43 protein-coding genes (1 of these 43 running past the window's edge) are annotated in these 57,671 nt (G+C 44.8%); 26 read left to right on the top strand and 17 right to left on the bottom strand.

The features are described 5' to 3' along the window. A protein-coding gene (gene sapA / locus AB6E30_RS07030; RefSeq protein ID WP_017060308.1) for an ABC transporter substrate-binding protein SapA crosses the window boundary here: on the bottom strand, positions 1 to 1,323 show its 5' portion. Its footprint begins 300 nt before the window's first position; 1,323 of the gene's 1,623 nt are visible here — the first part of the coding sequence; it begins with the start codon at positions 1,321 to 1,323; the stop codon falls past the left edge of the window. Between the two features lie 102 nt (positions 1,324 to 1,425). Further along, positions 1,426 to 2,448 (bottom strand): phage shock protein operon transcriptional activator, encoded by a 1,023-nt coding sequence (gene pspF / locus AB6E30_RS07025; protein WP_017060309.1) that lies wholly within the window; start codon positions 2,446 to 2,448, stop codon positions 1,426 to 1,428. Between the two features lie 273 nt (positions 2,449 to 2,721). On the opposite strand from pspF, the gene pspA reads away from it, so the two are divergent. The 7 genes from pspA (at position 2,722) to AB6E30_RS06990 (ending at position 10,046) form a co-directional block, all read left to right on the top strand. Then, the gene (pspA, locus tag AB6E30_RS07020; protein WP_010440091.1) at positions 2,722 to 3,393 is read left to right on the top strand and encodes a phage shock protein PspA; all 672 of its coding nucleotides are present in this window, start codon (positions 2,722 to 2,724) and stop codon (positions 3,391 to 3,393) included. Positions 3,394 to 3,407: 14 nt separating this feature from the next. Beyond that, the gene (gene pspB / locus AB6E30_RS07015; RefSeq protein ID WP_004734605.1) at positions 3,408 to 3,641 is read left to right on the top strand and encodes an envelope stress response membrane protein PspB; all 234 of its coding nucleotides are present in this window, start codon (positions 3,408 to 3,410) and stop codon (positions 3,639 to 3,641) included. Then, complete coding sequence (pspC, locus tag AB6E30_RS07010; protein ID WP_017065334.1) at positions 3,634 to 4,020, top strand: envelope stress response membrane protein PspC; 387 nt, start codon at positions 3,634 to 3,636, stop codon at positions 4,018 to 4,020. Before pspB ends, pspC begins: the two co-directional genes overlap by 8 nt. 158 nt (positions 4,021 to 4,178) lie before the next feature. Next, positions 4,179 to 5,213: an efflux RND transporter periplasmic adaptor subunit gene (locus AB6E30_RS07005; protein WP_372103075.1), complete on the top strand. Its 1,035-nt coding sequence runs from the start codon at positions 4,179 to 4,181 to the stop codon at positions 5,211 to 5,213. Between the two features lies 1 nt (position 5,214). Then, complete coding sequence (locus AB6E30_RS07000) at positions 5,215 to 6,300, top strand: efflux RND transporter periplasmic adaptor subunit (protein ID WP_108208854.1); 1,086 nt, start codon at positions 5,215 to 5,217, stop codon at positions 6,298 to 6,300. Then, the gene (locus AB6E30_RS06995) at positions 6,293 to 9,403 is read left to right on the top strand and encodes an efflux RND transporter permease subunit (protein WP_372103074.1); all 3,111 of its coding nucleotides are present in this window, start codon (positions 6,293 to 6,295) and stop codon (positions 9,401 to 9,403) included. The genes AB6E30_RS07000 and AB6E30_RS06995 overlap by 8 nt, the downstream gene beginning before the upstream one ends. Positions 9,404 to 9,479: 76 nt before the next feature. After that, on the top strand, positions 9,480 to 10,046 hold the full coding sequence (locus AB6E30_RS06990; RefSeq protein ID WP_017065337.1) for a DNA-3-methyladenine glycosylase I: 567 nt from the start codon (positions 9,480 to 9,482) through the stop codon (positions 10,044 to 10,046). Between the two features lie 244 nt (positions 10,047 to 10,290). Here AB6E30_RS06990 and AB6E30_RS06985 read toward each other — a convergent pair whose 3' ends face one another. Then, complete coding sequence (locus AB6E30_RS06985; RefSeq protein WP_017065338.1) at positions 10,291 to 11,475, bottom strand: cystathionine beta-lyase; 1,185 nt, start codon at positions 11,473 to 11,475, stop codon at positions 10,291 to 10,293. A gap of 188 nt (positions 11,476 to 11,663) precedes the next feature. Next, complete coding sequence (gene cls, locus AB6E30_RS06980; RefSeq protein WP_372103071.1) at positions 11,664 to 13,118, bottom strand: cardiolipin synthase; 1,455 nt, start codon at positions 13,116 to 13,118, stop codon at positions 11,664 to 11,666. Positions 13,119 to 13,484: 366 nt separating this feature from the next. Here cls and AB6E30_RS06975 point away from each other — a divergent pair, with 366 nt between their 5' ends. The 4 genes from AB6E30_RS06975 (at position 13,485) to AB6E30_RS06960 (ending at position 18,539) form a co-directional block, all read left to right on the top strand. Continuing rightward, positions 13,485 to 14,918, top strand: a complete 1,434-nt coding sequence (locus AB6E30_RS06975) for a sodium-dependent transporter (RefSeq protein WP_050543975.1) — start codon at positions 13,485 to 13,487, stop codon at positions 14,916 to 14,918. Positions 14,919 to 15,084: 166 nt separating this feature from the next. Then, positions 15,085 to 16,701, top strand: coding sequence for a methyl-accepting chemotaxis protein (locus tag AB6E30_RS06970; RefSeq protein WP_102393825.1), 1,617 nt, complete (start codon positions 15,085 to 15,087; stop codon positions 16,699 to 16,701). Between the two features lie 177 nt (positions 16,702 to 16,878). Further along, a complete protein-coding gene (locus AB6E30_RS06965) occupies positions 16,879 to 17,577 on the top strand; it encodes a TIGR01621 family pseudouridine synthase (RefSeq protein ID WP_017060318.1) in 699 nt (232 codons plus the stop codon). Positions 17,578 to 17,585: 8 nt separating this feature from the next. Continuing rightward, positions 17,586 to 18,539, top strand: a complete 954-nt coding sequence (locus AB6E30_RS06960; protein ID WP_017071833.1) for a class I SAM-dependent methyltransferase — start codon at positions 17,586 to 17,588, stop codon at positions 18,537 to 18,539. Positions 18,540 to 18,632: 93 nt separating this feature from the next. Here AB6E30_RS06960 and AB6E30_RS06955 read toward each other — a convergent pair whose 3' ends face one another. The 5 genes from AB6E30_RS06955 to AB6E30_RS06935 all read right to left on the bottom strand — a co-directional run bounded on the left by AB6E30_RS06955 (position 18,633) and on the right by AB6E30_RS06935 (position 23,603). Continuing rightward, positions 18,633 to 19,250: a CDP-alcohol phosphatidyltransferase family protein gene (locus tag AB6E30_RS06955; protein ID WP_017060320.1), complete on the bottom strand. Its 618-nt coding sequence runs from the start codon at positions 19,248 to 19,250 to the stop codon at positions 18,633 to 18,635. Beyond that, positions 19,240 to 19,890 carry an ATP-binding cassette domain-containing protein gene (locus AB6E30_RS06950; RefSeq protein WP_102429176.1) on the bottom strand — a complete coding sequence of 217 codons (651 nt, stop codon included), beginning with the start codon at positions 19,888 to 19,890 and terminating at the stop codon, positions 19,240 to 19,242. The genes AB6E30_RS06955 and AB6E30_RS06950 overlap by 11 nt, the downstream gene beginning before the upstream one ends. Beyond that, on the bottom strand, positions 19,856 to 21,556 hold the full coding sequence (locus AB6E30_RS06945) for an ABC transporter permease (protein WP_102429177.1): 1,701 nt from the start codon (positions 21,554 to 21,556) through the stop codon (positions 19,856 to 19,858). Before AB6E30_RS06945 ends, AB6E30_RS06950 begins: the two co-directional genes overlap by 35 nt. Positions 21,557 to 21,561: 5 nt before the next feature. After that, positions 21,562 to 22,728 (bottom strand): ABC transporter substrate-binding protein, encoded by a 1,167-nt coding sequence (locus AB6E30_RS06940; protein WP_372103068.1) that lies wholly within the window; start codon positions 22,726 to 22,728, stop codon positions 21,562 to 21,564. Between the two features lie 428 nt (positions 22,729 to 23,156). Next, positions 23,157 to 23,603, bottom strand: coding sequence for an META domain-containing protein (locus AB6E30_RS06935; RefSeq protein ID WP_004734625.1), 447 nt, complete (start codon positions 23,601 to 23,603; stop codon positions 23,157 to 23,159). A 188-nt stretch (positions 23,604 to 23,791) separates the two neighbouring features. On the opposite strand from AB6E30_RS06935, the gene AB6E30_RS06930 reads away from it, so the two are divergent. After that, entirely contained in the window at positions 23,792 to 24,055 is a 264-nt protein-coding gene (locus AB6E30_RS06930) for a DUF1289 domain-containing protein (RefSeq protein ID WP_017060324.1), read from the top strand. Positions 24,056 to 24,164: 109 nt separating this feature from the next. Further along, positions 24,165 to 24,332, top strand: a complete 168-nt coding sequence (locus AB6E30_RS06925; RefSeq protein ID WP_372103066.1) for a hypothetical protein — start codon at positions 24,165 to 24,167, stop codon at positions 24,330 to 24,332. Positions 24,333 to 24,389: 57 nt separating this feature from the next. Here AB6E30_RS06925 and AB6E30_RS06920 read toward each other — a convergent pair whose 3' ends face one another. From AB6E30_RS06920 to AB6E30_RS06910, 3 genes are all read right to left on the bottom strand, one after another. Beyond that, positions 24,390 to 24,692 carry a thiamine-binding protein gene (locus tag AB6E30_RS06920; protein WP_017065764.1) on the bottom strand — a complete coding sequence of 101 codons (303 nt, stop codon included), beginning with the start codon at positions 24,690 to 24,692 and terminating at the stop codon, positions 24,390 to 24,392. A gap of 127 nt (positions 24,693 to 24,819) precedes the next feature. Then, positions 24,820 to 25,041 carry a hypothetical protein gene (locus tag AB6E30_RS06915; protein WP_017057116.1) on the bottom strand — a complete coding sequence of 74 codons (222 nt, stop codon included), beginning with the start codon at positions 25,039 to 25,041 and terminating at the stop codon, positions 24,820 to 24,822. 233 nt (positions 25,042 to 25,274) lie between these two features. Further along, positions 25,275 to 26,513 carry a DEAD/DEAH box helicase gene (locus AB6E30_RS06910; RefSeq protein ID WP_017071932.1) on the bottom strand — a complete coding sequence of 413 codons (1,239 nt, stop codon included), beginning with the start codon at positions 26,511 to 26,513 and terminating at the stop codon, positions 25,275 to 25,277. Between the two features lie 209 nt (positions 26,514 to 26,722). Between AB6E30_RS06910 and AB6E30_RS06905 the strand changes: the two genes are divergently transcribed. Together AB6E30_RS06905 and AB6E30_RS06900 are read left to right on the top strand one after the other, a co-directional pair. Further along, entirely contained in the window at positions 26,723 to 27,349 is a 627-nt protein-coding gene (locus AB6E30_RS06905; RefSeq protein ID WP_372103063.1) for a LysE family translocator, read from the top strand. 267 nt (positions 27,350 to 27,616) lie between these two features. Next, the gene (locus AB6E30_RS06900) at positions 27,617 to 27,973 is read left to right on the top strand and encodes a PilZ domain-containing protein (RefSeq protein WP_372103060.1); all 357 of its coding nucleotides are present in this window, start codon (positions 27,617 to 27,619) and stop codon (positions 27,971 to 27,973) included. A 139-nt stretch (positions 27,974 to 28,112) separates the two neighbouring features. On the opposite strand, the gene AB6E30_RS06895 is transcribed toward AB6E30_RS06900, so the two are convergent. After that, positions 28,113 to 29,237 carry a M14-type cytosolic carboxypeptidase gene (locus AB6E30_RS06895; RefSeq protein ID WP_372103058.1) on the bottom strand — a complete coding sequence of 375 codons (1,125 nt, stop codon included), beginning with the start codon at positions 29,235 to 29,237 and terminating at the stop codon, positions 28,113 to 28,115. A gap of 135 nt (positions 29,238 to 29,372) precedes the next feature. Continuing rightward, on the bottom strand, positions 29,373 to 29,648 hold the full coding sequence (locus AB6E30_RS06890; protein ID WP_017060331.1) for a nitrogenase-stabilizing/protective protein NifW: 276 nt from the start codon (positions 29,646 to 29,648) through the stop codon (positions 29,373 to 29,375). A gap of 307 nt (positions 29,649 to 29,955) precedes the next feature. Between AB6E30_RS06890 and AB6E30_RS06885 the strand changes: the two genes are divergently transcribed. The 3 genes from AB6E30_RS06885 to AB6E30_RS06875 all read left to right on the top strand — a co-directional run bounded on the left by AB6E30_RS06885 (position 29,956) and on the right by AB6E30_RS06875 (position 33,874). Further along, entirely contained in the window at positions 29,956 to 31,050 is a 1,095-nt protein-coding gene (locus AB6E30_RS06885) for a NapC/NirT family cytochrome c (protein ID WP_372103056.1), read from the top strand. A 22-nt stretch (positions 31,051 to 31,072) separates the two neighbouring features. Then, the gene (locus AB6E30_RS06880; protein WP_017060333.1) at positions 31,073 to 33,520 is read left to right on the top strand and encodes a molybdopterin guanine dinucleotide-containing S/N-oxide reductase; all 2,448 of its coding nucleotides are present in this window, start codon (positions 31,073 to 31,075) and stop codon (positions 33,518 to 33,520) included. A gap of 141 nt (positions 33,521 to 33,661) precedes the next feature. Then, the gene (locus AB6E30_RS06875; protein ID WP_017068050.1) at positions 33,662 to 33,874 is read left to right on the top strand and encodes a TIGR02450 family Trp-rich protein; all 213 of its coding nucleotides are present in this window, start codon (positions 33,662 to 33,664) and stop codon (positions 33,872 to 33,874) included. Positions 33,875 to 33,914: 40 nt separating this feature from the next. On the opposite strand, the gene AB6E30_RS06870 is transcribed toward AB6E30_RS06875, so the two are convergent. Continuing rightward, the gene (locus AB6E30_RS06870; protein ID WP_017068049.1) at positions 33,915 to 34,652 is read right to left on the bottom strand and encodes an HAD-IIB family hydrolase; all 738 of its coding nucleotides are present in this window, start codon (positions 34,650 to 34,652) and stop codon (positions 33,915 to 33,917) included. 639 nt (positions 34,653 to 35,291) lie between these two features. On the opposite strand from AB6E30_RS06870, the gene proV reads away from it, so the two are divergent. From proV to proX, 3 genes are read left to right on the top strand one after another with little or no spacing between them, the layout of a single operon-like run. After that, positions 35,292 to 36,479 (top strand): glycine betaine/L-proline ABC transporter ATP-binding protein ProV, encoded by a 1,188-nt coding sequence (gene proV, locus AB6E30_RS06865; protein WP_017067805.1) that lies wholly within the window; start codon positions 35,292 to 35,294, stop codon positions 36,477 to 36,479. A gap of 3 nt (positions 36,480 to 36,482) precedes the next feature. Next, complete coding sequence (proW, locus tag AB6E30_RS06860) at positions 36,483 to 37,595, top strand: glycine betaine/L-proline ABC transporter permease ProW (protein ID WP_372103054.1); 1,113 nt, start codon at positions 36,483 to 36,485, stop codon at positions 37,593 to 37,595. After that, positions 37,588 to 38,595 (top strand): glycine betaine/L-proline ABC transporter substrate-binding protein ProX, encoded by a 1,008-nt coding sequence (gene proX / locus AB6E30_RS06855; protein WP_017065955.1) that lies wholly within the window; start codon positions 37,588 to 37,590, stop codon positions 38,593 to 38,595. Before proW ends, proX begins: the two co-directional genes overlap by 8 nt. 204 nt (positions 38,596 to 38,799) lie before the next feature. Here proX and AB6E30_RS06850 read toward each other — a convergent pair whose 3' ends face one another. After that, a complete protein-coding gene (locus tag AB6E30_RS06850; protein ID WP_372103052.1) occupies positions 38,800 to 39,174 on the bottom strand; it encodes a nuclear transport factor 2 family protein in 375 nt (124 codons plus the stop codon). Between the two features lie 141 nt (positions 39,175 to 39,315). On the opposite strand from AB6E30_RS06850, the gene AB6E30_RS06845 reads away from it, so the two are divergent. Then, complete coding sequence (locus AB6E30_RS06845) at positions 39,316 to 40,182, top strand: LysR family transcriptional regulator (RefSeq protein WP_372103051.1); 867 nt, start codon at positions 39,316 to 39,318, stop codon at positions 40,180 to 40,182. Positions 40,183 to 40,210: 28 nt separating this feature from the next. On the opposite strand, the gene AB6E30_RS06840 is transcribed toward AB6E30_RS06845, so the two are convergent. Beyond that, positions 40,211 to 42,070, bottom strand: coding sequence for a helix-turn-helix domain-containing protein (locus AB6E30_RS06840; protein ID WP_372103050.1), 1,860 nt, complete (start codon positions 42,068 to 42,070; stop codon positions 40,211 to 40,213). 306 nt (positions 42,071 to 42,376) lie between these two features. Between AB6E30_RS06840 and AB6E30_RS06835 the strand changes: the two genes are divergently transcribed. The 4 genes from AB6E30_RS06835 to AB6E30_RS06820 all read left to right on the top strand — a co-directional run. Continuing rightward, a complete protein-coding gene (locus tag AB6E30_RS06835) occupies positions 42,377 to 52,771 on the top strand; it encodes a hypothetical protein (protein ID WP_372103092.1) in 10,395 nt (3,464 codons plus the stop codon). A 27-nt stretch (positions 52,772 to 52,798) separates the two neighbouring features. Further along, entirely contained in the window at positions 52,799 to 56,314 is a 3,516-nt protein-coding gene (locus AB6E30_RS06830) for a hypothetical protein (RefSeq protein WP_372103048.1), read from the top strand. 62 nt (positions 56,315 to 56,376) lie between these two features. Beyond that, positions 56,377 to 57,327 carry an OmpA family protein gene (locus AB6E30_RS06825; RefSeq protein WP_372103046.1) on the top strand — a complete coding sequence of 317 codons (951 nt, stop codon included), beginning with the start codon at positions 56,377 to 56,379 and terminating at the stop codon, positions 57,325 to 57,327. A gap of 154 nt (positions 57,328 to 57,481) precedes the next feature. After that, positions 57,482 to 57,671, top strand: a 190-nt coding sequence (locus AB6E30_RS06820) for a transposase domain-containing protein (protein WP_372103044.1), incomplete at its 3' end; no start/stop codon positions are given.

Here is a 57,671-nt window from a genome sequence, read left to right as displayed (position 1 = left end):
ACCGGTATTGCCTATCCAGCCTGTAAGCAACAAGTCTGTTGAGGAAATAGAGGACAACTGTGTGCGGTCAAATCGGTCGTCGGTATAGAGTTTCAATTCAATACCAATATCGGCTAAGTTTGCTTGGATAAGTTCTGCCGTTTTTCTTGGACTTGGATTGTATGCGCGTGGCTCTAGTGGTACCCACATTGAAAGCTCTAACCCAGGTTCAACGCCAGCTTCTTTGAGAAGCGCAACCGCATAGTTTCGGTCGTAGCGAACTTGAACGCTGTCTTTTTGGTGAGCCCAAGAAGTCGGAGGAAGCAAGGTGTAGGCTTTGGTTCCTGTACCGTAATACACAGAATCAAGAATGTTCTGACGATTGATGGCTAAGTTGAGCGCTTTACGAACTCGAGAGTCACGCAGTGCAGGGTGCTCAGTATTCAGCGCGATGAAAGAGACATTAACCGCCGGAGTAGCAGAAATCTTCAACTCTTCATGAGCCTGAATAATAGGGATTTGGCTAGAAATTGGTGAGTTGAGCACGTCACACTCACTACGCAGAAGCTTGGCAAGTGTGCCTGTTCCACGTTGCGAAGTATCGAACACAACTTGGTCCATTTGTACTTCACCCTTCCAGTAGTGCTTGTTCTTTTTCAAGCGCACTAGGTCGTTGATTTGGTATTCATCCAAGTAGAAAGGGCCAGTGCCGACTGGATTGGAATCGATTCGATTTTTCTCATCCGCTGCAATGAGCTGATTGGCATACTCTTTAGAGTGAATGACCGCATAGCTGGTGGCGATGTTATTGAGAAACGAATTGTCTGGGCGACTTAATTGGAATTTCACTGTTAGGTCGTCAACCGCGGTGATATCGACAATCAGGGTCTTGAAGTCGATTCCGGCAAACCACGGGTATAGGCCGCCACCCACATAATGAAATGGGTTTGAACTATCAATGACACGTTCAAAGCTAAACACCACATCTTGTGCATTCATGCTACGAGTAGGGGTGAACCAGTCTGTCGTTTGGAACGCAACATTTGGGCGCAGTTTGAACGTGTACTCTGTACCTGATTTATCAACAGACCAACTTGTCGCCAAGTTCTGTTTTGGTCGGTACGTCATCGGATCAAGAGTGAGCAGTGTATCGAAAATTTGAGGACTCAGCGATTCTGCGGTAATGCCACTATCAACCAGCTGTGGGTTGAAGGTACTAGGATTACCTTGGCCGCAATAAATGAAGCCTTTTTCACGGATTTGCTCGTGATTCACACTCTCACCACATCCAGCGAGAAAGCTCAGCGTACAGATGCTCAGTGATAGTCTTATTAGTGCTTTCATAAAAAGAAATACTTTTCGAAACGAGGCGTTAGAGGAGCCTCAAGATCCGGACAATTTAACATTTTATTTATTCGGCTCCAAATAATAATCAAGCGTGGACAGCTATTTATCGTTAGCTTGTCCGACAATCGCGTACTTCCTCACCATTCCACGTAATTGGTTGTAGGTTAACCCAAGTAATTCTGCGGCTTGTTTCTGGTTATATTTGCTCTGTTTGAGGGCTTGGTTGAGTAGCTTGATGTCTTGTTGTTCTTGCCATGCTTTGTAATCAAGCGGCAAAGAAAACAAGCTCTCTGATGAAGTATGGCTGTTAGACGGCTCATTGCCAGTTTCCGGAGAGGAATCTTGCTCTGTTTTCCATGCGGGTTTAAATGGGTTAAACACCAAATATTCAATAGGATATGGATCTTTTCCGTGCTGATAGATAGCTCGCTCAATGACGTTTTTGAGTTCTCGTACATTCCCTGGCCAAGAATAATCCAAAAGCGATTCAACGGCAGAGGGGGCAAAGCCAACAAACAACTCCAATTCCAATTCACGACACATCTTAATGGCGTAATATTCTGCCAGTAGCATGATGTCTTCTTTTCGCTCACGCAAAGGAGGGATAGTAATGACGTCAAACGCCAGTCTATCTAATAGGTCTGCTCGGAATTCGCCCTTTAATGCCATGTCTGGTAAGTCGGCATTGGTTGCACACACCAGTCTGACATTGGCACTTAGCGCCTTTTGCCCACCGACACGTTCATATTGCCCGTATTCAATAACGCGCAGTAGTTTCTCTTGAACCGCAAGGGGAGTGGTCGCCAGCTCATCCAGAAACAGCGTTCCGCCTTCTGCTCTTTCAAAACGACCTTGATGACGCCCTTTCGAACCCGTAAAGGATCCCGATTCATGACCAAACAGTTCTGAATCAATCAAACCTTCACTTAAGGTTGAGCAGTTCAATGAGATCAAAGGTTGATCCCAACGTCTTGAAAGGTAATGCAGTCTTTGTGCGATCAACTCTTTACCTGTGCCACGTTCGCCAATGATCAGAATGGGTCTTTCTATTGGTGCGAGTTGGGAAACTTTATCTAACACAGAGAGAAAGCTAGGTGATTCACCAATGAGGTTCTGCTGCATAGCGGGTCCTTGTATGAATTAATCGCTGGAGAGGTCATGTAAGAGCCATAGTGGTGAAAAATACCAATACTTGGCTAAATTCATCATAGCATGGTTCGAGTTAATCACCATTTTATTGTAAGTGACTGATAATAAATGGCTTAAAAGTTGGCACGCTACTTGGATTATTTATGGTAGGTTTAACAACAAACGTAAATTTTTGAGCAAGTGGATTGATAAAGTCGCACAACGATTTGAAACGCATTTGCCATCATTGTAATTAAGGAGTTCCTCATGGGTATTTTTTCTCGCTTTGCAGACATTGTAAATTCAAACATCAGTGCACTATTAGATAAGGCTGAAGATCCAGAAAAGATGATTCGTCTTATTATCCAAGAAATGGAAGACACCTTAGTTGAAGTTCGTACCAACTCAGCAAAAGCAATTGCTGACAAGAAAGAGCTAGCGCGTAAAGTAGAAGCTATCGAAACACAGATTCTAGATTGGCAAAATAAAGCGACACTTGCCCTGACCAAACAACGCGAAGATTTGGCGAGAGCGGCGCTAATCGAAAAGCAAAAACTGGAAGACATCATCAAGAGCCTTCACACCGAACAAACCTTGGTTCATGAAACCATCGAAAAATTGACGAGTGAAATTGGTAAACTTGAAACAAAGATCGCAGAAACTCGTGCAAAGCAACAAGCATTAATGATTCGTAACAATGCGGCAAGCAACCGTCGTGATGTTCAAAAACACCTGCACTCAAGCAAAACCAACGAAGCAATGGCGAAGTTTGAGCAATTCTCGCGTAAAGTGGATGAATTAGAAGCTGAAGCGGACGTTTACGCTAAGACTGGCAACGCAAAATCTTTAGACCAAGAGTTTGCCGAGCTACAAGCTCAAGATGAAATCGAAAAAGAGCTAGCGAAACTGAAGCAACAAGTTGAAAACCGCGATAAATAATCTAGGAGTTGTCTATGTCAACATTTCTAATTGCAGGTCCACTGATTGTCTTTTTAATCTTCGTGGCACCGCTATGGTTATTCTTACATTACCGCAGCAAGAAGAAATCCAGCAATGGTCTTTCTGAAACGGATCTTCAACGTCTGCATAAGCTTTCTGCGCAAGCCGAATCCATGCAAGACCGAGTGAAAACGCTAGAAAAAATACTGGATGCGGAGTCGCCTAACTGGAGACGAAACTATGAGTAGAGAACTGTATCGCGACACGATTAACGGCAAATTGTCTGGTGTGTGTGCAGGGTTAGCGAACTATTTTGGCCTTGAAGTGTGGTTGGTTCGCATCTTAGTTATCTCAGCAGCACTGCTTGGTGGTAGTTTTCTGGTGTTATTAGCGTATTTAGCTTTGACATTTATGCTTGAAAAACAACCACCTCAGTATGTCGACCAAATGAAGGCGAAACAAGAGCATACGCTGAAGCAAAAGCCTTGGGAAAAAGGGCAAACTGCAGAGTCGCTATTGAACACTTTAGAGGGTGATTTCCAGAAGTTAGAGACCAGTGTCCGCAACATGGAAGCTTATGTCACCTCAGACACGTTTAAAGTGAATCGTGAATTTAAGAACATGTAGTGGTAAAACCTAAAAAGGATTAGATAACGGTTTAGGAAAATTAATTCCAAGCCGTTATTTTTTTTAATAATTTTCTCTAAATAAATCTTACGCTGACTGGTAAGTTACATGTGATTAATCTATGTTATAAAAATATTTATAGATATGGATGATCACCAATGTATAGAGCCTCCCTTGTCCTATTGACTGCCTTAGCTGGGTTGTCTGGGTGTGGTAAGGAGCTTCCTCCCGTGCCTGAACCTGAGTCCAGACCCGCCAAACTCTTCACTGTCTCCGTCGGTAATAATGCCTTTGAGCGTAATTTCCCTGCTACCACAGAAGCTGGTGACAGAGCGGTACTCGCATTCCGTGTTCCTGGGTTATTGCAGAGCATCGATGTGACCGCTGGGCAGCACGTGTCTAAAGGCGACGAGCTTGCTAAGTTAAATCCCGATGAATATCAACTACTCGAGAAGCAAGCAAAAGCGAATTTTCAGCTAGCCGATGTTCAATATCAACGTGCGATCAAACTTCGTAAAGATCGTGTGGTATCAGAGCAAGATTTCGACCAAGCGAAAGCGAACCACAATTCAGCTCGCGCGGTGCTTAATCAAGCTAACGCGAATCTTCGCTACACCACTTTGGTTGCGCCGTATGACGGAACCATTTCCATCATTCCTGCTGAAAACCATGAATACATTGCGGCTAAACAAGGCGTGATGAATATTCAAACCAATCAAATTCTTAAAGTCGTCTTCTTATTACCCGACCAACTTATTACGCGCTTTTCATCAGGGTTCGAGATGGATGCAACCATGGTTTTTGATGCGTTTCCTGAAAACTCTTACGTTTTAACCTTCCAAGAAGTGGATACCGAAGCTGACCCGAAAACAGGTTCGTACAAAGTCACCATGGTAATGGAAAGACCAACCGATGTGGGTATTTTGCCCGGTATGTCTGGCTCGGTAAATCTCGTTTCATCGTTAGCGGCGGCCACCAAAATACCAACGTCAGCAATGATGACTGATGGCGATGATGTCTCTGTGTGGCGCGTGAATAGCGACGGTATTGTTGAAAATGTCGCAATCATCATCGATGAAAAGCGCCATATTGTTTCAGGGTTGAACGATGGTGATCGCATCGTAACTTCTGGTGTTAATGGTCTTGAACCGGGCGTTAAAGTTCGAGAGTGGATCAAGGAAAGGGGGCTATAACATGAAAACACTTAAAGTGGCCGCTGGACTGTCGTGCTTGGCTTTACTTACGGCTTGTGAAGATAAACAAGTTGTAGAAGTGAATAACACGCCCTTGGTTAAAGCTATCGAGATTTCAGTCATCGACTTTAGCGACAAACTCTATTTCCCTGCGGTTGCAAACGCTGCCGAGAAGGCTCATCTCAGCTTTCGAGTCGCTGGTGAAATCAATAAGCTTGATGTGAAAGAAGGTGAGCGTGTTTCACGAGGAGACATCATTGCAGAGCTTGACCCTACTGATTATCAACTGGATGTCGACAATGCTCAGGCGCGTTACACGGTAATTAACAGTCAATACAGACGTTCAAGTCCGCTAGTGAAGAAAGGTTTATTGGCGAAGTCACAGTTTGATGAAATTGCTGCTCAACGCCAGATCGCTTATGCCGAACTGGAGCTCGCAAAACTGCGCTTGTCGTTCACTAAGCTTCGTGCCCCTGTTGATGGGATCATTTCTCGTGTCAGTGTTGATCAATATGAAAATATTCAGGTAGGCCAGCAGGTCGTGAACATTCACAGTGTCGAAGATGTTGAGGTTGTTATCCAACTGCCTGACCAGATTTACGTGAATCAGCCTAGCGAACAGCTGTTATCGAATGTTGAGGCTGTGGTAAGAGTACCCAGTGGCAATGAATACACGGCGGCTATTAAGGAGTTCACCACTGAACCTGACCCAAGCACGGGCACGTTCACGGTGACGCTTGCTCTACCTATGCCGGAAGATGATTTAATTCTGGATGGTATGGCCGTTGAGGTGACGTCAAATGGGCGAGATATCGGCTTGGAGTTAAAAGCTGGGGTACTTATCCCAATCGAAGCTGTGTTTAATGCGGATGGCGATGATTTAACGCGCCAGAACTCTTATGTATGGGTGCTTAACGACGACAAGACAGTCTCGAAACAACAAGTCGTGTTAGGAAAAGCAAACCAGGAAACATTGCAGGTAGTGAAAGGATTGGAAATGGGGCAGCATGTCGTTGTTGCAGGCGTATCGCGATTGCGAGATGGGATGACAGTGGAAGTATTGTCTCAGGAGACGAACAATGAGTGAAGTAAATAACAAGCCCCAAAATGACGATCAACAGGGTGATGATCAGATCACAGGTGTTGCTTCTTACTTTATACGTAACAAAGTCATTAGCTGGATGCTATCTCTGATCTTTCTTATTGGTGGTGTTTCAGCATTCTTCGGTTTGGGGCGTTTAGAAGATCCTGCCTTTACCATCAAAGATGCAATGGTCGTGACTTCATACCCGGGGGCAACGCCTCAGCAGGTGGAAGAAGAAGTTACCTACCCACTAGAGAAAGCGATTCAACAGCTTACCTATGTCGACGAAGTGAACTCTATTTCAAGCCGTGGCCTGTCTCAGGTAACGGTAACGATGAAGAACAACTACGGCCCAGACGATCTTCCGCAAATATGGGATGAACTTCGCCGAAAAGTGAATGATCTCAAGGGTGAACTGCCACCCGGCGTCAATGATCCTCAAGTCATCGATGACTTCGGTGATGTTTACGGGATTTTGCTGGCGGTGACGGGGGACGGCTATAGCTACAAAGAGCTGCTGGATTACATTGATTACCTAAGGCGAGAGCTAGAGTTGGTTGATGGGGTCAGTAAAGTCTCCGTTTCCGGCCAACAACAAGAGCAAGTGTTCATTGAGATATCGATGAAACGGATAAGCTCTCTGGGTCTGTCTCCAAGCACGGTATTTAATCTTTTATCGACTCAAAATATTGTATCAAGTGCGGGTGCGGTAAGAATTGGCGACGAATACATTCGAATTCATCCAACGGGTGAGTTCCAGAATGTTGAGCAGCTTGGCGATTTAATTCTGACAGAAGGTGGTGCTCAAGGTCTCATCTATTTAAAAGATGTGGCGAATGTAACTCGTGGTTATGTTGAAGTGCCAAGTAACATCATTGGCTATAACGGCAAGCTCGCACTTAACCTTGGTGTCTCTTTTGCGCAAGGCGTGAACGTAGTAGCGGTTGGTGAAGCGTTTGATCGAAGATTGGCCGAGCTAAAGTATCAACAACCCGTCGGCATCGACATCTCCGAGGTTTATAACCAACCTAAAGAGGTAGACAAGTCGGTAAGCGGATTTGTGGTGAGTTTAGGGCAGGCGGTTGCGATCGTAATCGTGGTGTTACTGTTCTTCATGGGACTAAGATCGGGCCTATTGATTGGTTTGATACTGCTATTGACCGTATTCGGTACATTCATTTTCATGCAGTACTTCAAAATCGACCTTCAACGTATTTCACTGGGCGCGTTGGTTATCGCCTTGGGGATGCTGGTGGATAATGCCATTGTGGTGGTGGAAGGGATATTGATCGGCACGCAGAAGGGGCGAACCCGGATGCAGGCCGCCACCGATATCGTAACCCAAACCAAATGGCCGCTGCTTGGTGCGACGGTTATTGCGGTGACTGCGTTTGCTCCAATTGGTTTATCTGAAGACTCAACAGGCGAATACTGTGGCACCTTGTTCACGGTGCTACTGATCTCCTTGATGCTGAGTTGGTTTACTGCCATCTCGCTCACGCCGTTCTTTGCCGACATGTTCTTTAAAGGTCAGAAGGTCGATCCAGATAACGAAGGTAAGGACCCATACAACGGGATGGTTTTTGTTATCTACAAAAACTTCCTTGAGTTCTGTATGAAGCGTGCTTGGTTAACCATGTTTGTTCTGATTATTGGTTTAGGCGCGAGTGTGTACGGTTTTGGTTTCGTTAAGCAAGCCTTCTTCCCGTCTTCAACCACACCTATGTTCCAAGTGGATGTGTGGATGCCAGAAGGTACCGATATTCGAGCGACCAATACCAAGCTTAAAGTGCTTGAGAGTTGGCTAGCTGAGCAGGACGAAGTTGAACATATCACGACAACCGCGGGTAAAGGCCTGCAACGTTTCATGCTGACTTATGCGCCAGAGAAAAGTTATAGCGCTTACGGTGAGATAACGGTTCGTGTGAAAAGTTATGAAGTACTTGAAGGGCTAATGAAACGCTTCCGTGAACATGTAAATGGTCAGTTCCCAGAGATTGACTACAAGCTTAAACAGATCGAATTAGGTCCTAGTGGCGGTGCGAAAATTGAAGCGCGAATTGTGGGTTCTGATCCAACGGTTTTACGTTCAATCGCTGCACAAGTGATGGACATCATGCGTGCTGATGACGGAGCATTTAACGTTCGTCATGATTGGCGTGAAAGAACTAAGGTATTAGAGCCTCAGTTCAATGAAAGCCAAGCGCGTCGTTATGGTATTACCAAGTCTGACGTTGATGATTTCCTAGCGATGTCTTTCTCTGGTAAGTCGATTGGTGTGTATCGTGATGGTACTACGTTGATGCCTATTGTGGCTCGTTTACCTGAAGATGAGCGAGTTGATATTCGCAACATCGAAGGTATGAAGATTTGGAGCCCGGCATTAAGCGAATATATTCCGTTGCAGCAAGTGACGCTTGGCTACGAATTGGAATGGGAAGATCCACTTATCATCCGTAAGAACCGTAAGCGTATGCTGACGGTAATGGCCGACAACGACCTATTGGGTGAAGAAACGGCTTCGACGTTACAGAAACGCTTACAGCCACAAATTGAAGCGATTGAGATGCCACCGGGTTATTCGTTGGAGTGGGGTGGTGAATATGAGTCATCTGCTGATGCACAAGCGTCTCTGTTTACCACTATGCCGATGGGTTACCTGTTCATGTTCTTGATTACCGTGTTCTTGTTCAACTCGGTCAAAGAACCGCTAATTGTTTGGCTAACGGTTCCATTAGCGCTAATCGGGGTAACGACAGGCTTATTAGCCTTGAATACACCATTTGGCTTCATGGCATTGCTAGGCTTCTTGAGTTTATCCGGGATGCTACTTAAGAACGGTATCGTACTGCTTGACCAAATTGAGATTGAGATGAAGTCCGGTAAAGATCCATATGTAGCGGTTGTTGATGCGGCACTGAGTCGTGTTCGTCCGGTATGTATGGCTGCGATCACCACCATTCTTGGTATGATCCCTCTACTACCGGACATCTTCTTTAAACCAATGGCAGTAACCATCATGTTTGGTTTAGGCTTTGCGACTGTACTCACGCTAATCGTAGTGCCTGTGCTGTATCGTTTGTTCCATAAAATTGAAGTGGCTTAACGTCAACTAACCTTTGAAATAATGCCCCTAATTGGGGCATTATTTTTATGTATGATTACTAAAAGAGACCATCGAAATGGAAGCTAATACAGTGGATAGAACGTGTGCATGGGCGCTTAAACATGAGCTTGAAAGGGAGTACCACGATGCAGAGTGGGGCGTGCCTGTTTATGATGATCAAGTTCTGTTTGAGTTCATTACTTTAGAAGGTGCTCAAGCAGGTCTGAGTTGGATTACGATCCTTAAAAAGCGTGAAGGCTATCGTGCCGCGTTCGATAATTACGATCTAAACAAGCTAGCTGAGCTGAATGAAGACAACGTGCCGCACATCATTGAAAACTTCGATGTGGTTAAACACAGGGGTAAGATTGCTTCGGTATACAACAATGCACGAGCAACGCTTGAATTACAGAAAGAGTTCGGCTCTCTTTCTAATGCCTTATGGCAATTTGTTGATAATGAAGTGATCGTGAATCAATGGACTGAGATGTCTCAAGTTCCCGCTTCTACCGAGCAATCTAAAGCGATGAGTAAGTTTTTGAAGAAGAGAGGCTTTAAGTTTGTAGGAGAAACAATCTGTTACGCATTTATGCAAGCAACAGGTATGGTCAATGATCATTTAGTCGGTTGCCCACACAAATAAAGTGTTATTTATTTCAGCGGAACAATCACTTAGAAATTGAAAAATTCATAGCCATTTTTTCATCGCTCTGAGATCTTTAAGTGGATGTGCTTTAAGGTTCAATATTGGCTTTGAAAGCTTCTGGACTATGAGCGGTTTGTATTATGAGCTGAAGTATCTGAATATGAGTATTTTGAGTTATGCTTTAAACAGAAAAAGGCAGGAATATCCTGCCTTTTTTGCATATTAGACCTATCGTCTCAGATTAAATCAGAGCGCTATAACGTTCTAATCCCGCCTCTAGATCAGCAATCAGGTCATCAACATCTTCTAACCCAATATGAACACGTATCAAGGTACCTTCGAAATTAGGATTGGCAACAGTTCTCAAGCTGTCAAAACTGCTTGGTTCGTTAGCTAGAATCAAACTTTCAAATCCACCCCAAGAGTAACCCATACTAAAATGTGTCATTCCATCAAGTAACGCTGTCGTCGCTTTGATATTAGAGTTGTTTAGTACAAAAGAGAACAAGCCATTACCGCCAGTAAAATCTCGTTTGAAGAATTCATGGCCTGGGCAAGACTCAAGAGCAGGGTGACGAACGTGGTTAACTTCAGGACGAGTCTCTAACCATTTTGCGACCTTCAAGCTGCTTTCTGCGTGTTGGCGTAGACGCACATCAAGAGTACGAATGCCGCGAAGCCCTAAATAAGCATCATCAGGTGAGACACATTGCCCCATCAAGTAACTTTGCTCTCTTAGTTGATCCCAGCATTTCTCATTGGCGACTGCCGTACCTAGCATCACATCAGAGTGACCCACGATGTATTTGGTCGCTGCTTGAATCGAGATATCAACACCAAAATCAAACGGTGAGAAGTTCACGCCAGCCGCCCAAGTATTGTCTAGCATAACGATGATGTCATGTTCATGAGCGATACGCGCTAGTGTTGGAATATCCTGCACTTCCATGGTGACAGAGCCTGGAGACTCAGTAAACAGCACCTTAGTGTTTGGCTTGATAAGGTCTTGGATACCTTCACCAATCGTTGGCTCGTAGTAAGTTGTCTCTACCCCCATCTTTTTCATGATGGTGTCACAGAAATCACGAGTAGGTTCGTAGCAGGTGTCAACCATTAAAATATGATCACCTGTTTCTACAAAAGAGAGAATGGCATTAGAAATGGCGGCCGTACCACACGGGTACAGTGCACAACCCGCGCCGCCTTCTACTTCAACCATCGCATCTTGGAAGGCAAAATGAGTGTTGGTTCCACGACGTCCGTAAAAAAGGGTCTTGTTAGCGCGGTTAATCGTAGCTTTACGCTTCTCTTCTACTGAGTTAAATACGACAGTTGAAGCGCGTTGTACTGGTGGGTTAACAACACCATTGGTCCACTTCTTATCACGACCGGCAGTGATAAGTTTAGTGGTTTTGTTCTCGGACATGCTGTGAATTCCTTATCAATCGGTTATGTCCTATTTAAAACATGCGAGTAGCCATCAAAGCAAGAGGGAAGAGAGAGTTTTTAACGTTTTCTTTTGCTTTTTAACTTTTCCTCGATTTGTGATGAAAAGTTAAAAAGCGATCGCAAAGATACTATTCGTTGCCAATGGTGGTCGGCGAGCGAGGAGTATTAGAGCAACGGGTTGAATAAATAGAACAGCCTCTCAAAGAAGCGATTACTAAGGTTTCTTTGCTCCCACTGTTCTAACTCTACAGAGTGGGATGAAGCGATATAAGATTTCTGCAGCTCAGACAGTTTTTGCGTGAAATGCACATCATCCACAGCCAGAGTCACTTCAAAGTTGAGCCACAAACTGCGCATGTCGATATTGACGGTTCCGATCAAGCAAAAATCTTCATCGATCACTACCGATTTGGTATGAAGAAGGCCACCGTAAAATTCATAGATCTTCACGCCAGCTTCAAGCAACTCGGTATAAAACGCACGAGAAGCCCATTTAACCATTAGTGAATCGTTATTGTGTGGAATGATCAGTTCTACAGTTACGCCGCGTTGAGCTGTCATCTTAAGTGTTTCGAGTAAGTCAGCACTTGGCACAAAATAAGGTGTAGTAATACGTACAGAATGATTCGCTTGATTGATGGCGATGGTCAGTACTTGTAAGATCAAATATTCCGGCATGCCAGGGCCAGACGGCACTACTTGAACCGGATGATGTGTCATGATTTCTTCAACTGGGCATTCAGGTATATCAGGGAGAATGCGTTCACCAGTCTCAACTTCCCAATCCCAGCCATGAATAGCGGATAACACATTAACGGTTGGCCCAGTCACTCTGACCATTACATCAATCCACTGACCAACGCCGGAACTTTGTTTGAAGTGAGCAGGATCGACCATGTTCATTGAACCCGTATAGGCGATAGTCTCGTCAATCACAATGATTTTGCGGTGTTGTCTTAAATCTAGGCGACGTAAAAAAATACGCCATGGGCTCACTTCTAGTGCTTGTACGACTTGAACGCCTGCGTCCTTCATCATTGACTGCCAGTGGCTTTTGAAAAAGCGAGGGCTACCGGCTGAATCGAGCAAAACTTTAACATCTACGCCACGTTTTGCAGCGCGAATCAGCGCAGAGGCAACCGAATCGGTCAGGCCACCTGGATGCCAAATATAGAAAACCATCTTGATACTGGTTTGTGCATTTTCTATATCTTCGATAATTGCGTGTAGGATCTCGTTTGGTGAAGATTGCAGCGATAGAGTGTTTCCACTGAGTGCAGGGATGCCCATTCGATTGTTACAAAGCTCGTCAATCTTATGGATAGGGGAGCCGACTTTCCCTGGTTGGTGAAGTTGGCAATCATTCAATTGACGGAACCAGTCGCCGAAAGGGGTAAACATACGATGAGCGCGTTCAGCCCTTTTTCTGCCTAGGTTTAGCTCACCAAAAAGGAAGTAACAAGCTACACCAACAATCGGGATAATGTAGATAACCATTAGCCAAGCAAGAGAAACGCTGACAGAGCGTCGTTTTAGTACAACACGAAACGTCACACCGGCTACGAGAACCCAGTACAAAACAACAGAGGCCAAAGTTAAAAAATGATAAAGCTTATCCACATTGAATACTCGAAAAAAGAGACACTTAGATAGTAATGCTATTTAACGGATATGGGAATTTAAGGATTCAACTATTTACAAAATAGAGCAAAAGATGTAAATAGGTTAAAGTTGTTAAGTTTTGGTCAACTTAAGAAGAAAACGATTGTTTTGTATGAAAAGTCGGCATTTAACCATAAAAATTTACATCTTTAACGAAATTTGTACGGTATGCTCTTCCAATTTTATTCTTAAACTGGTTTACTTGCTAGACAACGAGCGTCAATCAAATCTTTTAGGTGTGTAAATTTATTTATACACCTTCCTTTTAAAGACGCCACCCAAAGCAAAACACAACATCACATAACACAAAAGTTTGGAGTACACGTGGCTACTAGTAATACAACCACAACACCCCGCGATACCTGGGGTTCGAAGTTAGGATTCGTAATGGCTGCAGCAGGTTCTGCTGTTGGCTTAGGTAACATTTGGAAATTCCCATACACAGCAGGCGAAAGTGGCGGTGGTGCATTCGTTGCCATTTACCTGTTTTTTGTAATTTTTATTGGTTTCAGTGTCATGCTGACTGAATTTGCGATTGGCCGTCATACGCAAAAATCAGCAGTAGGTGCATTTAAAACAACTGACCGTCGTTGGACGTTCGCTGGCGTTATCGGCGTATTCAGTGGTCTACTTATCATGGGTTTCTACCCAGTAGTAGGCGGTTGGTCAATCGCATACATCGGTAAAATTGCAGGTGGTCTTCTAGACGCACCAGAAGCAATTGGTGATAGCTTTGGTGGCTTTATCTCAAACCCAGTTCAACCACTAATGTGGATGGGCTTATACCTACTACTTAACGTTGTTATCGTTATGAAAGGTATCTCTGGTGGTATTGAGAAAGCAGGTAAGATCCTGATGCCGCTTCTTTTCATTATCCTTATTGTAGTATCAATCAAAGGCATTATGCTTCCGGGCGCGATGGCTGGTCTTGAGTTCCTATTCAGTCCTGACTTCTCTAAAGTAGACAGCAATGTAATCCTAGCCGCTCTAGGTCAAGCATTCTTCTCTCTAAGTCTTGGTATGGGTTGTATGATGACATACGGTTCTTACCTTAAGAAGAAAGAGAACCTAGTTCAGACAACAGCAATGGTAACCGCAATGGATACTGGTGTTGCTATTCTAGCTGGTGTTGCAATGTTCCCTGCAATGTTCGCGTTCGGTATGGAACCTGCAGCGGGCCCTGGTTTAGTATTCGTTGTTGTTCCTCAGCTATTCGCTGAAATGGGCGGCGTAATCGGTCTTCTATTTGCTCTTATGTTCTTCGTTGGTTTGAGTGTTGCGGCACTAACATCTTCAGTATCTCTACTTGAAGTTGTGGTTTCTTACCTAATCGATGAGAAAGGCATGAAGCGTGTAACAGCGGTACTGTCTGCAAGTGTTGTAATGGCGATTCTATGTATCTTCGCTTCTCTATCACTTGGCGGCTTCGGTCCAACACTGTTTGATACTGGCGCGTTCGACATTTTCGACCTACTAACGGATAAGATTTTCCTAGCGGTTGGCGGTATGTTGGTATGTATCTTCGCTGGTTGGAGACTAAACCGTGCAGACCTAGAGAAAGAAATCACTAACGACGGTGAAGTCTCTTTCCCACTATTTGGTCTATGGTACACACTAGTTAAGTACATCATCCCTGTAGCTATCGCAATCGTTGCGTTCATGGGTATCTCTTCTGGCTTCGATAGCGGTAAAGGTGCAATCATGCTACTAGGTATTGGTATCATTGCTGGTTTTGCGCTGATTTCTAAGAAGTTCTAATCGCAAGATAAAGTAATTTGATAAACGGGAGCTCATTAGCTCCCGTTTTTTTATGTCTGGAACTTAATTATCTAAGAAAAATAATTATTAAAGGTATCCGTCTGATAGCCGATATAAATGGAACGAATAGCTGTTAGAGCTATATTTTGATTTAGGTAGGTGTTGTGTGAAATTGTCAGTGAGAAAGAAACTGTATGCCGGTTTTGGCTCTATATTGGCGGTGCTTGTCACGTTAGTCAGTATTGTATGGATAGAAGTTATTGGCGCTCATAGAAGTGCTGATGAGATCAGAATGGACGATGTACCGGGCACTGTTACCTATCTTGTTCTGATAGATGAAGCTGGAGATGTCTATCGAGATGCTCTGGGTGCAATCACTCTGGTCGATAATGCACTCAATGATTATCGAACCAACAAGAACGAATTTGCTCAAGCTATCGAGCAGGCTAAGCGTTTGGAGAGTAGAGGTTCGGAAGACCACCGCCGTATTCAGCGAATTGAAGACCTGATGGGGCGTTTCACTCAAGAGTTTGAATCAAAGCTTGTGCCGAAGATCAATGATGAAGCTGCGCTACTAGCCAATATTCAACAGCTACGATCTTTGTATGAGAGCAATCTTATCCCTATTGAGAACTTACTGGATCAAGCGTCAGCAAGTGAGCGCGCAGATACAGAACAGTCACTACTGACACTAACCGACACGTTTACTACCATCGAGCGCACTATCATGGTGTTGTCTGCGATTGCTATCGTCTTCGGTTGTGTGATTGCATATATGTTGTCGAGTTCTATTACTAATCGCCTGACTCGTGTTGAACAAGTAGCACGCCGCGTGGCAAATGGTGATTTAACCGCAGGTGACATTACCGATGAGTCTGGTGATGAACTGGCTGATCTTGCTAGTTCGATTAACCAGATGCAGAAGTCGTTAGTGGACTTATTAGGTTCTATCTCTTCTGTGACCTATGAAGTTCAATCTGTTACGGGCGAACTATCTTCTATTAGTCAAGACATCGTAACGGGCGCTTCTGCTCAAGCTGATAAGGCCAACTTAATTGCAACGGCTGCTGAAGAGTTAAGCTTGACCATTTCAGAAGTGGCGCAGCAGGGCACGTCTACTTATGAAGAAGCACGTCGCTCAGAAACCTCTGCAGAAGATGGCCGCAACGTGATTGTTGAGATGGTGGCGAGTATTCAACAAGTGTCGACTCAAATGAGCGATATGTCGTTGCAAATGAATACTCTAGGTTCTCACGGTGAGCAGATTGGTAGCGTTATCAAGGTAATCGAAGACATTGCTGAGCAAACTAACCTGTTAGCTCTTAACGCTGCAATTGAAGCGGCACGTGCAGGCGAGTTTGGTCGTGGTTTTGCTGTGGTAGCCGATGAAGTGCGAGCGCTAGCAGAAAGAACAACCAAAGCGACACGAGAAGTCTCGGGCATCATTCAATCGATTCAATCGGGCACTCAAGAAGCGGTGACTTACACTCAAGATAACTGTCGTTTAGTTGAGATTGGTGTTGAGCAAAGCTCAGGTGCTGTTTCGGCTCTAGAAGCGATTGTGAGCGGTGCGGGCAATGTACAAAGCATGGTTAACTCTATTGCGACTGCGGCAGAAGAACAGACGGCTGTGACCAAAGAAATTGCAGCGGACATTACCGCGATTAGCGATATCTCTGAGCAATCTCTGCAGCTAGCAACTCGTAGCTCCGAAAATACATCAGGCTTGAACGCTAAGGTTGCTGAGCTAGAAGCATTAGTTGGTAAGTTTAAACTGGGGTAAAGCGGTAGCTTGGTTCTATTTACCTATTGGTAATCGAGTAAAGACCACGCACTGATCGCTAGTTGCTGAAAAGAAGCCCAACGATTCAATATTTATTGAGTGAGTTGGGCTTTTTCGTAGCTGGAATCTGGGTTCAGACGCGGTATACTCCACGTTCTACAATGGAGCTAGCCTTTAATGTTCGATATTCTTCTGAACCACTCTGATTTTTTACTTATCAATAAGCACCCTGGAGTCAGCGTCCACAAAGACGATGGCGATACCATGTTGCTTCAAGAAGTTGCTAAGGCAATTAATGAGCCTAAGCTGTATCTCGTTCATCGACTAGATAAAATGACTTCGGGCATTCTGCTGCTGGCAAAAAATGCGTCGGCGGCGAGCGAGCTTTCACAGCTATTTGCAAAGCGTGAAGTAGAGAAATACTACCTTGCGATCGGTTCTAAGAAGCCAAAGAAAAAGCAAGGTTTGATCTCAGGAGACATGGAGCGTTCACGACGCTCAAGTTGGAAACTTCTGACATCCAAAGAGAACCCTGCGATTACTCAGTTTTTATCAGCAACGGCTGAACCCGGTGAGCGTCTGCTGTTATGCAAACCCTATACAGGGCGAACTCACCAGATCCGTGTCGCGATGAAGTCGATCGGCTCAGCCATTGTTGGTGACCCTATTTATAATCCATCGAGTGAGGCTGACAGAGGTTATCTACATGCCTTCGCGATTCGATTTGCCTATCAATCACAAGCCTACGAATATGTCTGCGACCCAAGGAGCTTAAACTCTTTGGGTGAGAAGTGGCATCAGGAAACCGTGTCGAACGGTTTGGACAGTTGGCTTGAACCTTGGTCATTAACTTGGCCAAAGCTAAACACTAAGTGAGTGAAATAATGGAAGCATCAGCTTTACCTCTGTTTTTTAGTCATATTGAACAGCAACTTAATGAAGTACCAAACGAACTACGCCGTATTTTCCACGGGCGCGGTAAGTTTTGGCCTGGTCTAGAGCAACTGACATGTGACTGGGTTGATGGACAGCTACTGGTTAACGTGTTTAAAGAAGTAGACGACGAATTCTTGTCATCTCTAAAAGCTGGATTGGTTCAACTCACCAACAAAGATATCTGGCAATCAAAGCAGGGCACAAGCATTGTTCTGCAACACCGTTATGCCGATGGCGCGCCTTCAGAGGTTCTATGGGGAGAGTTGAATGATTCTCCGGTTGTGGTTGAACATGGTCTTAAGTACCAATTAGACATTGGCCGTAATCAGAACTTCGGTTTGTTCCTAGACATGCGTAATGGTCGCCAGTGGGTACAAGATAATGCCAAGGATAAGAACGTTCTTAACCTGTTTGCATACACTTGTGGTTTCTCTGTCGCGGCTATCGCTGGTGGCGCTCGTCAATGCATGAACGTGGACATGTCACGTGGCTCGCTAAACAAAGGTCGCGATAACCACCGTCTGAATGAACACGATATGCGCTCGGTTAACTTCCTTGGCTACGATATCTTTAAGTCGTGGGGGAAAATCAAGAAGGGCGGTCCTTACGAGCTCGTTATCATCGATCCACCTTCGTTCCAAAAAGGCAGCTTTGCTCTAACCAAAGATTACAAAAAAATCTTACGTCGTTTGCCTGAACTTCTAACTGAAGGCGGTGAAGTGATTGCGTGTGTGAACTCACCAGCAGTATCACCAAACTTCCTGATTGAGACGATGGCAGAAGAAGCACCAAGCGTTGAGTTCATTGAGCGTCTGGACAACCCGCCTGAGTTTGTCGATGTCGACCTTGATTCAAGCCTGAAGGTATTGAGGTTTAAAATCACGGCTTCAGCTGAAGCTTGATGTCATGATTTAGCGGGCATTATCCATACTAATATAGAAAACGCCGCTCACAATGAGCGGCGTTTTTATAGGTGCAAGAAACTAACTCATTTATTAACTAGCTTGGTTTTTTAGTGTCTGAAAACCAAAATAAATACGCATGAACGTGGTTAGCCAACAAGCTGCACCAAAGGTGTAAGCGATAACCGCAAAGTGTTGAGGCCAAATACAAAACGCGATGAAACAAGCGATGGTTTCAGTGCCTTCGGTTAGCCCTGACATGTAGTACAGAGACTTATGCTTATAGACTGGGTTTTCAATGCCTCGCTTGCCTGCCATAACCGCAAACGCTAAAAAGCTGCTGCCTGTGCCGATAAAAGAGAAGATCAAAAATGCACCGGCAATGGCGTTGTGTTCTGGGTTGGCAATGACAAATCCAAAAGGGATCAGCGAGTAGAATAGGAAATCTAGGCTGATATCGAGGAAACCGCCCGCATCACTAATGCCTTGGATTCGAGCCAAGGCTCCATCAAGCCCATCACATACTCTATTAAACACAATGAAGCCTAACGCCCACTCATATTGTTGAAATGCCAACGCTGGAAACGCTAAACACCCAATCAGAAATCCGAATAACGTGGTTTGATTGGCCGTGATACCCAATTGGTTTAGTAACTTAGCAGACTGATTTAATGGCCACTTAATGACCTTAATGGAGTACTTATCCAGCATGGTTACTTCTCCATGGCCAAGACAGTACTTCTGCCCCTTGAGGTACATCGGCTTCGTCGTGCGTGACCATTAATGTAGGGATATTCGCTTTGGTCAGCTGTTCGAAGACCCAATCGCGAAATTGTGCTCTTAACTCTTGGTCTAGCTTGCTGAACGGTTCGTCAAGCAGGGCGAGTTTAGGCTTGGCTAACAACATACGAGTCAAGCTTATTCTTGCGCGTTGACCGCCGGATATTTGATCCGGGAAAGATTCAGCTAAGTGAGTTAGCTCTATGTCTTTTAGTGCAGCCATTGCTTGTTTTTGGCGAGCGGAACCTTTAACAGAGTTCGGTAACGAAAAGGCCAAGTTTTCCCATACTTTGAGGTGCGGAAACAACAAGTCATCTTGAAACAAAATACCGACTTCACGCTGATGTGGTGGAAGCTCGTCGAGCTGAATATTGTTCAACACAACGGTGCCAGAGTACGAAAAATCTTCACTTAAGTGACCAGCAATCGCATCCAGTAAGGTCGACTTTCCGCAGCCACTCGGCCCCATCAAAGCCAGTATTTGGCCAGATTCTAATGTGACGTTTAGCGCTGAGAACAGCGAATCTCCATCGGTTTTACGGATGGCGAGGTCGTTGAGGTACAGACTCATTACTTAGGAAACCTTTAAAAGTAAGACGGCGATATCTCAGTTGAAGTCGGCTGACTAATATCGCTAAAGAGAAAAAGAACAGAGGCAATAGGGCCTGCCAAATGGCATAGATTGCTGTCACCCTGCGGTCGAAACCACTGGTAAGTGCAACGGCTTCTGTGGTGATCGTGCTAATACGGCCCGCGCCGAGCATTAATGTTGGAAGGTATTGGGCCAAACTCACGCTGATCCCGACCGCCCAAGCAAAGGCAATCGCAGGAAGCAAGATTGGTAGTTTGATCGAATACCAACTCTGAAATGGCGATTTACCTAGGCTCAGCGAGGCTTTAATCAACCCATCATTGAAGCTTTGCCACGGGCCATCCAAAGACAGGTACACAAACGGGAAAGCAAAGAAAACATGCGCCCAAATCACCCAGAACTCATAGGCACTACTGCCGATGTAGAGGGTCGTGACTTGCATACCAAACAACACTGAAAGCTGTGGTATTAGCATTGGAATAGCGATAATGAAGCCCGGAACTTGCCACTTGTATTTGATTCTGTATTCGTGAGCAACCAGCGCAAGCAACAAAGCGATTGAAGCAGCAATCAGACCAATCCATAAGCTTTGACCAACGGTGCTCATGATGCCTTCCCACTCGAACTCCCAGAAGCGCGTGCTGTAGCGGCTCGGCAGTAAATCAGGGAAGCGCCAACGCTGAGCAACGCTCCAAATTACCATTAAAGGAATGATCAGCAGTGAAAGGCTAGCAAGGACAGTGAATACCGTTTTCCCCGGAAGGTTTGCCCCTGTTCTTCCGGAATACTGCCAAGTTCGAAAGTACTTAAGAACCGCCCATTCAACTAAACGCGCCAAGGCGATGATCAACGAAGCTAAACCAAACAAAACGATGGCACCAGCAGCAGCTCGCGGAAGTAGGTTAAGATCCGGATCGTTGAACCATTGCCATACCAAAACGGCAAAGGTCGGCGGGTTGGTTGGGCCTATGATCAAAGCAATATCGACAACCGAGACACTGTAAGCGAGTACCGCCAGCATTGGGAAACGAAGCTTAGTAAACCATTGTGGGAAAATACATTTCCACCAGATCTGAGCGCGGCTGTAACCGAGCGATGCACTGACCTTGGTGATACGCTCTACATCAATTTGCTGAAGTATCGAAATGCTCATCAGCAATAAGAAGGGGACTTCTTTGAGTGCGAGCATAATAATTAAGCCGAACGCGTATGGGTCTTTCACCAATAACGCCAATTCAGAGCTGGTAGCCGATTCGCCGAGCAAGTGATGTACCGCTCTTGCGCCAAGCCCCGTTGGACTAAACAGAAAAGCAAAGCCGATAGCGAAAGCTACATGTGGAATGGCAAGCATTGGCGATAGCGTAAACTCAATCTTTCTCCAAAACTTGTTTCCCCAAGAGGCTTGAAGAATACAAAAGGTCAGGAAGCAGGCTATATAGCTGCTTGCAATTGCTGAACCTAGGCTTAAGCCAATAGAGTGCCAAGCCCCTTCCCATTGAAAGACTTGGCTAAAACCGTTGAGTGTCGGCTCCTCTAAACCAAGGGGCGGGATGAAACTCAGTGACGAAGCCACGACTCCCGCTACCCCAGGAATGGTCGGGATAATGCATACAGCTATAACAACAAAATATAGAGCGCGTAGCATGAAGACTAGTTACCGTATCGCTTAAGCCACTCTTTCTCGAGCGCGTTTTGCCAGCTCGGGTGTGGTTCATCAACCGATTTAAATTGCTGGGTGTTTTTAGCGCTGCCAGTGAGGTACTTGCTGCTCAGAACCGAAGGATCGCCCCAAACATTGAGGTCCCCCTTGCGAGACTGTGCTTCAGGGCTCAGTAAGAAGTTAATGGTCACTTGAGCACCCGCGGTTGCATTGGCGTTCCAAGGAATCGCAAGGAAGTGAATGTTAGATAGAGCGCCGCTTTCTAGAGCATAAGCCTTAGTGGTTTCGGCTAAGCGACCACTGGCTTGTGCTGAATAAACAGAGTTTGGATTAAACGTAATCGCGAGATCGATCTGTCCGTCATCCAGAAGTTGGATGCTTTCCGATGTGCCTGCTGGGAACTGCTTTCCACCGCGCCACGCCACTTTATGGAATTTATCTAAGTAAGCCCACAGTGGTGCCGTTACTTCTTGGAAGTTGTCTTCTGAAACCGGCTGAGCCAGCGCAGGGTTATTGTTTGTTAGTTCAATCAGTAGTGACTTAATGAAGCTCGTGCCATGAAACTCTGGTGGGCGAGGGTAGCTTAAGCGGTTCGGGAAAGCCTGAGCGTAGCTTAACATCTCAGAGAATGATTGTGGCGGGTTGTGAAGTGTTTCTTGGTCATGAATGAACACCAGTTGTCCCACGCCCCACGGTGCTTCTAAGCCTTCTGTCGGCTCTGAGAAATCGACATCAATTGGCAGAGACTTATCGACATACTGCCAATTTGGAAGTGATTCCGTAAATGACCCAAACAATAGCGCGTTGTCTTTCATCGAACGGAAGTTCTCGCCATTAATCCAGACGATATCGACGCTGCCTTCACTGTTCTTTCCTGCCGCTTTTTCAGCAAGCAGTCGAGTGGTGGTTTCCGCAATATCGGTCACTTTCACATGCTTTAACGTGACACCGTGGTCACTTTGTAATTTCTTGCCTGCCCACTGTAGGTAACGATTGATCTCTTGGCTTCCGCCCCAAGCGTGAAAGTAGACAGTTTCTCCCTCTGCCTGCTGTTCTATTTGGTTCCAGCTGTCGATGGATGTTGCTTCATCAGCATAAATGGTTGCGCTGTATGCAACGGTTGCCATGATTCCTAACGTACTTACTATCTTGTTCATAAACTTTTCCATTTGGTAGTGAACGGGCAAGAGCATTGTATTTTCGAACTCCCTAGTGCGTATTGACCCTTCGTGGTTAACGAAAGATCAACATGCCCTAATAGTTATTCTATCTGTTTCTGAAATAAATTCTAATTCAACAGTAAATTCAATCAATTACTTGAGAACAAGCAGGGAGTTCGCGGTCGAGTTTTGTTCGATACGTAATCATCTCGAAAACTCGACAGACTCTAGGCTTTTGCCATCCTAGCAACAGACCGCTGAACCGTTGAATTTATTGCATCTAAATGAGAGATTTTTGAGGTTTATTGGAGGTTGGTACGAAAAGTCGGCGATGAGCGTCAATTTTGAAGAAGTAGTGAGGGCAAGCTGACAATAAAAAAGGAGCCATCAGGCTCCTTTAATCAGTATTTGGTTTCGATGACGGATTAGTTTACCCAGTCACGAATTGTGTACGTTAGCGTGTGTACATCGTTTTTCAGTACTAGCGTATCGTTTGTTAGCGTTACGTCGCTCCACTCGCTTAGAGTAGCAGAAACCGATTGTTCGATTTCCATCGCAGAGCCGTGACACATTTTCATTGTCATGCCCATTTGCTTGATACGGAATTGACCGTCTTTCAGCTCGCCTTGACCGAAGAAGTTGTTACAACCAGCCATGCCGTTTGCAGTCATCTTTTCGCCGATCTCTAGACGAGGAGCTGCTTGGTCTTCGCTTTTCACAATGTCCTTGCCATCAATTTGCGCAAGTTCCCAATTATGGTGCTGTAGATCGGTTGGTGTTACTTGCATCGCGTTGTCACCTGTTGTTGTGCATGCTGCTAGCATCATAGGTAAAGCGGCTACTGCTAGTAATTTTTTTGAACTAAACTTCATATTATAAGGCTCCAAAGGAAAGAACGAAGTTACCGGATAAGTGTAACTTGATGGGTTCAAAGTATAGTTTACAAAACACTATATGTGTCAGTATAAGGTCATAGTTTAGTATGGATTTCACGAGCCAGGCGACAAATTAATCGCTTATTTTTGAGAGAGTAAGCGTAATTTTGAATGTGTAAGGAGGCATGGTGGAGCAGTTAGAGTTTTTCCAAGTTCCAAGCCCTTGCGTTGGGGTTTGTTCAAGCGATGACAAAGGCTATTGCAACGGTTGTATGCGCAAGAGAGAAGAGCGCTTTAATTGGATGTCGATGACACCGTCAGAACAATTGCACGTGATAAAGCTGTGTCGTCAGCGCTATAGAAGAAAAATAATGAATCAAAAAAACTTGATTGGTAAGCAGGTCGATGAAGAGGGAAATACCAGTCCCCAAAGAGATCTTTTTGGCTAAAGAGGAAGTATTTAGATTTTATTTAACTCCGAAGTAACTATTACTTTACATAATGGTTGGGGTGTAATATTAAAGTAGGTACCTTTGTACCTGAAGGAGTGGTGTCGGTATGAATAAAAAGAGCGTAAAAATCAAAAAAGAGCCAGTCAAAGCACTTGACCGAAAACCGATCGGGGCAAAAGATGACCCTGAAGAGACTCCGCGTGATTGGCATTCGATGTCAGAAGAAGAACGAATGGAAATCCTTTCTCACCTCTCAGACATGCCTTTCCAATAACACCACTGGTTCTTCAGAGCCTTTCTTAAAGCTCAGTTTTCAGAAACAAAAATGTGATTAAACAAACATGTGATTCGCTTTCGTTACACCACGATGGTACGTGCAAAATGTATCATCGGCCTCGGTGGTTTTACTGTGAATCTTAATGTTTGTGATCACTTCTACCGCCCCTGCATCGTAGCAAGCTTGTTCTGCTTTTTTAACGATATCGAGTAATTGGTTGAGTTCACCTTTCATCGTAGTTTCCATCGCACCGACTTGGAAAGGCACATCGGCAGCTTTCACAACTTCAATGGCTTTATCAACCACTTCGAAGTTGTTGCCTTCTTTAACGCGAGGTATCACTTGGAAGGCAACCATCACTTCTTTTTCTCTTTTTAACTCAGACACTTTCTGCTTACTCTAGGATAGGGAATTGTTGCAGATGATAGGTTAATTCGGAGACGAATTCTACAGCGATTATGCTGGTTGGATTACTCTCTTTGTCCTACTTGTTACCCCAGTGGTCACTTACCCAACCACCTATGTGCTCATCAAAATGACTGCCACTGAACCTCTGGTTGCGTTCAACCGAAGTATCACAATCATCTTTATTATCTATTAGGGTTTGTATGTAGTTTGCCATCGGGTCATTGGAACGTTGACGATCTCGGCGAGTTGCCACTTCCTTAATCAGTTGTAATCGATATGTAGAGCTAGCACGTTTCATTTCAATGACCTCCTGTTGTAGACACTAATAGAAAAATCTAGTTGCTAGATATAGGGGCGTCAACGTGATTTAAGAGTATTTTTTTTGAGCAACCAAGAATCAATACGTTGGCATCATAATTCACAAAAGTGTCATTTAAGTTGGCAACTTTAGGGAAGTTTTTGGGTGTGAATTTGTATTTTGTTGCATATAAAAAAGCCCAGTACAAACTGAGCTGACCATTCTATTTCTGGTTACTTAGAGCTATTTGGTTTGCTTTTAAATTGCTTAATGCTTTTCTTTTTAGCTGTTCTTCGATTGGCCATTTTATCTTTAGGTGGACGCTTGCGAGCGGTCGTTTCAGATGCAGGTTTGTCGGTAACCGGGAAACCCTCTAATGGTTGCAGCACTAACGGCTTATTGGTCAAGGTGCGAATCGCATTGAGGTAGTCAGTTTCGCTGTGGCTAACCAGAGAGACCGCGCAGCCAGTACTTCCTGCTCTTGCTGTACGACCAACGCGGTGTACGTAAGTTGCTGAGTGAGAAGGTAATTCGAAGTTAATTACGACAGGTAACTGATCAATATGAATGCCTCTAGCCATCACGTCTGTCGCGATAAGCACACGAGTCTCGCCATTTTTGAAACTTTCTAATGCTTGCTCTCGTTCTTCTTGGCTCTTATTTCCATGTAACGCACTCACACTGATTTTGGCTTTATTCAATCGTTTGGTTAATGCATCGGCATTGTCTTTTGCGCCAATAAATACCAATACTTGCGGCCATGTGTGTTGATTGAGTAGTGCGATGAGCGCTTGAGCTTTACTGCCTTTGTTCACTAAATACAGGGTTTCTTCAATAGCCGCGACCACGCTGTTTTCTTGATGTGTCGTGACCTTAACTGGATTTGAAAGAAGCTCTTCAGCCTGACCTACTAATTCGGGCGGAAGTGTCGCAGAGAACAACAGTGACTGACGTTTGCTCGGTAGTGCTGAAGTAATCGCTTGAATATCTGGCCAAAATCCCATGTCGATCAGGCGGTCGGCTTCATCAAGAACCAATGATGAACACCGAGCTATATCCAGTTCATCACTTTTGATTAAAGCAAGTAGGCGGCCCGGTGTGGCGATGGCTAATTGTGGTTTAGTCGATAATTGTTGCTGTTGATCATCAGTATTTACGCCGCCCGTTAGCGTTACCAATTTGATATTGAGCGTTGTCGCGATCGGTTCTAAAGATTTGGTCACTTGAGATGCAAGTTCACGGGTTGGAACAATGATCAGTGCTTGCAGTTCATTCACATCTTGGTTGATGTTATTCAGTAAAGGTAAGCCGAACGCCAATGTTTTACCGCTGCCCGTTTGAGCCAATGCGAGTACGTCTTTCCCCGCAATAATGGTAGGAATTACCGCTTGCTGTATCTCTGTCGGCTTATTGAATTGAGATGAGAGCGCGGAGACGGTTTTTGCGTTAAGGGTTAGGCTATCAAATGACATAAATGAACCAAGTATCAAAAAGGAGGTGGAGTCTATCAGGGCTACAAATGTTAGAGAATCAGTTTTGTATGTTAGACGATAAACACATTCATTATACGCGCGAATTATGTCTGTTAGCTATACGCGATAATTAAGCGTTTATCATATTGTAATGGCACTGAATGGACGTACAATGTCCGCCCTAAAAATGTTCATGAAATGAGATCGAAATGAGTTGGGACAGTATCTGGCTGTTTATCGTTATCGTGTTTTTTATTGCCATTATCCCGGGCCCAAATGCGCTGTTGGTATTAAGCACAGCCTTAACTCAAAGGAAGCTGTTCGCATTTGTGAACGTGTTGGGCGTGTCATGTGGTTTCTTTTTTCATGCCTTTATCTCGGCTAACGGCATAAGCTTATTACTGTCGAACACTCCCATGGCCTTTGAAGGGCTAAAGTGGGCTGGGGTTTTGTATCTTGTCTGGCTTGGGTATAACCATTTTCGTGCGGCGCTGCGCGCTCAAGAGGGCGTGCTCTCTGTGGTCAGTGCATCGGAAAGTAAGCTTTATAAGCAATTTTTCAAAGGGCTTCTCACTAATCTACTGAATCCTAAAATTGTCCTGTTTTATCTTTCTATATTCCCTCAATTTGTTTCAACAGATGCGATTGTGACAGACAGTTTGATACTTGGTGCAATTCAAGCGTCAGTGGTGTCGATGTGGTTCTTAGTTGTGATCTTAATGGCGGATACCTTTAAGCGCTTGTTAGTTCAAAAGCGCACCTCGCAAATGATGAACATTGTGTGTGGGATTCTATTCGTGGGCTTCAGCATTCAGTTGGCATTGTTTCAGCTTTAGGGTGCGATGCGAAGAATTGGGTTTTTAGCTATTGGTTCAGTTCATTTCCGGCTTAGTTCTCGTTTCCATCTTAGTTTTCATTTCCGATTCAGTTCTCATTTTTTACTGAATGCTAAGCAATCCGTGTTTCTCTGTATAAATCTCTAAAGCATTAGCTCGGGAAGTCGATATAATTATTAGCTATCAATTTGGTGAATGTGTTTATTTGAGACCAATTGAAGCTACAGCCTATTGCTTGACCGAAATAACAGAGACAGGGAGTCACCAATGCGTGAAGATTCATTCACCCAGAAACGCAAATATTACCGCTTGAAGTACCCAAAAAAGGCACGTCCAGTGATGCGAATTAAGGATGAGCTTTTTCATGTGAGTGAAGTGTCTGAAAAGGGTGTGCGCTTGATGATGCGTAACATCATTCCTGTTTATCGAGGCTTCTCAATGGCGGGCAGTTTAAGACTGCACGATAACAACACCATTGATATTAGTGGTGCAGTGCTGCGACAAGAAGGCGATGAAGTGATCGTTCAGTTGTTAGAAGGACCAAGCTTCAAAGATATGGTGTCAGAACAAAGACACATTAGACAAAGATACCCAGTATTTTTTGCAAGTCTAAGAGTGGCTTAAAAGCGACTGACATTAGATTCCTTAAGGCGAAAATCGCTCATTCTAAGCAGAGATTAAAAAGCCCAGCACTTTCACAAGTGCTGGGCTTTGTTCTATCTATCAAGCTAGATATATGGACAAATTAAAGAGCTTAGTGACTCTATAGCTCGTCTACTGTAGCCCAAACCGCGGCTAGCATGTCGTGACCAAACGCGACACTTCGCTCTGGAGACCAGCCGTAAAGTTCGTCAGCGTGACTGATGTGATCTTTAAATGGCATCTCGACGGTGTAAGCCAAACACTTGAATTGCTCACCAATCCAGTTTGTGCCAACTGTCATGTTTGCTTTGCCTGGTTCGTCTTTATCGTAACCAAATTCATCTTGGAACTCTGGCGTGATAGTGAGCAGTGCTTGCTTGAAGTGGTTCTCTAGCTTCGCGATGCGCTCGTTGTAAGAAGGTGTGCCTTCGCTACCTGCTACAAAGTTATATGGAATCGCTTCGTCGCCGTGAATATCTAGACACAGGTCAACGCCCGTTTCCAGCATACGCTCGCGAACAAGGAATACCTCTGGGCTGCGTTCCATAGAAGGTGATTGCCATTCACGGTTCAGGTTTACGCCAATCGCGTTAGTACGCAGGTGACCGCGGATGCTGCCATCTGGGTTCATGTTTGGTACAACTCTGAATACAACGCTGTCTAGAAGAGAGCGACCAACCGTATCTGTTTCATCAAGTAGGCGTTGTAGCAGGCCTTCGATCAGCCATTCAGCCATCGTCTCGCCAGGGTGTTGGCGACCAATAACCCAGATGTTTTTCTTCTCTTCACTTGGCTCGCCGATGGTTAGCAAAGTGATGTCGTTGTTGTCTAGCGTCTGACCTAGAGTTTCAAGCTTACAAGCAGGGTGCGTTTGAGCATTGTGCAGAAGATCTTGGTGACGATCGTATGAGTACGGCGCGAAGTACGCGAAGTACATTGAATCGTGTTCAGGGATGATATCGAAGCTTAATGTATCGCCATCGAACTGAGATGGGATACGGAACCACTCTTCACGGTCATACGATGCAACTACATCGTAATCTTTCCAGCCTTCAGGGTAGGCAGATGTTGCCAATTGACCGATTTCAAAGTGGTGAGATTGTTGAGCTTCACTTTCTAAGCGGAAGTGAAACCACTGAGAGATTTCAGTTTGGTAGTCTGCTGGGATCGTCAGTTGAATGTTTTGTGGTGAATCTGCAGAAACGACGTGAATGTTGCCGCTTTCGAAATTGCTGAAAATTTTCATTGTAGTTTTTATCTCGTAGTTGAGTTGCCGTAAGACTAGCACACTTTTTTTCGAGCAAACCACTAACTAAATCGTAATGAGATGTTATTTCAACTATCTACTTTTTAGTTCTCTACTTTGAGCAGTACTTCCTATCTATCGACGCTGACAAGTTGTACACCCACGACAGGCTGAACGTGTGTGGCGATCTAACTTGCTGCGTTGAACCTTACAATAAGCGTTTTTCAGCGCTCTTCTTCCTGAGAACCAATCATCGGGTTTTGACAGGATCAGATAACCATTAAAGCGTTTCATAAGCTCGACTCTATTTTGGTTGATGAACTTGCTATCAAACCCAATTTCGAAGTAATCAAGCGCTTGTTCAATCGAGGTGAAACTCGCCATTTTTTGTTGGAATTCTGTTTGGTTCATTGAGTGAGGAGTTTATGAAAAATAGATAGCCAATATTGTAATAGATTTACAATTTACTTCTTTGACTTAGAAAGCCGTTTTGTCTCGTTGATGTTGGATTAATCAATAATGAATATTTAACCGCTGCTTCTTATTTGGTGGGTGATTGTATCTGGTGGGGAATAATTTCGTGAAGTGACCTTGGGTTCTCATAAAGGTTCAATTTTTGTTCCTCAGAATGCGATTTATGATCCAAATCAAACTGATCTACCCCTAAAGTACTATTCTGATCTTAATTGTAACCAATTGTTGAAGATGATTAAGAATTATGACAATAAAAAAACGTTATATCGCACTAATAGCGGCGGTTGGTATAGGTATTGGCTGGTTAACCTTAGGGGGAACTGCAGCCGTTATGCACTATACATCGAGCACTGAGTTTTGTGTTTCTTGCCACACAATGGAAGCACCCCACAAAGAATACCAAGGTTCTGTACACTTCAGTAACGCAAAAGGCATTCGAGCTGAATGTGCCGATTGCCACATTCCAACTGATCCGATTGACTACGTGATCACCAAAGTAAGAGCGTCCAAAGACATCTACCACGAATTTATTTCAGGTAAGATAGACACGCCTGAGAAATATGAAGCACACCGTGAAGAGATGGCTGAGACAGTTTGGGCTCAATTCCGTGAGAATGACTCAGCGACTTGTCGCTCTTGTCACGAATTCGATGCAATGGAAGAGTTCGAGCAATCTCGTGATGCAGCAAAAATGCATGCTTATGGTCGTGAAAATAACCAAACGTGTATCGATTGTCACAAAGGCGTTGCACATTTTGCTCCTGAAGCTCAGCTAGATAGCAAAGCGTTCGATACCCTGATCGCATTTACGAAAAACACGCCAGCAGATGCGAAAGTGGTTTACCCAGTAACCGATATCGCAATGGGTGACTTCGGCAGTGTAAACCCAACAGCAGAACTGGAAGTGGTCAAGGCTGAAGGCGACAACCGTACTGTGACTTTGAATGCATTCCAAATGAAAGGTGCAGAGCAAGTGCTTTACTTCGGTGAAGGCCAACGTGCAATCGTTGCGACATTGACAGACAAAGGTCAAGAAGCACTGACTACTGGTGACTATAAAGCCGATGCTTACGGTAACGAGTGGCGTTCAGTTGCGCTAACGGGTGATATCACTTCTCCAGTTGTCGATAAACTAGACCCAATCTGGTCTTACGCAGAAGAGTTGGACAACGTTTACTGTGCAACGTGTCACGCGAAAATTCCTTCAAACCACTTCACTGTGAATGCTTGGGGACCTGTTGCGAAAAGTATGGGCGACCGTACAGACATTTCTGAGCAAAACCTTGAGCTGCTGACTAAGTACTTCCAAAACCACGCGAAAGACGTTGTTGGTCACTAAAGAGAATTAGAAGGATAAAATTATGACTAATATGACACGTCGTGGATTTATGAAAGGCACAGGTATTACAGCTGGTGCGTTGGCATTCACATCTTTGACGCCGATGAGCGCAATTGCTTCGGACAAACGTGGTTCTGGTGTTCTAACATCAGGTCGTATGGGACCAATGCTGTGTGAAGTGAAAGATGGCAAGTTAGTGTCGACGACGAATGCACTGGCACAAACGGTTCCAAATAGCCTGCAGACCACAGGCCCTGATCAAGTACACACCAAAGCGCGTGTTAAGTACCCTATGGTTCGTAAAGGCTACTTGGCTAACCCATCTGCACCTGAAGGTGTACGTGGTAGTGATGAATTTGTTCGTATCTCTTGGGATGAAGTGTACAAATTGATTCACCAACAACACTCACGTATTCGTCAAGAGCACGGTGCGGAATCTGTATTCGCAGGCTCTTATGGCTGGCGTTCAAGTGGTGTTCTGCACAAAGCGCAAACGCTTCTACAACGTTACATGAGCATGGCTGGTGGTTACTCTGGTCACTTAGGTGATTACTCAACAGGTGCTGCGCAAGTTATCATGCCGCACGTTGTGGGTTCGATTGAGGTGTATGAACAGCAGACGACTTACCCAGTTATCCTTGAGCACAGTGATGTGGTGGTACTTTGGGGCCTAAACCCAATTAACACCTTGAAGATCGCTTGGAGCTCAACCGACTGTGCAGGTCTTGAGTTCTTCCACCAGTTGAAGAAGTCGGGCAAGACAGTGATTGCGATTGACCCAATGCGCTCTGAGACTATCGAGTTTTTTGGTGACAACGCAGAGTGGATTGCTCCTCACCCAATGACTGACGTAGCCATGATGATGGGTATCGCACACACGTTAGTGAAACAGGGCAAGCACGATAAAGAATTCTTGGGTAAATACACAACAGGTTACGACGTATTCGAAGCTTACTTGATGGGTAAGGAAGACGGCGTAGAAAAATCTGCTGAGTGGGCGTCTGAGATCTGTGGTGTGCCAGTGAAGCAGCTTGAGCTACTTGCGGATATCTTCAGTAAGAACCGTACTATGCTGATGTCTGGCTGGGGTATGCAGCGTCAACAATACGGTGAACAACGTCACTGGATGTTGGTTACGCTAGCGACAATGCTAGGTCAAGTTGGCTTGCCTGGTGGTGGTTTCGGTCTTTCTTACCACTACTCAAACGGTGGTAACCCTGCTCGTGATGCAGGCGTACTTCCTGCGATTTCAGCGTCACTTGGCGGTGGTTCTTCGGCGGGTAACGATTGGGCTGTTTCAGGATCTGTGAACGCATTCCCTGTAGCGCGTATTGTTGAAGCGCTAGAAAACCCGGGTTCAAGCTACCATCACAATGGTCACAACCTAACGTTCCCAGAGATCAAAATGATCTGGTGGGCAGGCGGTGCGAACTTTACTCACCACCAAGATACCAACCGCTTGATCAAAGCTTGGCAAAAGCCTGAGCTGATTGTTATCTCAGAACCTTACTGGACAGCAGCAGCTAAGCACGCGGATATTGTTCTGCCAATTACTACATCGTTTGAACGTAATGATATGACGATGACGGGTGACTACAGTAACCAACACTTAGTGCCAATGAAGAAAGTGGTTGAGCCACAAGGTGAAGCTCGTAACGATTTCGATGTATTTGCGGACATGTCTGAGTTACTTGCTCCGGGTGGTCGTGATGTGTACACCGAAGGCAAGACCGAGATGGAATGGCTGTATGGTTTTTACAAAACCGCACAGCAAGGTGGTCGTGGTCAGCGTATCGTAATGCCTAACTTCAGCAAGTTCTGGGAAGATAATCAGTTGATCGAGATGAAGTGGAACGAGAAGAACGCACAGTTTGTTCGTTACGCTGATTTTCGTGAGAACCCAATCATGAACCCACTAGGTACACCAAGTGGCAAGTTCGAGATATTCTCAAGAACCATTGAAGGTTACCAACTAGATGATTGCCCTGCACACCCAACTTGGTTAGAACCAACAGAGTACACAGGCAACGCTAAAGATGGCGAACTGCAACTGATGACAGCGCACGCCGCGCACCGTCTGCATAGCCAGTTCAACTACGCGAAGATCCGCGAAGAGTATGCGATTGCAGACCGTGAGCCGATTTCAATTCACCCTGAAGATGCGAAAGCTCGAGGCATTAAAACGGGTGACTTGGTTCGTGCACATAATGGTCGTGGACAAGTATTGGTGGGTGCATTAGTGACGGATGGCATCAAACAAGGCTCTGTATGTATCCATGAAGGCGGTTGGCCTGATTTAGATAAAGACACAGGTCTATGTAAAAACGGTGGCTGTAACGTGCTTACGTTGGATATCCCGACTTCTCGTTTGGCGAATGGCTGTGCTGCAAACTCTGCGCTTGTGAAGATTGAAAAATACACAGGTCCAGTATTAGAACTCACGGCATTTGATCCACCTAAAAACGGCTAATCTTTAACAAGTAATAGCTAACTGAATGAAGCCAGCCTAATCGCTGGCTTTTTTTGATCCTTTTCTTGCGACGAAGACTATTACTCAGTGTCGGCTAGACAATCCATAATAATCAATGACATCTAAGCGAGAAATTAACTCATGAATCGAATCAATCCAAAGAAACTACTTCGCAGTAAATGGACGGCCGTTAGCCCTGTAAAGAAAGAAAAACACTTTATGGTCACAGAGGTCGAGTTTGAAGAAGGGGAGGTTATTCGTTGTTTGATAGAAGCGGTGATGACCAAACGAGAGGAAGACATCAACTGGCGGGATCTCACCGACAAGGATCATTGGCTTCCCGGTTGGAAATAAGGATAGCAAGTAGGGAGCAGTCGGTCACCTCTACTTATTTCTAATTACCCGCTGCTGCACGCCCTTGCCAGTATTTAAGGCCTTCTAAGACACCCTCAGCATGTGTTGCTCTACTCGTGTATACGTTGTCTCTATCCGATAGGTGAGCAACCTCTGGGTAATGGTTAGCAACCAGTATCGAGTTTACGCCTTCAATGGTGAGCATTGAGGTGTCGTTAGCTGAGTCACCTGCGACGCACACTTCTGCAACGCTCAAATCGTGTTGTTCGAGTAGGTGGTGAATCGCAGTCGCCTTGTTAACGCCTTTTGGTGTGATATCTAAGTACCAATCATGAGAGTAAGTCAGGTGAACATCTAATCCGTGCATCTCCAAGCTAGATTCAATCAGTTCGTGTTGAGGCTCTGAAAGCTTTCCTTCAAAGGTGATCTTGTAATCGCCTTGATGGTTTTCTATGCGCTCACCCATAAAATCAAGGGGGGCGAGAGCCGTCTCTACCCTTGATTTGTTCCAAGAAGCTTCCAGTTGGTTATGCCAAACATGGTCTGGTTTTTGGGAATGAACATGATGAATTTTGGTGCCCACATCGCTAATAATACTGTGTGGCTTCGGGTAGTTATCCGATTCTAAACCCATTCGAATCGAAGGTAATGTTCTTCCTGTCGCGATGATAAAGCGAATATCAGGTTGTTCTGTGAGGTAATCAAATAGCTGGTTAACACCGTGAGATGAGCCTCCATCAAGCGTACCGTCAAAGTCACACACCAACATTTTTATCATTCGAATTCCTTGTCTTTTTCTCTATTTCGTCACGGGAAAATGCTTATTTCTTTTATAAAGAATGGCTCAGCAATGAGCACTCTACAAGTTGAAGTTCAGCTTAGATAATCACCAATTGACAGTTTGCAGCAAGTATCACAGTTGGTGTGACGTATTAAAATTCTTGGTTGAAAAGGTTGATTTCAACTCGCTGACTTTAGCCGGTTGACCTTTGGTTTTTAGGTAGAGATTGAGAGTTGATCTTATATTTTTTACCGAGCGAACTTTCGCCTCGGAAACATCATGAAAGCTTAATAAATAGTTCGTACTCGAATTATTTGTGCACGAACTAATAATGGCTTTTGTTGGTTCATTCAGCCTATTAATCACTCTAATGTAAAATTAATATTCAATAATCTACGACTACGTAATACATAATATTGGCCGTACGCTTATCTAATTTATCCCTTTTATTATCAGTAGCTTGCTTTGTTTTTGCTTATTTTTGGTCTTGTTGTTGCTGGTCTGGTTTCAGTCTGTTGCCTTGTTTTACCGAGCGAAGAACCTTGATTTACACGTGTCAATTACTTAGAGTGCTAATTGTTTTTCGGGTTTAAATAACCAATTTAAGTTTAAATAACTGAGAAAGGATTAGATTACATGGATCCCATACTGGAAGTTAAGGGACTGTACAAGGTGTTTGGTGAAGACACCGACCGTGCTTTTACAATGATTAATGAAGGCGCAAATAAAGATAAAGTTTTCGAAGAAACAGGGCTAACGATCGGCGTTAACGATGTTTCTCTTAGTATCCAAGAAGGCGAGATTTTCGTCATAATGGGACTGTCAGGATCTGGCAAATCAACCCTAGTACGCCTTCTTAACCGCTTGATCGAACCAACCAAAGGCAATGTGCTTCTTCGAGGCAAAGACATTGCCCACATCTCAGAAGATGAACTCCGCGAAGTTCGCCGCAACAACATCTCGATGGTTTTCCAAAATTTCGCTTTGATGCCGCATATGACGGTCATCGAGAATGCCGCATTTGGTCTAGAGCTTGCGGGTGTTGAAGTTGAGCAACGAAAGCAATCAGCACTTGAAGCACTTGAACGTGTTGGCCTTGGCGCATATTCAGAATCTTACCCAGATGAACTATCTGGTGGTATGAAGCAGCGTGTTGGTTTGGCTCGTGCACTAGCATGTGACCCAGATATCTTGTTGATGGATGAAGCGTTCTCGGCGCTCGATCCTTTGATTCGTACAGAAATGCAAGATGAGCTTATTCGCCTTCAAAATGACGATAAACGAACCATTGTTTTTATCTCGCATGATTTGGATGAAGCGATGCGTATCGGTGACCGAATTGCGATTATGCAAAATGGCGAAGTGGTTCAAGTAGGTACTCCAGACGATATTCTTAGTAACCCAGCGAATGATTATGTCGAAGCTTTCTTCCGTGGTGTGAACGTAGCAAGCGTACTTACTGTGAAAGACATTGCGCGTAAGAAGCCAGCTGCGGTATTTAAAAAATCAGAACACGATGGCCCAGCGTCCGCTCTACAAATTTTGATGGATAACGACCGCGAGTACGGCATCGTAGTTGAGAAGAGCAGCCGTTACTCCGGCATTGTCTCTATCGACTCGCTTCGTAAAGCCCACAAAGAGAACAAATCACTCATCAGCGCACAGCTCGATGATGGACTAACGCTGAACCCTGATTTACCAATCAATGATGTGCTTGGCCTAGTTGGTGGTGTGCCTTACTCAGTGCCTGTTGTGGATGAGCAAGGTAATTACTTTGGCGTGGTGACTAAGTCACGACTGTTACAAACATTGGATAAGGGGTAGATCATGTCGTCTGAACAAACAAATAATGACCCATGGTCTCAATCGGCTCCTCCAGCTCAACCTGCAAGTGATCCTTGGGGTCAATCCGCTGATACCTCACCGTCAGCGGATTGGTTAAGCAGCGAAACCGTTGAAACGACACCTTTTGATCCACTTAACCCTTTTGATCCACTTAACCCTTTTGCAGAGGCTGTGCTGCCTGTTGACACTTGGGTTGAGTCTGGACTGAATTGGTTAGTTGAGCACGGACGCCCATTATTCCAGGCAATCCGTGTGCCTATCGATTTTATCCTAAGTTCATTTGAAACGGCGTTGGTGTCTACGCCAGCACCATTCATGTTGATCATCTTGTTTCTAGTGGCATGGCAGTTTTCAAACTTGAAGCTTGGCGTTGCAACGGCCGTATCTTTGACTTTCATTGGCTTGATTGGCGCTTGGTCTGAAGCAATGACCACATTGTCACTGGTCATGACATCCGTATTCTTCTGCCTATTGATTGGCTTACCCATGGGGATATGGCTCGCTCGAAGTAACACGGCGGCTAAATTCGTGCGCCCAATTTTGGATGCTATGCAAACCACACCAGCCTTCGTTTATTTAGTACCGATCGTCATGTTGTTTGGTATCGGTAACGTTCCGGGTGTCGTGGTGACCATCATATTCGCACTTCCTCCTGTTGTTCGTTTGACCATCTTGGGTATTCAGCAAGTTCCGGAAGAATTGATCGAAGCGGGTCACTCATTCGGTGCAAGCAAAAAGCAGATGCTTTACCGAATTCAACTGCCACTTGCATTACCAACTATCATGGCGGGCGTGAACCAAACACTGATGTTGTCGTTATCGATGGTGGTTATCGCATCAATGATTGCGGTAGGTGGTTTAGGTCAAATGGTACTGAGAGGTATTGGCCGTTTGGATATGGGACTGGCCGCTGTTGGTGGTTTAGGCATCGTTATCTTAGCCATCTTATTAGACAGAATCACCCAAGTACTGGGTGTCAATGCTGGTAATACAAAATTACGCTGGTATCGCATGGGACCTGTTTCCCTTGTACTGAATGTACTTAATCGCGGTAACAAATCAGAACTTCAATTAAGGAAAAACACCAATGAATAATTCATGGAAGAGTAAACTCGCAGTAAGCATCGTTTCTACATTAGCGGTATCGACTAACGTGTGGGCAGCAAGCCTACCGGGTGATGGCGTATCAGTTCAGCCTGTTCAATCGTCTGTAGCGGAAGAGACATTCCAAACATTGATCGTTAACCGTGCTCTAGAAGAACTGGGTTATGACGTGAAATCAACTCAAGAAGTGGACTACAACGTAGGCTACACCTCGATTGCAAAGGGTGACGCAACGTTCCTAACGGTAGGTTGGTTCCCGCTTCATGCTGATAAATACACAATGGCAGGTGGTGATGAGAAATTCTACCGTGAAGGCCAATATGTAAGCGGCGCTGCTCAAGGTTACCTAATTGATAAGAAAACGGCTGAAAAGTACAACATCACCAACATTGGTCAATTAACTGATCCAAAAATCGCGAAGCTGTTTGATGCGGACGGTGATGGCAAAGCAGACCTAACAGGCTGTAACCCAGGTTGGGGTTGTGAGATGGTGATTGAACATCAACTTTCAGCGTTCAAACTGGACGATACGGTGACTCACAACCAAGGTAACTACGCTGCAATCATCGCAGACACGATTTCTCGTTACCAAAAGGGTGAATCAATCCTTTACTACACATGGACACCTTACTGGGTAAGTGGCGTACTGGTGCCTAACGAAGATGTGGTTTGGTTAGAAGTACCTTTCTCAGCACTTCCTGGCGAGCGTTCGAACGTTGATACGACGCTATCTAACGGCAAAAACTACGGCTTCGAAATGAACTCAATGCGCATTATTGCGAATAAAGAGTTTGCTAAGAACAACCCATCAGCAGCGAAGCTTTTTGAAATCATCAAACTTAACATCAATGATGTAAGCGCTCAGAACATGATGATGAGTAAAGGTAAGAACAGCTCTGCGGATATCGAAGCGCACGTAAACGGTTGGATCAAAGCGAACCAAAGCACGTTCGATGGTTGGATTACAGAAGCGAAGAAAGCAGCACTGTAACTTTGACTTGTATTTGTTCTGTCTTACCAGACACTTTGATTTGAAATGATGAGCGTGTTGAGTGATTGTGTAGAGTCACTCAATCACCTTCAAACCAAGCGAAAGGGCGACAAGAGTGAACATTATAAAGCCAGCAGTCGATTTGGATTGCTGGCTTTTTGTTTTCTGTTTCTATTTTTGAGCTTCTAGCTGTTAATTACAGCTCTAGCGTTCGCCTTGAACTTCGAAGTTGTCGCTGACTAAGCGAGCGCAGCCATCGGCTTCAAGTGCCCAGTGTTCATGATGTACAACGCCAAACGCTTTGTTCATTGTCCAACTCGCGGTAAGAATGTAACCGCCGTCTGGGTGCTCTTCCCATTTTACATCGGTGTAATCAACGTCTTTGAAACCTTGGTCGATGATGTTTTGCCAAAATGCTTGAATCGCTTCATGACCTTCAAAAGTACCAAATGGACGCGCTTCCATTACGCAGTTCTCTGTATATTGGTCTGCACAACCTTTCGCGTCTTGGTTGTTGAATGCTTTTTGCCATGCGTTAATGCCTTGCTTACACGCTTCTAATACTTGATTGTTTGACATTGTTTTCTCCATAACAGTCTTCTTTGAAACACTGTGTTTTTGATTGGGTTATCTCGATAAGTTGAATACAGTTTAGCTTTGGTAATTAACTTGAAAAACAGAGATAATAGAAAATACTGTTTGTAAAAAGAGAACAATAAGATGAGTAAGCTAAAGCAGATGTCGATTTTCGCTCATATCGTAGAGCAGGGTTCAGTCTCGGCTGCGGCTGAAAAGTTAGAGTTGTCTAAATCTGTCGTCAGTCAACATCTCAAAATTCTAGAACAAGAGTTAGGCGCCTCTCTCCTTAAACGCACAACACGAAGACAAACTTTGACAAGCATGGGTGAGCGCTTTTATTTGAGTTGCAAAGACATCAATGTGATCGCTGAATCGGCTTGGGATATGGCAAAAGCCGAGCTAGAAGAGCCACAAGGCCGGATTCGTATCACAGCTCCGAATGCCTTGATGGATTTATTGGTAGCGCCTGTTATTGCCGAACTGATGAAACAATATCCGAAGTTAAAGCCAGAACTGATAAGCGACGATCAGCATTTAGACTTCATGGAGCACGATATTGATCTCGCGGTACGAGTGGGCAGTTCTCGTGACAGTAACTTAAAGCAAAAGCGTTTAGGTGAGTTTAAAGATGTGTTATGTGGCGTTGAAAGCATGCGTAAACGTGAGCTTGAATCGATTCCTTACATTGCAAACTCTTGGCAGGGAAAGCAGGTGACTCATCATTTTAGTTCTCAAACTGAGCAGGACTTTGTCTACCAACAGCAAGCTAGTTGCGTCACCAATTCGTTCCACAGTTGCCTTGCACTGATTAAATCAGGTGTTGGTATCGGTGTGATTCCAGATTTCTGCATTCCTCAGTTATTTGGTGATGTTGTCGACGTGCTGCCAAGCTTTGAATTACCCACCAACACGGTTTATGCGCTAAACCCATTTGCTTCAAATACGCCTATCGCCATCAAGCTGTGTATCCAAGCGTTGGAAGAAAAGCTTAAGCAGAATTTAGTATAAGCTTTCTATCGTTGGTAAAATCCGGTGCTTAACCATATTTACTAATAAAAGAAATAACATGTTTATTACTCAGTAATTCGATCTTGTCGATAGTCAGTACGCAATAGCGGTAGTTTTTGTTTTTGAAGGTGATGTTCGACTTTTGTTCTGTTGGTTCTGAAAACTTCCATATTTCAAATCCAAGGTTTTTCATCAGCTCCAATGCATTTGGGTTTTTGATCATCATAGAGAATTTCTTGATCTTAGTATTGCTTGCAAGAAGCTTCATATCGGAAATCAGGTTCGCAATAGATTGTTCGCGCTTCTCAGAGTGACCGCTAACCACAATGTAATTTAAGTTCTGGTTAGAATCTAAAGAGCAAGCTTGCTTAATATGTAGATGCTTATTTTGGTATTGCTCGAACACCTCTTCGTTGAAGAAAAAACCTAGGCTATGACTAACAATATCGCCATTAACATCGACCATTTTTCTGCCATGCGCCTTTTTTTCACTGCAATAGAGAAACAGGTCGATAGTATCAAGAGCTGAAGGATCCACCTTTGTATATTGCGAAATCAGCTTTATTCTATCTATTACTGCTTTGTCATTCTGATCTGTCATTAGTGGCATGATCTGACAGTCGCAGCCTTCTTCTATTTCCCCTTTAGTGATAGACGATATTCGGCTTTGAAACGAAAAGAACCTCTCACGAAGGAAGTCTTCAAGTAATGCACTGTCTTCGTTATCTTCTGAATCAAAGGATTTCAACGTTGTATACAAGTCCAGACCAAGGCAGTCCAATAGCTTTAGGGCTTTGTAATTACTTGGCTTTACTTTGCTATTTTCCCATCGATTTATCGTTACGACATCTACAGAGCTGAATTCATCATCTAAGTGATTAATGTATGCCGCAAAATCCTTTTGCGTTAACTTCAATTTCTTGCGCGCTTCGCGCAGTAATTGCGGAAATTTCATCATGGTAGAATATTCATCTTTGATTAGTGACATTACGTTCCGATTCGTCAGATAGTCTATTTTATCAATCGTTAATATACAGTAGCTATAATATTTATTTTTGAATGTAATATTACATTTTTTAGCAGAAGGTTCTGAAAATTTAAATACTTCAAACCCCACACTCTTCAAGAGTCTCATCATATTGGGGTCTTTTACTAAAACAGAATATTTTTTAATGTTTTTGTTCTGAGAAAGTAACTGTATATCTGAAACTATATGCTCAATAACATGATCTTTTGTCTCTGAGTGTGAGCTTATATTAAAATAATTTATGCTTTTGCTTGAATTTAAAGAGCAGGCCATTCTTAGATCTAGCTCTTGAGTTTTTAATGTCTCAAATTGATGGTCTTCAAAGAAAAAGCCTACGTTGTGACTCACAATGTCGCCATCTACATTGATCAGTTTGTGACCATGTGCTTTTTTCTCACAGTAGTAGAGATATAAATCAATTTGGTCCAGTGGCGAAATATCGACTTTTGTGAATTTAGAAAGTAGTTTGATTCTATCGATAACGCCAGTGTCACACGGCTCTGACATTAAAGGCAGTGACTTAAAGTTGCGTTTGCCTTGTTGTTGATTCAGGCCTGATAGAGCTGAAATTCTACTTTGAAATGAGCCATAGGATTCGTTTAAAAATAGTTCGATTAACGTGTCTTTTTGTTCGGACTTAAAGCTCTTTATTGTCTCAAACAAATCTCCGCCAAGGTACTGTAAGATCTTGAGTGCTTTGTATGAACTAGGCTTTACCTTACTGTTTTCCCAACGATTTATCGTTACGACGTCAACCGCATTAAACTCATCGTCCAGCTGATTTAAGTAGGTTGCAAACTCTGTTTGTGTAAATTGAAGTTCCTTTCTGAAGTTACGTAACAACTGTGAAAACTCACTCATTAAAACATTAACCTTCTGACAATTAACTCAATGTCTTGATTCTAATTTAGACATCAGACTCTATATTTAACATCTTCAGTAATTTGTTTTTTACGGATGTTAATTGTTCGGATTATTTGAACTGTATCTTGCGCATGTCCCTAACAGGCTAGGTGCCAAATTAGTGACGTCAAATCTATGGCTTTTTGCCTAGACACTTGTCAATCTACTGTGAAGTGCGCGTTAATGTTCAGATACAATCTTGCCTTTTTCTTATTCCTTCTGCTGTTTCCATTCGCCTCCTATGCGGACACAACGGGTCTTGTTATGGATCTGTCTGTTGACAGTGCGTATTACGACAACGACCAAGAGGTGGCTTATACGCTTGTTTTAACGAATGAGTCGGATAAAGCTATCGCTGAGTTGGACGTTAAAGATGAGCTGTTAAATATCTTAACGACAGATGATCAAGGGAATAATGTCAACGCGTTCTCGCAAGTCTCAACTCAAGCGCAATCCTCCTTCCTTTCATCTCCGGGTGATTACAGTCGCTTCGGGAATTTAGATGCATCAGGTGTGCGTATTGCGGCTGGTGGGTCGGTGACCTACACCATGGTCGCCACCGTTTCTGGTGACGCAGCCGGTACGATTGATAACGTCGCAAGTGCGAGCACTGGACTGTTGGATGCTGTTGAATCAAATACAGAATCCATTCAGCGTGGTGTGTACCAACATGATGTTGTTGTTTCGGTCGATAAGACTAACTATCAACTCAATAACAAGCTCACCTATAAGATTAAGGTTTCGAACACTGGCGATACGTTTATTCAGACGATCGACGTTCAAGATGTCATTTCAGACATAAAGGCACTCAATATTGAAGGAGCTTTGCAACAAGCCTTTACTGACAACGTTAATTCAGTTAGCAAGGTTGAAGGCAGCAAAAGCGATCCAGGCACCTTCGCCGAATCAGGGGACTTATCAGTAAGTGCTGCGTCGATTGATATTGGCGGGTCTGTGACTTACGAAATTCAAGCAACTGTTGCCGACAATTTAGTCGGCGACATTGTTAATGACGACATAACTGCTGAAACACGCGATGACTTGGTTACAGTTGATGAGGTTATCACTCCACCCACTGAGCCTAGTATCACCCTGACACATACCTTGAACCAATCGGATAACTACCTAGTCGACGATGAGTTTTCCTATACGGTCACGGTTGCCAACCAAGCAAACTCCGGTATTGCTTACCATTATTCGGTTCAGCAGTTTCTTGCAGATCTTGAAACCGATCTAGGTAACGATGTCAGCAACGAAAAGAACGCAACTGACACGGTTGGCAATCCTTACGATTTTTGGACTAATGAAGTGAGCTCAATCGGTTCTAATAGCCTTTCAGAACTCAATGCATCTGGAAAGGAGTCCAACAAGTCACTAGAAGACAAAGTGTCTATCTATCCCGGTGAGCAGATTGTTTATTCCGTTGTGGTGGACGTTAGCCCTGTGTCTATTGGTCAAATTCCCCAAGTTGCAGCCCGAGTGGTTGATGCTGATGGCCACGCAGATTCTGGCGATGCTTTGGCCAATATTCTCGATTCGAAAGACGTTTTGACGACGTCATCAAGTCAAATTACACGTAATAAGAACACCACAGATACGACTTATGTTCCGGGGATAGTCGGTGATAACGAAGTGGTCTATGACATTGTTATTTCTAACAAGGACACAGAGTTCTTCGCCAACGATATCGAAGTTGTCGATAAATTTGCTTGTATCGTGACAGAGCAAGCGGATGGCTCTAATGCTTCAGCATTTTCCGAGTGGAAGCTTGAAGTCGCTGATAGAAGTGGTGAAGGATCGAATTATGGTTCATTTAATTACAATACTTGGACAACAAACGACATCAATTTGAAAGTCGACCTCGCACCTGAGGGCTTCGTTCATTATAAGCTGACCGCAAAAGTGGCAGATACCAGTGTGGGGCAGATTGTTGATGATGGTACCGATGCCGGCTTGTGCTTAGGGGATAACTTAGGCGAGTCGGGTTCTGGCGTCCAAATGCCAAACTCGAAATTAAAGGTCCAAAAGGAAGTGGATTCTCGTTACTACTCAGCTGGCGGTACCCTGAACTACGACATCACGGTAGAGAATAACGGTGACGGCTATGCGATTGATATACCGGTTTATGATGATTTAGTCTCTGTCATGACTCAGTCTATTGATGATACACCGACTAAAGCGTATTTGAGCTGGATTATTACTGCGAAATCTTATGCCTCTGACGGCTCAATTTCGACAAACAGTGATCCCGGCTTTACTGATGACATAGAAGGTAATCAGAAGAATCAAAAGATCTTAGATGTGAAGGCAAAGCTAGCGCCACACGATAAGATCGTTTATAGCATTGCCGCGACCGTAAACCCCATTGCCGATGATGAAATCCGTAATGAAGTGACGGTTGACAGCGTACTTTATTCCGATAGAGGCTCATACCCACGAGATTACTACTTAGTATTGGATAAGCGTGTTGATGGTCATGACGAACAAAACGCGTATACCGACACCACCAATACTGTCACTTATACGATCAGCATTACCAACCCAGCAGGGAACGGTTTCGCCTCTAACATCAATGTTAAAGATGAAATCAGTACCATAGAAGCAGAGTTACTTCACGAGCCGGGTGAAACCAAGCCCGTGTTCTCTTCGTGGACGATCAGTGCAGAAAGAGAGGCAGACTCCCCGTGGGTGAAAGCCGTGACTGACCCTGGATCGTTCTCGGATAACAATGATCTGGATGCCACCGCTCAGATCCCGCCAGGTGCGACGATTACTTATACCATTGTTGGGACACTCGATCGCAGTGTCGACAGTGAGATTCTTTGGGGAGCATTCACCAATACCGCAACAGTGACGGGACCAGATACTAATCTATCGGATACGGTACGTACCTATCCTAGCGAGCCGAATCTTGTAGTCGCTAAGACCGCTCAAAATACCGACTTTGTTGTAGGTGAGCGCGCTACGTTCGATATTTATATCTATAACCGCGGTGTTGGCTATGCAAATGACGCAACGGTACAAGATAGTATTTCAGCGCTTAACTTCTTTAATAGTTGGACAATTGTAGGTTCGACCAACACAGATAAACCGGGTTCTCGTTACGGTGACATTGCTAACGACACTGACATCGATACCGACGTTGATATCACTCCCGGAGGGTGGGTTCACTATGAGGTGAGCGGCATTGTTAAGTCTGACTATGAAGAAGAACAAGTATCGAACCGTGTTGATGTTTACGATCCTATTACAGACCGTGACCACAGCTCTTCCGCTCAAATAGATAACTCACACAGTACCTATGACATCAATGTTTCATTAGCCAAAACGACCGATGTTGTCCGCTACACGCCGGGTGAAGATCTCACCTACACCATCGTTATTGGCAATAACAGCGACACTGATGAGACCGATCTTATCTTCATGGATCGCCTGAGTGAGATCACTACTACGCTAGCGAATGATAAAGATGGTGAAGTAGAAGATGTTCTTAATCAAAACCCGTTTGACTATTGGTCTGTTGATACTGGCTCTGGTTTCGGCCCTCAAACGACTGAAGATGTGGAGTTCCCAGTTTCAATTCCGGCCAAAGACTTTGTCACGGTGCGTATTAAGGCGCATGTCAAAGACAATGCGGTATCTAACGGTGTAGCGGACAGAGACGGCGGCATAATCCGCAACGAAGCCGTGCTGATTCATGATGATAATGCCGGTTGTACTGACGATTGTGAGTATGCCAAACGTGCCGTGGCTGAAAACCATCAGGTACATAATAACGGCGGCGTTGTTCGCACTACTAACATTAACCGCTACTCTCCGGGAGATGAGTTGACTTATACCATTAGGTACAACTCTCAAGATGGACATGGTTATCGAAACAACGTAGACGTTAACGAACTGATTAATGACATATCAGTGGAGCTACAAGATGGCAATTCAGGTAATCCATTTTTCGATGATTCGGTAGGTTCAAACAAGTTTACGGTGGCGGTTGCTAAGAGCGATCCTGCGAACGCGGGTACAACAGATGGTACCAAAGACGGTGATGTTGCGAACGACACTGACATCGTAACCTCGATTGATATCGATGCTGGCGAAGACGTGACTTACACAGTAACAGGTACCGTAAGACCGGATGCGGTCGGTGATATTCATTATCGAGATACCGTCGTGATTCCCGATGACTACCATTTAGATTTTGATAAAACGACTGATGAAGCGGTGTACGAGCCCGCTCAAACCGTGACCTATCACTTAGTGATTGAGAATGACGGCAAAGGTAACGCTCACGATATTCCAATCGTCGATAACCTCGAAGATATTACGGTCAGCTTAGTGGATGGTAATACAGGACCAGCGTATTCAGATTGGACCATCACATCGATCGCAACTGGAACTGATTCTGAGTATGTGGATGCGGGCGCAGGTGCTGGCAATGTTTACACATCAACCAACAGTAACCTAAATGTTGAAGCCGATATTCCGATGGGCGCTAAGCTTGAGTACCAAGTTGTCGCGACCATCAATGACAAAGCCAATGGTGATGTTGTTAACGTTCTAACCGTTGATGGTGACACGATATCTCATGATATTCGTCAAGAAGCTCGAAAAGTTGATTTTGAAAAGAACATTCTGGCGTATTACGACACGGATGAAAACGAACTGGTTGGCGCAACTAACTACATGCCAGGTGGTTATGTTGAGTATGAAATTTTAATTGAGAACATTGCGAGCGCCCACGTTGATGATATGAGCTTGCGTGATGACATCGACCAAATTAACACTCAATACTTTGATGGAACGCGTGGCCCTGCCTTTGATAGCTGGACGATTGAAACATTCACTGATAGCTCAGGTATTTCCAACCCAGATGTTGATAACTCAATCCAAGACAATAAGCCGATTGATACTCACTTCGATATCTCGGCAGACAACTTTGGCCGAGCTGCATCGTCAGCGTTTGTCCGCTATGTCATAAAAGCCAAGATCAGTCCGAAAGCGGTTGGTTCTTTTACCAACAAAGCTTTCATCGACGAAGACAATGGCAATGAGTTGGTCGCGGTATCGCCACCATCAACGATGGCGGATCCTGAAGTCACGTTCTCTAAAAAAGCGTTTTATGATGCAGGCTTCTCTTCGCAAAAAACTGAATATTCTCAAGCTTTTGGCGAGAGTGAGGTTTACTACCGCGTTGAGATTAAGAATGCGGGCGATGGTATTGAATATGGTTCTCGCCTAGAAGATGCGATTTCGGAAATTCAAACTCGTATTGCAGAAGACAGCACCACTTCAGGTGGTGATCCTGTTGGACAACCGTTCTTGGTTGGCTGGGAAGTTAGCCTAGATAAAACGGCTGCGACAGGCTCTATTACCGACGCGATTGACTTTGTACCGGGCAATAACATCGATATTGATAACGAGATTGTTATCGCGCCTCAAGAAAGCTTAACGTTCACTATTCATGCTCAAATTCGTGAAGATGCATTGGGTGACATTCAAAATAAAGCGACGTATGACGGTAGTGCTCGAACAGCGAATTTAATGCCGCTTGAAAATAATACCAGTGTTGAAAAACGTGTGGTGTCGATCAACGGCAACCCGTTCAATGATGGTGATACCTATCTGCCGGGTGACGAAGTTGAGTATGAATTTGTAGTCACAAACCCTGAAAACGGTTGGGCGAATGATATTCAGGTCAAAGATACAATCACAGACATTCAAGTCGAAGTGATTGGCGGTAAAACGGAATCCGCTTTTGTTTCTGGCGATATCACCCATGAAGTCAGCAATGGTATTGATGCCAACGCTGATACTTATGTACCAAGCTACAACACCAGCGGCAACCTTGATATTGATACCGATATTGCCGCGGGAGAAGCGCTGACCTTTAACTTAACCGGTGTCGTTCGTGACGACGCTTTGGGCACGATTGATGCGAACCAAGTGACCGCAGGAAGTGACTCTGCAACATCGCAAGTGATACCACCTAAAGATGCTGAGCTCGATTACTTCAAAACCTTGGTGTATACCGATGGTGAATCGGCAGGGTGTTCTGTTCCTTCAAACGATGGCAGCGGTTGTACTTACGCACCACGTGGTGATGTTGAGTACCAAGTTACGTTAGATAACACAGGCGATAGCATCGCAAATGACGTGAGCGTTATTGATGCGATTCACACCATCAAAACCGAAGATGGCGATGATGCGTTCTCTAGCTGGACAACGGCTATTGCGGTTGAACCTGTTGGCACTTATGACGTGCAAGGTAACTACAACGGTAGCGTACCATTGAATGCAACTGTCGATCTTCGTCCTGGTGAGCGTATTGTGTTTGACGTGAAAGGCACCGTGTCGACTTCAGCGACAGGCACTATTACCAACACGGCGCAAGTGAACGGTGATAACACCAACGACATCGTACTTGATCCGGGCCGCTCGAATATCCTGATTGATAAATGGACGGATACGCCTGAGTACGTGCCGGGTGGAACAGTGAATTACTACATCGACATCACCAATGACGATGTGGATTCTGGCCTGTTTTCGATTCGTGACATCATCAGCGGCTTTGAAGTCGAAACCGTCGATGGCTCAATGAAAACGGCATTGACAGAATGGACGGTTGATTACGATGTGCTTTATAACTCGGCGCCGTCAGACCCTGACGCTAATGATTTTTCAGAGCTAGATAAGCTAGTTGCTCAAAACAGTCCAGACATCGATTTACCTGTCGAATCGATCAAGATGGCAGGGCGTGACGATGCCGGTACGGGTGGCGGCGATAAGTACACAGTTGTCCGTATTCACGTCCAAGGCAAGGTACGAGATGACGCGATTGGGCGCTTTACCAATACGGCTTATCTGCGACATGGTTTGGACGATTCGAAGATCGCTCGCTTACGAGAAGGCTTTATCACTCCGAAGTCGGGTCAATTGGTTCTAACCAAAGAAACGACGCCAATTGCAGAACCTGATGCTAAGTATCAACCGGGTCAACCTATCTCATACAAGATCACCGTGGCTAACACAGGTGAAGGTTACCTTGTCGATCAAGTCCTGACGGATCGCATCGATACCATCATGACAGAGGTGGCTAACAGCCCAGATCAAGAGCAAGCGTTGACAGGTAATTGGATCATTAGCGACGAACAGCTTGATGGCAGTGGCGATCCAGCCCTGAACGCTCGCAAAGATGTGGTTAATAACGCACAGGGTTATAGTGCGACTTACAGCATTCACCCGGGTGACAGTTATTCATTTGTCGTGACCAACACTGTTAATGATAAGGCCAAAGGCGAGATCACTAACGTCGTTAAAGTTGATAGCGACGACGGTGAGCACTCTGCAGACGCGACCTACATTCCAGAAGATGCGCAAGTTGAGATCACTAAAGATGTCGATAAAGCAGAGTACCTTCCGGGAGAAACACTTCAGTACACCGTGACCGTTAAGAATAACGGCTTAGGTTGGGCTGAAGATGTTGCTATTAAAGATGCGCTGAAGTCGGTTGAAACCACGATTGCAGGTGGTACGACTGAACAAGCTTTTGACCCTGCTTCAATCCAAATATCGGCGGTATCGACAACCGGTGAAACCCCAGTACCGGATGCAACCCGTGGTGAAGACCTTCATGAGACGCTCGATATTGCGCCTCAAGACAGTATTGTTTTCACTATTCAAGTTGCGACTAATCCGTTGGCGACAGGCGATATTACTAACATCGCATCAGCGACCTTTGACGGCACAACATTTGATGACAGTGCTACCAGTACACCAGTGTTGGCGACGGTTTCGGTCAAGAAGACGGTTGATACGCCATCGTATGAAGTAACCAAGCTGATTAACTACGACATCACCGTAACCAACAGCTCTGATGCGTTTGGATCTGGTGTTCAACTTCAAGACATCATCAGTGACATTCAAGTCGACACGACCGCGGATAAACAAGAGTCGGCATTCCTACTATGGGAAGTGAGCTTTGACGCCTCGGATGATCGCTCTGTTGTCACTCCCAAGACGTTCGACTTGAGTGAAGATATCGATGTGAGTATGGATGTGGCGCCACAAAGTACCGTGACATTCTATGTTAAGGCGTTGATTCGTACGACGGCGATTGGCGATATCAGTAACACGGCAACCATCACTTATAACGGAACACCACAAGACTCAACGGTAGTCATGACACCGAAAGACTCTGAGTTTGTTGCGACGAAAACTAACGTACAAACCGAGTATGAGCCGGGTGGTGAGCTGGAATTCTTGATTACCATTGAAAACACCTCTAACAACTACATCAGCGATTTAAGTGTTGTCGATGACATGAGCACGATAGAGGTGGGCTATTACGATGGTACCACTGGGCCTGCTTTTGTTGCTGGAACCACTTCTTTGGTTGTTGAGTCAACCACGGTAGGAACGACGACGGAGCAAATTAGCCCGATTGAGTACAGTGTGGATATTGCACCGCACGGCACAGTTGTGTTCCGCTCAAAAGGCACCGTAGTCGATACCGCGACCGGACACATCATTAATACTGCGCAAGTAGATGGCGGCGATGTTATCAGTCCTCCAGTTCAAACAGTTGCGGCTGTGGTTCAAGCTGAGCTGTTTACCGATGCCCCGTATTACGTGCCGGGAGAGCAGGTTGAGTATCACTTAGTGGTGCAAAACATAGGCCGAGGTATAGCCAAAGATGTCGCGCTTTACACCCAGTTCTCTGAATCCATGGGTGATCATATTGATGGTAATTTTAGTAATGCGTTTGATGAATGGACACTAACGGCAACATCAGAAGGGGCTGAAACTCAACCTGGCACCTTTGATGACGACAAAGACCTGTTCACCTTGGTCGACATATCGCCGGGCGGCAAGATTGATTACACGTTCACATTGACGGTCAACGAAGACATGCTGACTAATATCGATGTGCTTGGATACTACCTCGACTTAACTGGTAGCCCAGCGATGCGCGCTCGTTCTAAAGGCATGTTGGCCTCTGAAACCTCGATGCAGGCAGTGGCAGATCAAGTATCTGCTTTGGATTTGCCGCCAGTGGGTGCTGATCTGGTTGTTGAAAAACGTTCTGATAAGCCTGAATACACCGAAGATGACGACAGTGTCACTTATTACTTAGCCGTGACCAACAACGGTCAAGGTAACGCGGCTAATGTTCGTCTAACCGATGAGATCAGTGGACTACAAAACAGCACAGGTAATAAAGTCTTTATCGATTGGACAATTGAAGGTGTGGAAGTCGACGACTCGGGCGCGGTTATTCAGCGTCATTCTTTCCCGTCGAATAAAGACTTAGACACTACCGTTAACCTGAAATCCAACAAACGAAATGCTTACGCGTTTGAGGTCGTGGGTACGCTAGGTAAGGGCTTGGATGACGACATTACCAATACCTTTACGGCGACCGAATCTGACGGTACCGAAACCAGCGACAGTGTAACTACTCATATCAAGAAGATTCCTGATAATTCTGGAGAGTTGGAGCTGACCAAGTCTGCGTTGCAAGATACCGCGCAAGTGGGTGATGCGGTTGAGTACGAGATCATCGTTGAGAACAACAATGAATCTTACTTTAAGAACGTGACTGTGGAAGACCGTTACCCAGGTGGTCTGAAATACATCGTGGATACATCAGAAGTTGTGCTAAGCGGCATTGATGGTGAGTTCGGTACGGAAGACGATCAGGTTATCTCTCAAGATCCATCAGATACGGGCAAGTTAATGTTCACATCGTTGAACTTTGATCCGGGCGAGAAGCTGCGTATTCGTTACTTATTGCGTGTCTCGGTAGGTGCCACTTTTGGTGATTACATCAACACCGCAGTAGCGAAGGTTGATGGCTCGGCTGTTTCTAATGAAGACATCGCCAAAGTGACCATTGAGCCGGACAAGGTGTTCGATACCTCATCGATCATCGGTAAAGTTTTTGAAGATCATAACAAAGATGGATTCCAAGCTGATGCAACCGCGTTTGATGTTGAGCTAACTGCGAACTTAGCAACACAAGGCTACATCGCTGATTCGACGCACATCATTCGTGATGGTCAAGACGTTGCTATTCAAGATGGTGCGATAACCACTGCACTTGAACAAGGTTTGGAGCTTGGTGACCTTTGGGGACATTCAGTGAACCGAACACTGCCAGAAACCAGCAAAGTGGTGATTCAATTTAAAACTCGCACACAGCAAAGCTTTGATTTCTACGTCACAACCGATGCGGGCTCTCGTATCGAGTTCGACGCACAAGGTCAGATTCAGTTTAAGCATGAATCGGACAAGAAAAAGGGACTGAGCGCGGAAAACCTCAACGTAACCAGAAACCTGTATCGCGATGGCGAGGATTACCTGTGGGAAATCGTTATCGAGAACAAAGGTATTTACGAAGATGGTATTCCGGGCGTTAAGTTGATGACGGTTGAGGGAATCGTTATTTACACAGACCAGTACGGTCGTTACCACGTGCCCGACCAATGGGTACTCAATAAGAAAGGTAAGAACTTCCTCGTGAAGTTGGACACTGATTCGCTCTCCACCTCCATGGAAGTGGTGAGCGAAAACCCAAAAGTGTTGCGAATTACCCCGAACAAGCTCACCAAGTTCAACTTTAGCGTTCATCGCAAAGACCAACAAAGTGAACAGAAGTAAGCCATTGGAACCGTAACTGGAAATTGTATGAAAGTATTTAGTAAGTCTCTTTTAGCGACGTGTGTGTTAACGGCCATTCCTGTGATGGCGGTAGCGAAAGACACAGGTAAGCTTGAAAAACTCGGTTCTGAGACGACTGGCATTGAAATCACCAAGCCGAACCAAGACCAAGACAGCTCGCGTATTTACTTAGAGCAAGGCGCTATTTGGGCAAGCCGTGACATCACTCGCTTTGACCCAGTATTAGATGTCAGTGTCAGCGATGAATTAGAAGTCGAACAAGGCACACTGCGTGACAGCGTCGGTTTCACCATTACCACCAACTACGGTTACTACATCAAAAAGTACCAGTTGGAAGTGTACCGAGTGGGTGACTTTGGTCTGTCTGAACCCATCGCTGTACTTGGTGGCGACAAACTGGCAAACGATTCTAATATAAACTGGGATGGCCAAACCGATGTTGATTATCAGTTTGAGGTTGGTGAGCAGCTGATGTTCCGCCTAAAGGCGTGGGACAAAGATGGCAACATGGATGTGACCACGGTTGGTGTGACAGATCTGGTTAAGCCGGACTCTGAGGTCGATATTGACCGAAACGATAACGACGATGAAGAGAGCAAAGACAAAAGCTACGGCCAAGCTAAGCTGATGCGCCACAACATCCCAACCAATGCGGGCTTAGCCAAGTTCATTGGCACCGGTTTGAAAGGCGTTGATAAAGTCATCATCGGTGAAGATGAATTTGATGTCGAAGATGGCAACTTATACGCAGAGCAGTACTTACCAACAGATTCCTACATTTTCCCAACCAAGGTTGTGTTTGATAACGGTGATGAACGTCGTTACAAGCTTTACGTTCGTATTCCAGATACGTACTACGCACAAACTGGCTTGGCTGATCTTTATGTTGGTAAGAATAATGTGTCTGGTAATAGCGATGCATTAAGTGTCGATGACCAGTACCAAGATGACATCTACAACCAAGGTCGCTTAGCGTACTTTGGTCAGGGTAAATTTGGCGACAAACTTCGTGTAACGACTCACTTTGATACGCGAGAAAGTGAAATCAAAGACATGTTCAAACATCCGTTCGCCTCCGACGATTCGGATGTGTTCGATATCCTCGAAGACGACGATGAGCTTTATTACGGCAACTATGGCGATAGCTCAAATATCGAAAAAGTGGTCAACACCAAGGGCAAGGTTTACCTCAATGTTGAATACGATAAGTCTCAATACTTGTGGGGTAACTACAACACGGGTTTAACAGGCACCGAAAACAACGATTACAACCGCAGCCTCTATGGTTTCAAAGCTGATTATCGTACTCGCGATACTACACAATATGGTGAAGATCGTTTGAACGTGGTCGGTTTTACCGCAGAAGCAGATTCGTTGTATGCACACGATGAGTTCTTGGGTACAGGCGGCTCTCTGTACTTCCTTCGTCATGGTGAAGCGGTACCGGGAAGTGACAAAGTTTACGTAAAAGTAAAAGATGAATCTGGCCTAGTGCAGAATGAAATTCCACTTGAGCCGGGCGTCGACTATGACTTTGACCCGTACCAAGGTCGAATTATTTTGACCAAGCTACTCGACAACATCCTATCCGACAGCTTTGGCAGCGTGATTGAAAACGGAGACGACTACGAAAACTTTCTGGTTGTCGACTATGAGTATGTTCCACAAGGTTCAGATTCATTAGATGCGATGTCTTACGGTGGTCGTGCTAAAGGTTGGATCAACGATTACGTTGGTGTTGGCGTGACGTATGCAACTCAAGAAAAGGACAACCAAGACTACGAGTCTTACGGTACGGACTTAACGTTGCGTGCAACAGAAGGTACCTACATTAAGGCTGAGTTTGCACACAGTGAAGGCAGGCAAACCGAGTCGAATTTCGTCTCTACCGATGGTGGTTTAACCTTTACGCCAATTGGCGATACGTTAGAAGATCGCGAGGGTGACAGTATCCAAATAACGGCTGTGACTAGCCTTTATGATCTTGCTCCAACCATTTTTGGTGCCGTTGGCAATGACCTTAAGCTTTGGTACCGAGACAAAGACGCGGGATACAGCTACGCAAGCAGCAGCGATGATTTAGAGCAAGAGGCATACGGTGCTGAACTTCGTTTGCAAGCTACCGATCGCTTGGCGGTTCTCTCTCGCTTCTCGACCAATGAAGAGCGCGATGTCGATGGTAATCTAGAAACAGATACTGAAACGATTGAGATTGAGACTCAAGTTAAAATCACCGAGCACATTAAGGTTTCGGCGGCAGGGCAACAAACTGAAGAGCTTAACCAAAACGACGAGCACAGTGATGCCACCTTAGCGGGTGTGCGTTTGGAATACATGTGGGACAGTGAGAACAGCGTTTACGTCAAAGGGCAAAAGACCGTCGACCAGTCGGATGACTATGATGAAAACGACAGCGCGTCGATTGGTGCTGAATTCCAAGTGTTGGAAGACTTGTCTCTTGGTGGCGAATACACCGATGGCGACCGAGGCCAAGTAGCAGAAGCGACTGTGACTTACGATGTATCCGATGACCACTCAACCTACGTAACTTATGTAGATGATAACTACGAAGGCCAAAACAACGTGATTGTTGGTCAGCGTGCAGATCTCACCAGCAGTGTCGATTTCTACCAAGAGAACCAGTTTGTTGATGAAAACGATGGTCATGGCCGTATCGACTCGTACGGCTTTGGCTACGATGTGACGGAAGATGTCGAGATGGGGATCGGTTATCAGCTTGGGGAAATTGAAGATGACCAGAGCATCACCACAGAGCGTGAGTCCATCAGCTTCAATGCTTCAATTGACCTAGATGACATCACCCTAAGCCACAAATTTGAATATCGAGTGGATAAGAGTGAAGACGACCCTGACATCGCTCAGCGAGAGCTGCAACAAATCGTGACGACCAACCGTTATACGCATCACTTAACGGAAGAGTACACATTGTTCGGCAAGTACAACTACTCCATCACCGAAAGCGAAACCACGGGCGAAATCATGGCGCAATTTACCGAAGCCACTGGCGGCCTCGCGTATCGTCCGATCTACAACGATCGACTCAACTTACTGAGCCGCTACACGTATATTGCAGATTTCGATCAACTGGATCGCGATGTGGATTATCAAGACGAAACCAGTCAGATCATTGAAGTTGAGGCGATCTATTCGATTGACCAACACTGGGATGTCGGTACTAAGTACGCCCATAAAGATAAACAGCAAGCTTTTGAACGAGCATCTGGTTCGAATGAGCTGGTTAAAAGCGATATCGACCTATACGGATTAAGCGCTTCTTACCGTGTGATGAAAGAGTGGGATGTGACGGGTGAATACCACTGGAAAACAGACACACTCAACGATGAGCTAGAACACGGTGCGTTAGTTTCGGTGAACAAGCACATCGGCGAGAACTTCAAAATGGGGATTGGTTATAACTTCTCTGCGTTTGATAGTGACTTAACCAATGATGACGACTACGACGCATCCGGCGTGTTTATTAACTTAGTCGGTAAGATCTAAGCATGCCCCAAAGTGGGTTGAAAGTTAAGAGTTGAGAATTCAAAGTGACAGTAAAGAGTAAGATGAAAACAATTATTTTCCTAATAAGCGCAGTGATGAGTACTTTGCTGCTTTCCGGCTGTGCAACCGACACCTATGTGAGTCAGGAGAACCGAGACAAGTTTGCTGGCATCGATGTGTCTAAGTTTTTAATCAGCGAGTGTTTGGCGCCAGAGCGTGAGGTGCATATCGCCATCGCAGAGCATTTTGCGTTTGATAGATATCAATTACGCGACCTCGACAAGATTAACTTAGATACCTTTGTTAAAGAGATCAGAGGCTTAAAAGGGCGCATCACGATTGTCGGCCATACTGATTTCAAGGGTTCTCTCGAATATAATGAGCGCCTTTCACAGCGCCGCGCTAAATCGGTCGCAGATTATTTGAAAGGGCAACTAGACCCAACGCAATATGACTGGGAAGTAAAACACCTTGGTGAGACTCAACCCCTTCTGCTTGGTAAGACAGATAAAGACCTAGCGGAGAACCGCCGTGCATTTATCGTGTTTGAAGAAGCTCAGAAGTACGAAGAGATGCCTTTCTGTGAGCCACCAAAACCAGAACGTAAAGTTTATATGGCAATGACGCCACACTTCGATTTCGACAAATCAGTGCTTAAGCAAGAAGATCTAACTCAGTTAGATGACTTCACAACTAAGTTGAGTGGCCTGCAAGGTAGCATAATGGTGGCAGGGCACACCGACCAAGCGGGTTCACTTTCTTACAATGAAAAGCTAGCAGAGCGCCGCGCAGAAACGGTGGTTGAATACCTCAAAACCAAACTCGACCCTAAGCAGTTTATCTGGGAAGTGAAGTCATTTGGTAAGTTGCAGCCTGCGATTAATGAACGCTCTGAAAAAGCCGATGCATTAAACCGCCGCGCGTTCATTGTGTTCAAAGAATCTGATATTACCGCCGAACAGCAAGCTCTTGCTGGCAGCGAACAAGAAGCGGTGAGCAGCGAGAGCGATTAGAGTTCACCGAAGAATAACGAATAGTTGCCTTTACAATAAAACGCAAAAAGCCCCATACGTTGGTAATGCCGATCAGTTAAAGCCAAAGCGATCGGTTGAAGGATCCTTCAGAGCTGTCAAAATCCAAGTGTATTTAATGCACTTGGATTTTTTTATGGATGTTTCTCAAGCTCTAAACATAATTAATGATTGGAAACCTAGCAGCGTTGAGACTTTGTCTGACTTGCTTCCAATTGAACTCATCGACGAAGCCTATTCTCTTACTGATACTGTCACGATGAGAAAGAGGAAATTAACTTTAGAATCCATGGTGTGGCTGCTTGTTGGAATGGCTATCTATAACA

Origin of the sequence: Vibrio sp. 10N.247.311.12, assembly GCF_041467515.1 — a bacterium.
Taxonomy (GTDB): domain Bacteria; phylum Pseudomonadota; class Gammaproteobacteria; order Enterobacterales; family Vibrionaceae; genus Vibrio; species Vibrio crassostreae_C.
The sequence above is the reverse complement of the archived record's forward strand: the minus strand, read 5'-3'. Positions and strand labels throughout refer to the sequence as shown.

What these genes read in the sequence shown, in the direction of transcription:
- pspF (WP_017060309.1), bottom strand. Translation starts at nt 2,448, where the DNA reads ATGCAGCAGAACCTCATTGGTGAATCACCTAGCTTTCTCTCTGTGTTA.
- pspA (WP_010440091.1), top strand. Translation starts at nt 2,722, where the DNA reads ATGGGTATTTTTTCTCGCTTTGCAGACATTGTAAATTCAAACATCAGT.
- pspB (WP_004734605.1), top strand. Translation starts at nt 3,408, where the DNA reads ATGTCAACATTTCTAATTGCAGGTCCACTGATTGTCTTTTTAATCTTC.
- pspC (WP_017065334.1), top strand. Translation starts at nt 3,634, where the DNA reads ATGAGTAGAGAACTGTATCGCGACACGATTAACGGCAAATTGTCTGGT.
- AB6E30_RS07005 (WP_372103075.1), top strand. Translation starts at nt 4,179, where the DNA reads ATGTATAGAGCCTCCCTTGTCCTATTGACTGCCTTAGCTGGGTTGTCT.
- AB6E30_RS07000 (WP_108208854.1), top strand. Translation starts at nt 5,215, where the DNA reads ATGAAAACACTTAAAGTGGCCGCTGGACTGTCGTGCTTGGCTTTACTT.
- AB6E30_RS06995 (WP_372103074.1), top strand. Translation starts at nt 6,293, where the DNA reads ATGAGTGAAGTAAATAACAAGCCCCAAAATGACGATCAACAGGGTGAT.
- AB6E30_RS06990 (WP_017065337.1), top strand. Translation starts at nt 9,480, where the DNA reads ATGGAAGCTAATACAGTGGATAGAACGTGTGCATGGGCGCTTAAACAT.
- AB6E30_RS06985 (WP_017065338.1), bottom strand. Translation starts at nt 11,475, where the DNA reads ATGTCCGAGAACAAAACCACTAAACTTATCACTGCCGGTCGTGATAAG.
- AB6E30_RS06965 (WP_017060318.1), top strand. Translation starts at nt 16,879, where the DNA reads ATGTTCGATATTCTTCTGAACCACTCTGATTTTTTACTTATCAATAAG.
- AB6E30_RS06960 (WP_017071833.1), top strand. Translation starts at nt 17,586, where the DNA reads ATGGAAGCATCAGCTTTACCTCTGTTTTTTAGTCATATTGAACAGCAA.
- AB6E30_RS06955 (WP_017060320.1), bottom strand. Translation starts at nt 19,250, where the DNA reads ATGCTGGATAAGTACTCCATTAAGGTCATTAAGTGGCCATTAAATCAG.
- AB6E30_RS06950 (WP_102429176.1), bottom strand. Translation starts at nt 19,890, where the DNA reads ATGAGTCTGTACCTCAACGACCTCGCCATCCGTAAAACCGATGGAGAT.
- AB6E30_RS06945 (WP_102429177.1), bottom strand. Translation starts at nt 21,556, where the DNA reads ATGCTACGCGCTCTATATTTTGTTGTTATAGCTGTATGCATTATCCCG.
- AB6E30_RS06940 (WP_372103068.1), bottom strand. Translation starts at nt 22,728, where the DNA reads ATGAACAAGATAGTAAGTACGTTAGGAATCATGGCAACCGTTGCATAC.
- AB6E30_RS06935 (WP_004734625.1), bottom strand. Translation starts at nt 23,603, where the DNA reads ATGAAGTTTAGTTCAAAAAAATTACTAGCAGTAGCCGCTTTACCTATG.
- AB6E30_RS06930 (WP_017060324.1), top strand. Translation starts at nt 23,792, where the DNA reads ATGGTGGAGCAGTTAGAGTTTTTCCAAGTTCCAAGCCCTTGCGTTGGG.
- AB6E30_RS06925 (WP_372103066.1), top strand. Translation starts at nt 24,165, where the DNA reads ATGAATAAAAAGAGCGTAAAAATCAAAAAAGAGCCAGTCAAAGCACTT.
- AB6E30_RS06920 (WP_017065764.1), bottom strand. Translation starts at nt 24,692, where the DNA reads ATGGTTGCCTTCCAAGTGATACCTCGCGTTAAAGAAGGCAACAACTTC.
- AB6E30_RS06915 (WP_017057116.1), bottom strand. Translation starts at nt 25,041, where the DNA reads ATGAAACGTGCTAGCTCTACATATCGATTACAACTGATTAAGGAAGTG.
- AB6E30_RS06910 (WP_017071932.1), bottom strand. Translation starts at nt 26,513, where the DNA reads ATGTCATTTGATAGCCTAACCCTTAACGCAAAAACCGTCTCCGCGCTC.
- AB6E30_RS06905 (WP_372103063.1), top strand. Translation starts at nt 26,723, where the DNA reads ATGAGTTGGGACAGTATCTGGCTGTTTATCGTTATCGTGTTTTTTATT.
- AB6E30_RS06900 (WP_372103060.1), top strand. Translation starts at nt 27,617, where the DNA reads ATGCGTGAAGATTCATTCACCCAGAAACGCAAATATTACCGCTTGAAG.
- AB6E30_RS06895 (WP_372103058.1), bottom strand. Translation starts at nt 29,237, where the DNA reads ATGAAAATTTTCAGCAATTTCGAAAGCGGCAACATTCACGTCGTTTCT.
- AB6E30_RS06890 (WP_017060331.1), bottom strand. Translation starts at nt 29,648, where the DNA reads ATGAACCAAACAGAATTCCAACAAAAAATGGCGAGTTTCACCTCGATT.
- AB6E30_RS06885 (WP_372103056.1), top strand. Translation starts at nt 29,956, where the DNA reads ATGACAATAAAAAAACGTTATATCGCACTAATAGCGGCGGTTGGTATA.
- AB6E30_RS06880 (WP_017060333.1), top strand. Translation starts at nt 31,073, where the DNA reads ATGACTAATATGACACGTCGTGGATTTATGAAAGGCACAGGTATTACA.
- AB6E30_RS06875 (WP_017068050.1), top strand. Translation starts at nt 33,662, where the DNA reads ATGAATCGAATCAATCCAAAGAAACTACTTCGCAGTAAATGGACGGCC.
- AB6E30_RS06870 (WP_017068049.1), bottom strand. Translation starts at nt 34,652, where the DNA reads ATGATAAAAATGTTGGTGTGTGACTTTGACGGTACGCTTGATGGAGGC.
- proV (WP_017067805.1), top strand. Translation starts at nt 35,292, where the DNA reads ATGGATCCCATACTGGAAGTTAAGGGACTGTACAAGGTGTTTGGTGAA.
- proW (WP_372103054.1), top strand. Translation starts at nt 36,483, where the DNA reads ATGTCGTCTGAACAAACAAATAATGACCCATGGTCTCAATCGGCTCCT.
- proX (WP_017065955.1), top strand. Translation starts at nt 37,588, where the DNA reads ATGAATAATTCATGGAAGAGTAAACTCGCAGTAAGCATCGTTTCTACA.
- AB6E30_RS06850 (WP_372103052.1), bottom strand. Translation starts at nt 39,174, where the DNA reads ATGTCAAACAATCAAGTATTAGAAGCGTGTAAGCAAGGCATTAACGCA.
- AB6E30_RS06845 (WP_372103051.1), top strand. Translation starts at nt 39,316, where the DNA reads ATGAGTAAGCTAAAGCAGATGTCGATTTTCGCTCATATCGTAGAGCAG.
- AB6E30_RS06840 (WP_372103050.1), bottom strand. Translation starts at nt 42,070, where the DNA reads ATGAGTGAGTTTTCACAGTTGTTACGTAACTTCAGAAAGGAACTTCAA.
- AB6E30_RS06835 (WP_372103092.1), top strand. Translation starts at nt 42,377, where the DNA reads ATGGATCTGTCTGTTGACAGTGCGTATTACGACAACGACCAAGAGGTG.
- AB6E30_RS06830 (WP_372103048.1), top strand. Translation starts at nt 52,799, where the DNA reads ATGAAAGTATTTAGTAAGTCTCTTTTAGCGACGTGTGTGTTAACGGCC.
- AB6E30_RS06825 (WP_372103046.1), top strand. Translation starts at nt 56,377, where the DNA reads ATGAAAACAATTATTTTCCTAATAAGCGCAGTGATGAGTACTTTGCTG.